Here is a 57,671-nt window from a genome sequence, read left to right as displayed (position 1 = left end):
CGCTTCCTATTGAACTTATTGAGTTAGCAAGGTGGATTAGCAACTACTACGTAACACCCATCGGAATGACGCTTGCGGCAATGCTCCCTGCGGCGGTAAAAAAACAAGCTGGGCAGCAGCGCGTCATGATGGTTGACCGAAACGAGTCTGTTGAGATTCCACAACGCCTGCCCAAGAAACAAGCCCATGTCATGACGACGCTGATGGACCTACCCGCTGAGCAGCGCCCGATTGAACTTCGCCAACTCAAGGTCTTATGTGAGCTCGGAACAACCGGTCCAATTAAACGACTTCTTGATCGCAGCCTGTTACAGGCCACCGAAAACACCAGGATCCAGGCAACATGGCAAAGATCAACACAAGTTGTTGCTGAAACACCCACACTCACAACACAACAGCAACAAGTGATCTCTGAAATCACACCGTCACTGTCAGCGGGATTCAGCGCTCACTTACTCCACGGAGTGACCGCCTCTGGCAAGACTGAGGTCTACATTCGTCTTATTGAAACCGTTCTTGCTCAGGGTCGTAGCGCCATCTTGCTCGTACCTGAAATTTCACTCACCCCACAAACAGCTGGCCGACTCATCAGCCGATTCCCACAGCAAGATGTCGCCATTTTGCACTCCCAACTCACCGCTGCACAACGCAATCAACAGTGGTCTCAGGTCGTCTCTGGCCAGGCTCGTATCGTCATCGGCGCCCGTTCAGCTGTCTTTGCACCAATGCCACCCGAGCACCTCGGGCTTATTATTGTCGACGAGGAACATGACGGTTCCTATAAGCAGGATCAGATGCCGCGCTACAACGGGCGTGATGTTGCCATTCGGCGCGCTCAACTTGCGGACTGTCCGGTTGTTTTAGGCAGTGCCACACCCTCGATGGAGAGCTGGCACAATGCTCAGCGAAAGACGTACCAATTACATTGCATGCCCAAGCGGGTGCCTGGGATGCAGCTGCCGCAAGTGCATATCGTTGATCTTGCCCAGAGTCCGAAATCTGCTGGAAGCGATGGCGGTGTCGCACCAAATCTCTTAAGTCCTCCTTTGGTGGCAGCTATTGAACGCACGCTCGCGGAAGGTGGACAGACACTACTGCTGCTGAACCGCCGTGGATATGCCAACTACATCATGTGTGCTGCACAACAATGTGATTGGGTGATGCAGTGCGATCACTGTGACGTAACCATGGTCTACCATCGCAATGTGCCAACTGCCAAAGCAGGATATGTGCGCTGCCACCATTGCCTAACCCAACAGCGCCTGCCCAAGGCCTGCCCACAATGTAGCCAACGAGTCGCCACACTGGGGCTCGGCACCCAACGCGTGGAAGAAGCATTAAGAAAACGCTTCCCAGAACTTGATAATGAAACCAGCATGGCTCGTGTTGATTCCGACACCATGGGACGCCCAGGCGCCATTGAGATGGTCTTAGACCGACTCGGCTCAGGCGAGCTCAGACTCTTACTGGGCACTCAGATGATCGCGAAGGGACTGGACTATCCCGGCGTAAGGCTTGTTGGCGTGATCAATGCAGATACCGCTCTGTCACTGCCTGACTTTCGCGCCTCTGAACGTACCTTCCAGCTTGTCAGCCAAGTCGTTGGAAGATGTGGCCGCTCAACCAAGGCCGACTCTGGACCGAGCCACCACATTGACATGTCGCAAGAGTCTGGCAAAAGCCCGGCTCCCACAGCCACAGCCATCGTCCAGACGTTTAATCCAACGGCCCCAGCAATTACACTGGCCGCACAACATAATTATGATCAATTTGCGGAGCTCGAACTCAGCGGCCGGCGTGAGGTTGGGCTCCCACCCATCACACGTATGGCTCGCATCGTCTGCCGCGATCGTGAACTGGCCCAAGCGACGATGGCGGCTTCCAATCTTGCCACGGCGTTGAGCAACTTATGTGATGGACATGTCCGCATTATGGGCCCCGCACCGGCCCCTATTGCCCGTATCTCCGGCTACTTCCGTGAACAAATCGAACTGATCGCCGACGACCCAGCCTCGCTTCAACAAGTACTTGCCAGAGCGCGAGGCCAAGGAATTTTGGCTGCAAACAGCCAGGTCGCGATCGATGTTGATCCGGTGGTGCTGCTGTAAGCAGTTGCAGGCAATAAAAACCCTCTAGAGCAATGCTGTGGCGATAATTGCCGAGTATCAAACAAACCTCAGAGGCTAAACCTTGTGACACTCATCTTGACGCACGAGTGGCTACAATGCGATCCTCATAAGTGGTACCGCAGCCCGAAGGTGTTGCCCTCTATTGATGAATTATCCAAAACGACCTTCGACAATACGAAGCAAATAAAAGACACCGTGGACCAGATCCCAGACACTCCGAACGAATCATCGACAGCAGCGCCACTTGATCGATCTATCAACGGATGGAACGCCGAGTACCTCGATGCGATGTACAACCGCTGGTCAATGGATCCTGCATCCGTCGAAACACCTTGGCAACGATTCTTTGAAGGCTTCGACCTCGGCACACGTGTCGCGGAAAATGAAACAAACGAAGATAACGCAAGCCTCTCGAACACAGAAGTCCTACCAACCAGCACCCCGTCTTCCTCAACCGAAGACCAAGCGGGGCAACATCTATGGGCCCAAAACCGTGTCTTCGGCTTGGTGCATCGCTACCGAACCTTGGGGCATCGCGCCGCTCAACTAGATCCACTGGGACGACGACCGCAAAACACGGAAGGACTTTCGCTTGAAAGCGTCGGCCTATCCGATGCAAACCTTGATGAGAAATTTGATTCGCAGGGCTTACCGCTGCCAGATCAAACGCCACTACGCGATATTGTTGATCTCTTATCACGCACCTACTGCGGCCACATCGGCACCGAGTACATGCACATTCAAGATATTCAGCAGCGACGCTGGGTGCAGGAGCACCTTGAGTCTATTGGTGGAAAGCCGATATTCCCCACGGAACAACGCATCCGAATGTTGCGAAACCTTAACAAAGCCACCAGCCTCGAAGCATTTTTACACACACGATACGTCGGCCAAAAGCGATTTGGACTCGAAGGGTGTGAGTCACTCATACCGATGCTCAACGAGATTGTTGAAACCGCCGCTGATGGTGGCGTTGAGGAGCTCTCATTGGGCATGGCCCATCGTGGCCGACTCAATGTGCTTGTTAACGTGCTTCATAAGACCTATGACGAGCTCTTTACTGAGTTCGAAGAGTCACTGCTTGAAGACTTCACAGAGGGCGGCGGCGACGTAAAATATCACCGTGGATATAGCGCGGACTTTGAAACAATTGGCGGCAAGCCTATTCACCTGACGCTCGCCTCTAACCCAAGCCACCTTGAGTATGGACACTCGGTTGTGCTTGGCCGCGCTCGTGCAAAACAACGACTCAGAAGTGATGAATCGCGTTCAAAGTGCGTCCCTCTTTTGATTCATGGAGATGCTTCATTCCCTGGCCAAGGGATTGTTGCAGAGATGCTCAACCTCTCACAACTCGATGGCTATACGGTTGGCGGCACGATCCACATCGTGGTCAATAACCAAATTGGCTTTACAACCAATCCACATGATGGTTTTAGTGGGCACTATTGCACTGATCTTGCAAAGACGATTGATGCGCCAATTTTTCATGTCAACGGCGATGATCCTGAGGCATGCTCGTTTGTTGCCTTGCTTGCTCTTGAGTACCGACAAACTTTCAATCGCGATGTCGTCATTGACTTATGGGGCTATCGCCGCCATGGACACAACGAGTCAGACGAACCAACATTCACCCAACCAGCGCTCTATACCGCAATCAATAATCAGCCAACGGTGCTCAAGCAATACGAACAATTTCTTCTTGAACAAGAAGTCATTTCCCAGCCTCAACTTGAAGCGATGGATCAAGAGATCCACAACGCACTGGACGCATCACAACAAGTCGTAAAGACCAAGCCTGTGCCATCCCCGGTCGAGGCTTTCCGAAATGTCTGGCGTGGGCTCAGTCAAGAGTACACAGAAGATGCTGTCAAAACAGCAGCGACCCTAGAAGAACTGAAGCTGGTCTCAAAAGCACTTTGCACTGTTCCTGAGGGGTTTACCCCACACCGAAAGCTCAAAAGACTACTGAGCTACCGCGGCCAGGCTGTTGCAGAAGATGAGCCCATTGACTGGGGGCTCGGCGAGATGTTGAGCTACGGCATCCTGCTCCTACATGGCCATGCGGTTCGGCTCACCGGCCAGGATTCCGAACGGGGCACCTTTAGTCATCGCCATGCGGTCATCTTCGATCAAGTGACAAACGAGCCATATATTCCGCTCAATCACATTGCTGATGATCAAGCAAAAGTGTGCTTATATAACAGCCCACTTTCAGAAGCTGCTTGTGTTGGCTTCGAATATGGCTATTCATTGGGCGACCCCCGCATGCTGGTGATCTGGGAAGCTCAGTTCGGCGACTTTGCGAATAGTGCCCAGGTACTACTCGATCAGTTCGTGGCATCTGCAGAGATTAAGTGGAAACGATCCTCAGGCTTAACGCTCTTCTTGCCACATGGATATGAGGGCATGGGGCCAGAGCACTCTTCAGCTCGTCTCGAACGCTACCTGACGCTTTGTGCGCATAACAACCAAGTCGTTTGTAATCCCACGACACCCGCACAAGTTTTTCATATGCTGCAAAGACAAATGGAGCGAGCGTTCCGCAAGCCGCTGGTGGTCATGACACCAAAGAGCTTGCTGCGTAATCCACAGGCAACCAGCCGTTATAGCGATCTCATTGAGGGCACTTTCAAACGTGTGATTGACTGCCCAATTGCGAAGAATCCTGAACGCATCAAACGCCTTCTATTCTGCACGGGCAAGGTGTACTACGACCTGGTCGACCAGATGACCAAGGCAGAGCCCAATGACATCGCCATCGTGCGGGTGGAGCAGCTCTATCCAATACATGACCCAGACTTTGAAGTGATTTTCAAAAAGTACAAGAATGCTGAAGAAATCATTTGGGTTCAAGAAGAACCAAGAAACATGGGTGCCTGGCAGTTCATTCAAGATATATTCCGACACCACTTCGGAGTCATGCTTGACTACATCGGCCGGGAAGCCAATGCCTCACCGGCTGCGGGATCAAACAAGATGCACATGGCTGGCCAGCAGCGCATTAAGAATGCGGCTGTAGGCATCCCCAAAAGCGACCAAAAAGCCAATGCAGGGCGATTTGGCGATGAAGATCCATATCACCTGATTATTGATACACGGCGTCAACAAGCGCCGAAATGCCAGGCGGTATCGGCAAGCTCAAAAGCCACTGGAACCACAAGTTCTAAGAAGAAGATGAAGAAAACCACCGGGTCGAGAAAGAAGACGACCCAATCCAGAAAGAAGACAGCTGGCCGCCGTGGCAAGTCCCGTTAGTCCTTTGTGAGATTAGTTACAATAACGCTCCCTAATAAGAAACCAAGTTCGTAATTCGGGTAACCACCTATGGCCAACAACATTGTCATTCCAAGTCTTGGTGAGTCAATTGTTGAAGTCACTGTCGGACGTTGGCTAAAGAGCAATGGTGACTTCGTACAACAAGATGAAATGCTTGTTGAAATTGAGTCAGATAAAGTAACACAAGAACTACCTGCGGCCAGTAGCGGGCAATTGTCCATCTCGGTGCCAGAGGGCACGGAGATGAAAGTCGGTGACACCATTGGCTCGATTGATTCCGCAGCCCAACCGACCGCCACGCCCCCAGTTGAAGAACTTCCGCCAACGGTAGCGCCAACTTCAGAGCCTGCAGCTGTTGTTGAGCAAGCAACCGCTGCTGTCCCGGCACCACCTGCTCAGCCAGCGGCAGCACCACCAGCTGCTCAGCCAGCGGAAGCGACCTTCGCTCGACGTACTGATCCTGTCCCCACGCCTTTGGCTCGAAAAGTTGCCGAAGCTTCCGGTGTATCACTCGCTGAAGTACATGGCACAGGCCCCTCGGGACGAATTACCAAGGCAGATGTGATGGCTGCAGAAACTCGACAGCCACCTGTGGTAGCAGCACCAGTCCAACCCGTGCCGCAACAAGCACCCGCTTCAGACGCCCCATTAGTGGCCAATGCCACGCGTGGCGCTCGACGGGAACGGATGAGCAAACTCCGTCAGCGCGTTGCTGAGCGCCTCGTGTCTGCCCAACAGACAACGGCCATGCTCACGACCTTCAATGAGATTGATATGAGCCAGGTGATGCGGCTTCGAAGTGAGCACAAAGACAGCTTCATAGAACGATATGGCGTCAAACTGGGGTTCATGTCATTCTTCTGCAAGGCCTGCGTCTCCGCACTTCAGGCTTATCCCCGGGTCAACGCATACATCGTTGGCCAGGAGATTGAATATCACGACTACGCTGACCTTTCTGTTGCAGTAGGCACTGACAAAGGACTTGTGGTCCCGATCATTCGTAATGCAGAGACCATGGATTTCGCAGAACTGGAAATGTCCATTGCAAACATGGCTGCTCGAGCTCGCGAAGGTAAGCTCACCGTTGAAGATATGACCGGTGGCACTTTCACCATTTCCAACGGTGGCGTCTACGGATCATTGATGTCAACACCGATACTCAATCCACCACAGTCAGGCATCCTTGGCTTACATAAAATTATGAAGCGGCCTGTAGAGGACACGACGGCTGATAGTGGTGTGGCACTCAAACCAATGATGTATGTGGCGCTGAGCTACGACCATCGCATGATCGATGGCGCTGAAGCCGTCGGCTTCCTGATCCATATCAAGAACTGCATTGAGAACCCAGAGCGCATGCTCCTTGGGCTCTGAAACAAAGCCACTCCTGAGACTATCCTGATTAGGGCAGAGATTGATAAAGACAGAATCTTGCGCCCTGCTCGTGCGTATCGCGCTATGAATGAACCAGCCCACAAACCCGTCTTACTCAATGAGACTCTTGAACTGCTCAACCCACAACCGGGCGAGATTGGTCTTGATTGCACCTTTGGTGAAGGCGGGCACAGCGCTGCCATTGCACAGAGGCTCAGAGGTCTAGAGTCTGGCCATCTTTTTGCCTTTGATCGTGATGGCACACGTCTCGACGCCACCATTGGCCGACTTCTCCAGCAGGGGCTACCGGTCACTGCCATCCATGAGAACTTTGCCGGTGCCTGCCGTGAAATCAAAGATCGAAATATCCGACTGGATCTGCTCCTGGCTGACCTTGGCACCAACTCTGTCCAGATCGATACTGCTGAGCGGGGCTTTAGTTTCTCCAAAGATGGCCCCCTGGATATGCGGTTTGACCCCTCCTCAGGCCCTACAGCGGCCGATCTCATTGCGACATTGCCCGAATCGGAGCTGACCAGCTTGATCCAGCAATATGGCCAAGAACCCCTTGCTGGGAAGATCGCTCGAAAACTTACACAGAATCGGGGCCAGAAGCCGATTCTCTCCACTGGTGCGCTTGCGCAACTGGTACGGGAAGTTTATGGGCGACGTGCAGCACAATCCCGGATCAACCCCGCCACAAGGACGTTCATGGCCTTCCGAATTGCTGTGAACGACGAACTGGCTGCTCTTCACGGTCTTATGGACGATATTGTCCAGGGGGCAGAGCAGACAAACCAAGGTGGCTGGCTGAATCCGGGCGCACGAATAGGCATGATTGCCTTTCACAGCCTTGAAGACCGCCCAGTCAAGCGCACCTTTAACGATCTGGTTCGCCGAAATCTGGCTGACCACGTCACGAAAGGGGTAATTCGTCCAGAAACGGATGAACAACAAGAGAATCCACGATCACGCTCTGCGAAATTACGCGTCATTCGCCTTCGCAAATAAAGCCTGATCGTGAGGAACTCAACGGAGGTTGTCAACGGACTGACTCCTCCAACTCAAGATGCACCGCTTGTATTTTGAGATTGATCTGGCCTCTGGCTCTGGCGCTTCGGAGATGCGCACGGCCCAGTCAAGCAAGCAGGGACGCTGCGCATCATGACCCGGGAACATAAACTGGCTCTTGTCGTTGGATTTGGACTTATTCTTATTGTCGGAATCCTGATCTCAGACCACTTCTCAACAACTGCACGATTGGCCACCGCTGATCTCAGTACAACCACCGATGGTCTCTCTCAGAACAACCAGAGACAACGGACGCCCGACCTGATCGAGGTCTACCCTGCCGCAGTCAACCTCACACAAATAGAGGCAACCGCTCCTGCCCCAGTTGCATCAGCTTCGAACCCAACTGTGACCAGCACATCGGCAGTGAGATTGGCCTCAAATGTCACTGAGCCGACGAATCCACGCCAGCTTCGCACTCCGAATCTACAGCAATTAGCTCGAACAGCTTCCTCAACAAATGCAATAGCGACTTCGGCTGACTTTGATTTCTATCAGGTACAAAGTGGTGATTCACTCACAAGTATTTGTCGCGCTCACTATGGCGACACCAATATGGTCAAAACAGTGGCTCGCTACAACGGCCTGAGCAATGCCAATCAACTCCGCCTCAACCATCGACTTCGCCTTCCCAAGGCGTCAGTTGTTTTAGGTGAAACAGTGATAGTTGCAGCCACACAAAAACCACGTACACCAGTCTCTACGTCCAATGCAGGGCAAAAAAACGGGTATGCCACCTATAAAGTCGTACCTGGAGACACATTTTCAGAACTCACACAGAAGTTGATGGGCTCTGTCTCTCACATGGATGCCTTCCTAAAGATCAATCAGGCAACGATCTCTAATCCAGATCAACTCCGTGTCGGGATGGTATTGCGGTACCCCACTGCTCACTAGTTCGCCGTAAAGACTCGCTCGGGAGCGCCGGTTGTGTTTGCTAAACTACTGACCTTAATCATCATTGCAGGATTAACTGCCCTTGCATTGTTGCTCACACGGCAAGCGCAGATTGATACCGTCCATGACATCACACAGCTGCATCATCGCATTCAGCAGCAACGCCATGCAGCCTGGTCCCTTCGAAATGAAATCGCCAATGCCTGTCGACCGAGTGTCATTGAGAAACTCCGAGCACTGACACCAAATCAGTGGGTTGATTTGACAACCCCTCAAAGGTATTCAGACCAAGGTCAGCAAAATCTGGAACACCAGCTTCCTAAACCCCTGGCAATCCCAGAAGCACTATCGCTGAATGAAGAGTTGAGCCATGGTGGATGACGCCCTAAAGCGGTCCGCCGTTCGAACCAGTACCTTTTTTCGTTTGGCGCCACTGCTCTTAATTCTGGTGCTCGTCACTGTATTTGCTCGGGTTGTACAACTCAAAATTGCACCCAACGCCAAACTGGCATCAGTCGTTGGCTCACCAATGTCCTCCCGAACTGAGATGGCTCGTCGTGGTGATTTGATTGACCGCCATGGCCGAATCATCTCAACTTCCACGGTCGGCTACCGTCTGTTCATTGACCCTCAATTGCTTACTGATCCAAATACAATTGCCGTCGATCTCGGCCTGTTGCTTGAAATTGATCCCATTGGCATTGACCGCCGCATTCAACCGTCTCTACACAAACGCTATGTCGTCATCTCTCCTCTCTTAGATGACTGGCAAGTTGATGCCATCCGAGCCGAAAATATGCCCGGTGTTGGCTTAGAAATGAGACAGGTCCGCCAACAGCCCAACGGTCCACTTGGTGCCTCCTTAGTCGGATTAGTGGGAACCGAACACACTGGGCTCAGTGGCGCTGAATACAAATTTCAAAAGCAGCTTGCAGGCGCGAACGGCAAGCTTACATATCTACGTGATGCCAGACGTCGAGCCTTATGGATAGAACCCAATGGGTATAGCCCAAGCAGCGATGGCGAAGACATCCAGATCACTATTGATCTGGTCCTACAGCAGTTTGCCCAAAATAGACTCGAAGAGGAAGTACGTAATCGCGCTGCTGCTGGTGGCCGAATTGTTCTTGCTGACTGCACCACAGGAGATATTCTGGCCTCCTATGCCGTCCTAAACCCTCCCGAACATCGCAAAGACATCCAACGTGAAAAGGCCGTTCATCCAGCATTGATGCGCAACCGCTGCGTCACCGATCCCTATGAGCCTGGGTCGACTTTCAAACCATTTGTTTGGGCTACCGCCACATCACTTGGACGCGCCGATCCAAAGGAGATGCTCAAAACACCCACCAGTACTGGTTATCGAACAGACACTGGCCGACTTATTCGTGACGCACATTACTACGGTCCAGCAAACTGGACGAAGGTACTCATCAAGTCAATGAATAGCGGCATGGCAATTGTTGCTCAACGCATGACTTTTAAAGAAATGCAGGGAACAGTTGCACGATTTGGATTTGGACGCGTTACACGCTGTGGCTTCTCAGGCGAATCTGCTGGCCTGATCACCAAGCAGAAAAATTGGAATCAATACACGCAAGTATCTGTTGCAATGGGCCATGAAATTGCCGTCACGCCTGTGCAAATGGTGCGTGCCTTTATGGCTATTGCTCGTGACGGCACCATGCCTCAATTACGCTTGACGCCGTCAAAAGAAAGTGAAGCGGGAATGCTTGATCGTGCGATTCCGGCCTGGGCGGCATTGGAAACACGCCAAGTGCTCGAACGTGTCATGACCGAGGGCACTGGTCGCCGAGCAGTTTCAGAAAGCTATCGACTCTTCGGAAAGTCTGGCACCGCACAACTACCTAAACCAAAAGGTGGCGGCTACTTTGAAGATCGCTATGTATCTAGCTTCATTGCAGGCGCGCCCGCATCAAACCCACGGCTCGTTGCCATCTGTGTCATCGATGATCCACAGCGCAGTAAGGGATACTATGGCGGCACTGTCGCTGGACCGGTTGTCAGGGATGTGCTCGATCATGCACTGTCTTACTTGGGCGTCCTACCCGATCAGCCTCATGCAGCAGAACAAGATAAATCAAACGTGACTGCTCACGCAGTACGGGCGAGCTTGTCTAATCCGTAATAGCGAATTTTCTTATACAGCGTCGTACGATTGATCTGCAATTGATCTGCCGTCTGCTGTCGATTCCAGTCATTGGTTTCAAGCGCCTGCCGAATGATCTGACGCTCAGGTCCCTCTAAGGCGATGCGAAGTGGCTTCACCTCCTGATCAGCTGCTTGCTCACCCTCAAGACCCTGCGGTAGAACCATTGCAGAAAGCAAGCCGTTCTGCTCTTTGATTGCCGGGGGCAAACTACGGGCACTGATGCGCCGATCTTCACTTAACACGATGGCTCGCTCAACAATATTGGCAAGCTCTCGAACGTTGCCGGGATAATTATATTTAAGCAGGAGTTCCATTGCATCATCAGTAAACCCGAGCACCTGTCGCTTAAGCATCGTTGCCTTTTCTTGAACAAAGTGCTCGACTAATGGGACAACATCTGCCAAACGATCGCGAAGTGGCGGAAGCTCAACACTCACCACATTGATGCGGTAGTACAAATCTTGTCGAAACGTACCTTCTGCAACAAGTTGTTCGAGTGGCTGATTACTTGCCAAGACAATCCGAACATCAACAGAAACAGACTCACTGGTTCCGACGGGCTCAAACTGCCGTTCTTGCAAGACACGCAGAAGTTTGAGCTGCATGCCAGGTGAGGCCGAGTTGATTTCATCAAGAAAAATCGTACCGCCATCAGCGGCACAAAAACGCCCGACTTTATCTGCATGGGCGCCTGTAAAGGCACCTTTCACATGACCAAAGAGCTCAGATTCCAGGAGTGTCTCTGGAATTGACCCACAAGAAACCTCTACAAATGGCGCGTCCTTACGATCCGAATTCGTATGAATACATCGTGCTAAGAGTGACTTACCTGTGCCAGATTCACCCGTCATTAAAACGGTCGTCGGACTATCTGCGACGGCAACAATTGTGCTGTAGACATCCTGCATACGCGGATCGCCGCTGATCACTGAATCAAGACCAGAGGACCCACTACTGAGACCTGCTGTTCCTGAACGACTGTTCGATTGCACACACTGAAGTGCCTGGCGACGCAAGGCTCGCTCAATCGTGCACTCAAGGTTCCGCTTTTGAACTGGCTTGGTCAGATAGTCGATCGCCCCCGCGTGCATGATGGCAACAGCTTCTTCGATCGTTCCGAAGCTTGTAACAGCAACAACAACAACATCTGAGTGATCTTCAGCAATACGATGGATCAGCGCCTGACCAGAGAGTCCCGGCATAGCCAGATCTGTGATGACTACCTGAAATGGGCTTTTGGCTGTTGCAGCCTCATGTAATATGACGAGAGCAGCCTCACCTGAGGTTCGTGCCTCTACCTCATAGCCCAGATCGCGTACTTGTTGGGCCAAAGCCTCAACAACGACCACATCTTGATCAACAACAAGAATCCGTCCCATGATGTTCCCTTAAGCTGCCAGCTGCTGATTAGGCTGGCGCATCGGTATCTGCATATGAACGACAGAGCCACCATCTGCAGGAATGGGTATGACTTCGAAGACCCCACCGATTGCTCGCACTAACTCTGTTTGAGCTGAATGCCACTGAACGCCCCAGTTACTTCCCATTTCAGCACTTCGTGGCCCCGTATCAGCAACTAGAAACTCAACCATTCCCCGACCACAAAGAGCCTCAGCAAATGTAACACTTAATTCCACACGCCTGAGTTCAGTTGGCGCATGAGCCGTGAGCTCAACAGCTCGTCGAAGTGAAGGCCCAAGAAATTCCTTGATGGAATTGACCTCCATTGCGTAGGCACGATGATCTATCTGAATATCGAGTTGAATATCGAGTTGCTCGGCTGATTCCCGAAGACTGGATACGAGTTCATCGATCTCCTGCCGGGTGCCTCTATTCTCTGTCATGGCTGGCTCGGATTCAGCAGCATCATTCGATTCACTCAACGCACTACTGTAGGTCAGTGCAATACGCTCAATTGCCGCTTGGGCCGTCGCAAGATGACTGAGAACTGTGTCTCCAATGGCAACTGCCTCAATAGGCTCGTCACAATGACTATCAATCAGTTCATGAGCATCTGTAATCGCTGAGTGTGAAGACAAGAGTAAGTCCCAGACATGATCTGGTAACTCTTGCTTCTGACTCATTGGTTCGGACCTTTTCGGCCAGGTGCCTGAAGCACCCTCAAAAGGCATTGATTGAGTGTTGAAATCCATCGGACGTTGTTGTTGAGCATCATTTTTATTCATAGCACCCCCGGAATCGTCATGACCGAGGGGCCACTTAAGTGACAATGTGGCTTTGAGGCAACATTCTTCTCCAAGAGACGCTTTTATGCTGCATAAACGCCACAAGTGCCAAAAATCGCACTTCATACGCTCATTTTTTTTATGGGGGCAATTAGACCTGCTCAGCCGGTCCAAAAGATAAACCGGCCCTGCAACGTCGCTTCTCCTCCGTAGCGAGGTCGTCAGGGCCGATCTACTCAAAGCTACCTCGTACGAAGCCAGAGACAAGAAATATTAAGTAGCAATACGTTTTTTGGAGTCTTTCCTAATCATTAATCGCCTTTTTGACGGCCAAATGGACCCCGCTATGGAGCGGCTCGGGGCTAACTTCTGAATTCGACTGGCCTGCCAGTGAGCCCAGCTGCCTCGCGAATCATGGTCATCCCACAAAATCCCACCAGTGCAAAAATGCCCATACCCAGTGCCTCTGGAACCATCCCCAAGGCCAGAAGCCAAGCTGCTGCATAAAGACTTTGCCACATAGCTCCATAGCGTCGAAGCTTCTCTGCTCCAGCACGTGGACTGACTGATTTCAGTTTCCACTGCACAACGATCAGAAAACCGGCCACCGCTACAAGCGGGTATACAACAGCCCAAGGGCTAATACCAACAGGCCAGAGTGAGCCTTGACTCATGATCCCTGCCCCAATAATGACCACTGACCAGAAGATCCAGGCAATCAAAGTCATCACGATCGTCTGGGTTGTAATTCTCGGTCTCTTCTCTTCTAAGAGATGCACGGCCATCGAAATCGCCATGATATGTGTCATGATCAGCCAAAGAGGCAGCGTAAAGGAGAGTTCGTGGTTCGGAATGAGCATATGTACGACGTATAAAAGCCCAATCGTTGTAAAGCCCACTGCGGGTATAAATTTGCCCGCTGTGTTGTAGAACAGAAGGCCTGCAGCCATAAGCAGCGTCAATACAACAGCCCAGACACCAAGAATTGATGCACCAAGAAATGCCATCAGCAAGGCACCAATCGTGATCACCACTGCCTGCCCAATTCGAATTCGTCCCGCTGGAATCGGCCGATCGGGACTGAACGCTGAATCATGCTGAAGATCCAGAAGATCATTGAGCGCTGCCCCATGAGCGAAGAGGCCGAGTGCCAATACGGCACCCGCTAGAAGCGAAAGGCCAATTGGCAGATTGTGCACGTGAATGTGTGTATAACGAGGCTCAGCACGCGTGAGCAGAATAATGAACCAAATATCGCTGACTGCACCAAAAGCGATGGTCAGACGCGTCAACTGGATCGCTGTCAAAATGCGCATTAGGAAACGACTCATGGCTTATATCTTACGCTGGAGCGATACATCTTCGTTGGACTATAAATTCACCGCTCATATTGCCCCCACTGGGCACCCAAACTAGGATGCATCAGCAAAAATAGGCAGCCCCTCCAATGTACGATAAAGATCTTGCCACAATTGACGCCACTGGTACCCGCATTGAGCTTGCGGTAAGCAGCTATCACAGTGAGATCACAGATTCACTCTGTGCTGGCGCGGTGCGCTGCTTTATGGAGTCAGGTGGGGAAGGCACACAGGTCATACGCCACTTGGCACCGGGGGCCTGGGAACTGATTGGTCTGTGTGCTGCATTGGCAGATCCACAACGTCCCCATCGTCCAGACGCCATCGTAGCCATCGGTTGTATCATCACTGGCGAAACAACTCACGATCAGCATATTGCAAACGGTGTTGTACAAGGGCTCAGTAGCATCATGGTTAATACAGGCATACCCATCGCACTTGGTGTGTTAACCTGTCAGACCATCGAGCAAGCCCAAGAACGTTCAGGCGGTTCCGTAGGCAATAAAGGACATGATTCAATGGCCGCCGCAATCCAACTGGCTCAGTCGATTCGAGCTCTAAGAGAACCTGTCACTTGACCGACTCACCTCAAAACATGCGCCGTGCTGCTCTGCAGTGTTTGTATCAATTCGACTCTAGTACTGATATTGGAGACGAGGTCGTTCGTGAATCGCTTCGTGAATCGCCAGGATCTGAGGCTGATCATGATGAAGCCTTGCGACTCGCTCGGGAAGCATGGGCCATTCACACCCAGGCCGATGAAATGGCCACTGAGTTTGCAGAAGATTGGCCCACCAGAAGGCAACCTGTTGTTGATCGCTCTATTCTTCGCTTGGCGTATTGCGAAATGGCTCTTGGAAGAACACCGCCAAAAGTCGCCATTAATGAAGCTGTTGAACTAGCTAAGGAATTCAGCACAGAACATTCGCCAATGTTTATTAATGGCATCCTGGACAAGATGTACCGATTTCTACGTGAAAATGGTGGTCTGCAAGACAATCAAACTGAATTGCCTGAAACAGTGATACCGACAGAATAATACTCATGGGACTCTTCCGCGCAACACTCTCGGCAGTGACCGGCGCTCTCCGCAAGACGCAGGAGACGTTGACTTCACCGCTACGATCAATTCTCGCTGGCCGCACCCTTGATGATGCCCTGATTAACGAGATTGAAGTACTTCTTCTCAAGGCAGATGTTGGTGTCCAAATGACTCAGGTCATCATCACATCTCTCAGAGAAGATGTACGGCAAGGAAAGCTGAAACGTGGTGAAGATGTTTTCGAATTTCTTCGCACACTGCTCGCAGATCGCTGGCGTGAATCCGAGCACCAAATAGTAACCTCCGGAGATGGACCCACCGCCATTCTTGTCGCAGGCGTCAACGGTGTCGGTAAGACAACGAGTGTGGCTAAAATTGCTCACTCTCTTCGAGAAGATGGAAAGAGTGTGATGCTAGCGGCTGCCGATACTTTCCGAGCTGGAGCCATTGAACAGCTAGCGGTTTGGTCAGATCGTCTCGGGGTTGATCTGATCCGTGGTGAGCCAGGTAGTGATCCCGCGAGTGTTGCTTTTGACGCTGCAACAGCAGCGAAGGCACGCAATAGCGACGTACTCTTGATTGATACCGCTGGCAGGTTGCACAGCGAAGAGTCGCTCATGCGGCAATTAACCAAAATCCGTGATGTGGTTGCCAAACAGATTCCTGGTGCCCCCCATGAGGTCCTTTTGGTGCTTGACGCCACCCAGGGGCAAAACGCCCTTGTTCAAGCTCGGCACTTCCAGGAAGCCATCGATGTCAGTGGCTTATTTTTAAGCAAACTTGATGGCACGGCTCGTGGGGGCATTGTGCTGGCTGTTCAGGATGAATTAGGTATTCCCGTGAAGCTCATCGGCACTGGTGAGCGACCGGAGGACGTTGAGCCCTTTCATCCGAATGACTTTCTCGAGGCAATGTTCAATGAAGGAAGAGGTTAGCCCGAGCGTCTAGCCCCAGTGTCTCCAGAGGCGACTCCAGCCCTTCTTCGAAATGTACCACAGCTCGGCTACGAAAGAACAACACTTTCCGTCGTAGTGGTTATGATTGCCTTTGTGAGCTCACCCCACTCACTAACACTCGGGATTGACCATCCTTGGCGACGCGCCAGCAAGCTGGCATTGGTTCTATCGGCACTACTTCTATTGTTCACTGCCGGACGAATCAATGCACAAGATTCGGCCGCAGATGAATTACCCATTCCCCCACCGATTACCAAACCTATTGACATTGAAGTTGCACCCGCACCAAGCCCAGGGGACGACGCTGCCGCAACCGCCACGTCATTAGGTAGTGGCCAGCTCATTCAAAAGCCCTCTGGCGAAATTGAGATTTCTGGCGATCGACTGAGCGGCATCGTTTTACCGATCGAGCCAATCATTGAAGAAGCTTCATTCTCAGCTCTTCGGGTCTGGAACTGGACCGTCAATGAAACTCAAAGGCTCGTGCTCGATGGCAACGTCAAAATAAACATTGGCCAATATGCCTTTCAATCGAACCGAGCAGTTGTTTGGCTTAATCGCATGGATAGTGACAAGGGGCTGATAAGCCAGATTGCCATTTACTTCCCGCAAGTTGAAAATCGCACCTCAACAGCAGGCCTCGGTGTGGCGGGGAATCATGTGTTGGTTACGGCAAGTACAACCGGCAAAATACAGATTCATACGGCGCTCATGACACCCGGCAAACCAGACATGCCACAACTCTTAGAGATGGCCCATGAACGCATGGCCGAACATCTTTGGCAGGTCGTGTCTAAACCACAGCAACTAAGCCAAGTGCCTCAGGTCAAAAGGAAGTATAAAGCGCCCGAGTTCATACCCACTCCAGGCGGTTCGCCACCAAAGGCACCGAAGATCGAACCAAGCACCATGGAATCGCTGCCCAATCGAGGGAACTCAACGCCGTGGCTCCAGGCACCAAATGGAAGAATTCGATTTATAGCTGGTCGCGCCGAGTTTGAACCGGGCTCAGATCAGAACACGATTAGCATCATGGGCACGGTCATGATTGAGTATCACGCCGGCAGCACCAAAGACTTTGACAAATTCTCTACGCTCACACTCACGGCACAACGCGGTGTGGTTTTCCTGCAACCCGGATCAGTCAAGGACATCATGTCCGAAGAGATGTCGAATGAGGACATTCTTGGCATCTACCTTGAAGGCAATGTCGTCGCAGATGTTGATAATGGGGAATATGTCATTCGAGCTCCAAAAGTCTACTACGACTTTGAGAATGGCCAGGCAGTCATGCTCAATGCCGTTTTGCGCACATACAATCGCGATGGCCGTTTCCCGCTCTATGCACGTGCAGGCGAACTCCGACAAGCTGCTGATCAGCAATGGCATGCCCGCCAAGCCACGATTTCGACCAGTGAGTTTTTTACGCCTCACTTTGCCATTGGTTCTGAGCAGGTCAGGATTGATCGCGTGCCCTCAGCAGATGCAGCTGATGAAGAGCAGATCTTCTTTCATAGCCAGCACAATACTTTCCGTGCAGGTGGCGTCCCAGTTGGCTATTGGCCGGTCTTTCACGGGTCCCACCGTCGGTTCCCGCTCAAGAGTATTCGTGCCGGATATAACAAGTATAAGGGCGCCATCATTGGAACCCGTTGGGATTTCTGGTCGTTGATGGGTATGGATCCGCCCGAAGGCATCGATACAACCCTCAAACTTGATGCATATACGACGCGCGGTGTTGGTGGCGGAGTTGATGCCGGCTATTACTTTGGAGACACCTCCGGGGAACTGGATCTCTATCTTCAGTCTGACCAGGGCGAAGAACGAACCGCTGCCGGGCGAACCCTGGCGGTTGAAGAAAACCTGCGCGGCCTCGCTCTATGGAAAAACACTTCAATTCTTAGCGATTACTGGCTTGTACAAGCTCAATTTTCCTACATCAGTGATGAAACATACGTCTCATCTTGGCGTTCGGAAGACTATTACGATCGGCGCGAGTATGAGACTAGTTTCTATGCCAAATTCCAAGATCAAAACACTGCGTTTACGGCATTAGCAGACTATTCAATCAACAACTTCATTTCGAACGCATGGCTTCTCGCAAGCCGCCAATACCAAGTCGACAAGTTCCCGGAATTAACCTACCGCAGGTATGGGGACAATCTCTTTGATATCCTGACCTACTCAAGTGAGTATCGAGCCAGCCGTATGCGCATGGTCTTTCAACCAGGAACACCGGAAGAAGCCGGCGTCCGCAACAAAGGCTTTGTGGCTACCAAAAATGAGGACTTTTCTGACGAACTACGTAATCAGGGCCTCATCGAGAGCTGGGTCACACAGCTAAACACCCGACAAGAGTTATCAGCGCCACTCACACTTGGCTGGCTCAAAGCAACACCTTTTGTCTCTGTTGAAGCATCCTATTTCTTAGATGAGTACTCGACCAAGGCGGATGAAGAGCAGAATCTGCTGCTGTCGGGTTCAATCGGCGTACGACTCAATACCGAAATTCAGCGCGTTTACAACACTGTCAAAAACGAACTACTCGACCTCAACCGCATGCGCCACATCCTGGAGCCTTACCTGATGCTCTGGTATGCAAGCAATGATTTCAATGATGCTGAACGCCCTCAATACGATGCTTCCGTCGATCAAATCGCGGATGGTGCAGCGGCTCAAATCGGCATCCGAAATACATTTCAAACACAACGGGGTGGTCCCGGCCGCTGGCGTTCAGTCGATTTCCTCACGCTCGATACCTATGCCGTCGTGACCGGAGACGATCCCGATCAGCGGTATCCAACGCCGCAGTTTTTCTCATGGCGACCACAGTATTCATCACTTGGTGACCATCTCCGTGGAAAAGGTGTTTGGATGGTCACTGACACAATGTCTTTCTCTGGCGATGTCATTTGGGATTTGGACAACAATGAACTGGCCCGAACGTCGGTTGGGGTGTCCTTTGATCACTCTCCAAAGATGAGGACTTATGTGGAATACCGAATGACCTCGTTCAATGAATCTGAACTTTTAGATATCGGCTGGGAGTACGACCTCAGCAAGCGCTACAAAGTGAAGGTCTTTCCGCAATGGGATTTCCGCCGCAATGATCTTCGTCGGTTTAATATGCAGGTCACGCGCCGCTTCCCTGACTTCGAACTGGTGATTCGGATCGCATACGACCAGATCGATGGCGAAACGACCGCCTCAGCATCGCTCGATCTGGCTGATTTTTAGGCACAATAGACCTGTTTGTTCGCCGTTTCTAACGAAATGGCTTACCCATCCAAACGGTTACCCCACAACGGGGCTAGCGCTTGGCGCGTCTCTACATCAATGGCATCAGGCGATGTCCAGATCGCATTGGCCAGCGCTGAACCAGCCTGACTGGGCGTATCACGCAACACGGTGACATCACGCAGCGCCGCGCGAATTAATCTCAAACACGCATCAGACGCATGGGTGAGATGCGCCAACACCTCAGTCAGCACCGTCGCTGTATCTTGTCCAGGATCATGTTCGCGCCAGGCGTCGTAGTCAGTCGGCATACCAACCAAGGCATACGCCATTTCTGCCTCACGCACTAAGCGAGCTTCTGGCAAAGCCGTCATGCCAATGAGATCACCACCCCAGGAACGATGCATACGCGACTCTGCTCGCGTCGAAAAAGCAGGCCCTTCCATACACACGTAAGTGCCTTGAGGATGCAGCTTGAGATCGTCACAGCTTTCAGCTGCTTTCATCAGCCATTGCCGCATCACACCACAACAGGGATCAGCAAACTCGACATGAACCGCAGCCCCGTCAAAGAAGGTGCGCTGCTGATCACGGGCTGTGGTGCGATCAATCAACTGATCGCAAAGCACCAGATCGCGCGGCTTGATTGACTCTTGCAATGATCCAGTGGCGCCGCTGGCAAGCACGTGCGTGCAGCCCAGAAGCTTGAGGGCAAATATGTTTGCCCGGTATGGCACATGGGTCGGATTAAATTGATGCTGGGCACCGTGGCGCCGAAGGAGGGCCACCGGCGTTCCTTCAATAGAACCGAGTTGGATCGCGTCGCTTGGCAAACCAAAAGGTGTCTCAGGACGTTCAGTGCGACGTCCTTCGGCATCCAGCTGATTTGCAAGGGCATCGCCGACGCCAGTTCCGCCGACAATAGCAATCCTTAATTGTGAATCCATATCGCTCATTGTACTTCTCTTTGCATCCTCGCTTTTTTCTCGAATTCAAACAGTGTTACCAATTCCGATATTGCCAAAGACTCTGGACGTCTCGTCCAATCAAAATCAAGCGACGACACTTTCCAAGTAGGTTGAATAGCGCCCAACTGTTTACGCCGCTTGGTAAAGAGCTGGGTCACAAAGCGACCAAATCCATGCGCGTCTGAGATCAACGTCTGCGGCCGCCTCTGCAAGGAAACAAGTGCACTTTTAATCTTTGGCTCTGGCCAGAAGCTGCTGGCAGGAATCACCGCCAACCGCTTAATGTCAGCAAATGCCTGCAACATGACAGTGAGTGGCCCCCACTGTTTGGTCCCAGGGCTTGCTGTCATCCGTTGGGCCACCTCAAGCTGAACGGTCACAAAAATAGCTCGGCAATTCACACAGGTCTGAAGAAGCAAAACCATCAGTGGGCTCGCCACCTGGTATGGAAGATTGGCAACCGTCACAAAGGGCTGATCACCAAGGGCCGTTAAAAGCGCTGGCGCAAGTGAATCAGAACCTGCTAAACAGTCGCCTTCAACAATCGTTATCTCTTCTCCAAAGCGATCACGAATGAGCGCTGCAAGACCAGCATCGAGTTCACTGGCGACGACTCGAGCCCCAGCTGCGATTAATGCTTCGGTCAGCGTGCCTGTACCGGGGCCGACTTCCAACACAAGTTCACCAGGTTCCAGTGCTGCTGCAGACACCAGCTTGGCCACCTGATTCTTATCATGCATGAAATTCTGACCCAAGCGACGACGTGGCCGAAGGCCATGCTCAGCTAACAACTGGCGAATCTCAGTCAGTGTTTGCATGAGAACATCATGCCTTGCCTAGGTATTCCCCGGTTTCGGTATTGATCTTGACGACCTGACCAATCTCAATAAAGGGTGGCACGCGCACATTGGCACCGGTTTCGACCACGGCTGTTTTGAGTTGATTTGTGGCTGTAGCACCCTTTGGCTGTGGCGCCGTCTCGGTCACCGCTAATTCCACGACCAGTGGCATTTCAACACCCAACGGGCGTTCTTCGTGCATCATAATCTTGACCGTGATGTTCTCTTTGAGCCATTGGCTCTGATCAGAACCAAGCACATCACCATCTACTTCAAACTGTTCATAATTGTCATTGTCCATAAAGACAAAAGGGCCATTACCCTGACCACTACTGTCATAGAGATATTGCATTTCACGACGGTCAATATTGACGTCATCAAGCTTATCAGATGAATTGAGACGGTTTACCTTGATGGTACCTGTCTCCAAGTTTTTCATCTTCGCTTGTACATACGCTGGCCCCTTACCAGGCTTCACGTGATCGGTATCGAGCACGATGTTCAACTGACCATTAAAAATCAGGGCTTGCCCACGCCTGACGTCTGTAGCCTTTATTGGCATGACGATTCTCTCCAAAAACATTTTTGGTGAGAAGGCTCACCACTTTGTCGGAATTATCTCGCAGTTGCTTCGGCGCGAACTTCACGTAGCACCGTCACCTTAATCTCTCCGGGGAAAGTCATCTCTTCTTCAACACGCTTGGCAATCTTACTTGCAATATCAAATGCCAGTGCATCATCAGCTTTCTTTGCATCCACGATGACCCGCACTTCACGCCCTGCTTGAATAGCATGTGCTTCTGTCACGGTCTCATGTTCTCTCGCCAAAGATTCGAGTTGCTCAAGACGTTTGACATACATCTCCATCGATTCCCGCCTCGCTCCTGGACGTGCTCCAGAGATCGCATCAGCGGCCATGACAATCGGTGTATAGGGTGTGGTTGCGGGGATATCCCCATGGTGGCCGGCAACCGCATTAAGTACTGCTTCGGTCTTCTCGCCGTGGCGACGACAGAACTCAGCTCCAATGACAGGATGTGTTCCCTCCATCTCATGGTCCATCGCCTTACCGATGTCGTGAAGCAGCCCACAGCGGCGGCCGATGTCGCCATCAAGCCCCAATTGATCAGCAATGATCTGGCTCAGGAATGCAACTTCAATAGAGTGCCGAAGCACGTTCTGCCCATAACTTGTGCGAAAGTGCATTTTGCCCAGTGCTTCAACAATCTTGGGATGAAGACCTCGAATGCTCGTTTCCATCACTGCATCACTACCGTAGGTCTTAATGCGCTCTTGCATGTCGGCACGGACTGAGGCAACAACTTCTTCAATTCGAGAGGGATGCACTCGACCGTCTTCGACGAGCTTGGCTAACGCCTCGCCCGCAATCGCCCGACGCACGGGATCGAAACATGAAACTGAAATAACGCCGGGCGTATCATCAACCAAGATGTCCGCTCCAGTAGCACGTTCCAATGCTCGAATATTTCGCCCCTCACGGCCAATGACTCGGCCCTTGAGATCATCTGATGCAATCCGGACCGATCGAACTGTTGAATCAGCCACATGCTCTGCGGCATAACGCTGGATAGCCATCAAGGTGATCTCACGACTCTTGCCGCGCGCGTCTGTTTCTGCTTCATCTAAAATACGCTGCGATAGCTCGCGAGCATCATGCTCAGCATACTGTCGAACTTCTTCAAGCAGCTGCTCGCGAGCAGCCTCTTCCGTAAGCGATCCAACCTCTGCCAACCGAGCACGAATTTGATCTCGTTCTTTTTGAAGAGACACAATGGCCTCCTCATGTGCGGTTTCCTTACTCAACAGAGATTCATGCCGCTGATCAAGCTTATTCTCTTTTGACGACAGGCGATCCAGTTTTGAATCCAGTTTGTCTTGGCGGCTTGCCAGACGTTTTTCTGCTTTCTTGAAATCAGCTTTCGCTGCGGCCTGTTCTTTATCAAAGGTCTCTCGCTGTTGCCGCACAAAACGTTCCGCGTCCAACTCCGACTTGCCGCGAATACTTTCTGCCTCGCGCTCCGCAGTTTCTAATCGACGCTCCGCTTCCTTGCGGGCTCTGCTAATGGTGCCGCCTGTGAGCTGAGCGATAAGCAGCCAAGAAAAAATGGCGCCGCCTACAGCCGCAGCAATGATCCACAAGACCAGTCCAGTCCCCTCAACGCCCAATAATAGCACTGGCAACCCCAATCTAATCTGGGAAGAGACCGCTCAATCCATACCCAAGCGTGCCATCACGTCAAAAGAGCATGGCACTCATTACCGTAAGTCCGCTTATACGAATTGATCGAAATGACGACAGCTGAAATCGCCCCGTGTACATAAAGTTGCCTTCTTCACCCTACCGTGAACCAGCTGAGATGCCGTTTCTACCAATAGATGACGAAAAGCCTTCAATAGACGTTATGTGCTGATTCGGGGCTAAAACTCCGGAGTAGATACTAAAAAAAATAAAAACTACTGTCGCGAACTAATTCAATCTATTCGTGCTATCCGAATTACCCTCTCCAACAGTGATCAACACTGGAGGCAGCAATTGTAGATAGCCTCTAAACGAACGCACTGCGATCCTGGACCGAGCGGGCCGTGTGTAATGTCATCGACTGTGATCAGCACGCTGCTCATCAGCCAGTCGTCCTCGCCTCTCAGCGAGTATCTACTATTATCGACAGCATCTTGAACCCGTCAAGACTGGATCCCTGAGGCAGTGAGATCATTTTCCGTCAAGCTCGGCTCTAGCGTCCGATACACCCCCTGGCCTCCCAGGTCCAGAATGGGCTTTTGCAGCCTACAAACACCTTTTGCTCCCTAAGTTCTCCAATGCAGGAAGATTCGCCATGCCAGCCATACTCAACTGGGTCTTGCGACTGCTTCCAACCAACCCCATCTGCCTCCGTCTGATCCAAGGTGGTTCGAGGCGGGTGCGCCATCTCTATCTCCGCTCTGGATATCTGGCCATCATGATTGTGGTCATGCTCTTTGTCTTGCTCGGTGAGATCGGTGGCAGCTCTATGTCCATGCGCAGCTTTGCTGCTGGTGGCGCCCAGCTCTTTACCGTGGTCAGTTTGCTTCAGGTTGGATTGATCTGTTTGTTGACGCCAGTGTTCATGGCAGGTGCCATTGCTCAAGAAGCATCACCGCGAACCTGGGACATCCTGCTGACAACACCTTTGAACTCGATGCAGATTGTGCTTGGCAATCTCTTTGGACGATTGTTCTTTGTACTGGCCCTGCTCCTTGCCAGCCTCCCGCTCTTTGCTGTCACCCAATATTTTGGTGGTGTTCCTGGTAGCTCCATTTTCCAAAGTTACGCCATTGCTGCATGCAGCGCGCTGCTGGTGGCGGCTATTGCCGTCACACTATCGGTCACCCGTACGGCTGGAAAGCGCGCCGTGTTTCTTTTCTACTTTTGCGTCATCATTTACTTATTTCTGACCTATGCCGCTGACATACAGATCCGACAACCGGTTCGTGCCGGATCGATCACAGACCTTTCCACTGTACTCACCCCACTCAATCCGTTTTTAGCACTCGAAGTTCTACTCTATTCAAATTCTTATATTGCCCGTCCACCAACAGATTCAAGCTCTTGGATCTCAAACCTGTGGTTTTCCCATCCCATTGCAACATTCTGTTGGATTTGTTTGATCCTATCTGGGTTGATGGTTGCTTATTCAACACTGCGTGTTCGTATGATTGGAATGGCCACCGGCAGCCTTCCGTGGTGGCGTCGACTGGTTGGGCTCAGTGCTGTTGGCAGCTCAACGCGCGTCCCACGACCGGTTGGCCGTAATCCAATTTCATGGCGAGAATCGCATAATCGTGGTCGTAACCTGCCCTCCATTCTTGGTCGCTGGGGATTTGTCATTGTGGGTATTGCAATCCCATTTCTATTGACAGTTCTCATGGCAACAGACACCGTTGACCAAAAGGTGGCCAAGCAAGTGATCACGGTACTTGTTGCTGCTGAGGTCATCGTCATTACGCTGGTCGCCATCAATATGAGCGCCACAGCAGTGGCTCGTGAACGTGAAGATGGAACCCTTGATCTCATTCTGACGACGCCTATTCAACCGGGCCCCTATATCGCTGGCAAACTCCGAGGCATTGTTCAGTTTCTTGCGCCCATGATGGCTGTTCCAATCACCTCGATGCTCATTGTCGCCATCTTTGTCTTAAGTGATGGTTTTGGGCGCGGGGCCACCGCATCAATACCAAACCCATTTGGTGGTAGTGCACTGGTGCTGCCACTGGTACTCCCTGAAGTGGTCATCGCACTCATACTGGTACTGGTACCATTTACTGCCTTCTGCGTGATGGTTGGCCTGCAATGGTCAATCCGCAGCAAGAGCACCATTTCCTCCGTGGTCTTCTCGGTACTCACCGCTGGAAGTGTTTTGGGCCTCCTCAGTCTCTGTGGTATTCCCGCTGGGGCGAACTTCTCTTTCGCGGGCGCCTTCATCGAGAGCCTCAGCCCAATCAACGTGCTCTACACAAGTTCATATCCTGTCCAAATGATCCCCGATGCACTGAACGACAGCGTTTTCACAGCTCGCCTCACGCTCTTTATTGGTGCTGTTGTGGGCGCTCTGATTTACAGCCTCATTGTCTGGGCTATGTACGCCAATATGAAGCGAGGCTTCATGATGACTGTCCGTAGATTGGCTGGGACAGCATGATTCAATCGGCCAATGCAATGCAATAGCGATCTTCCTCGTTTTGGAATTGCCCTGGTATGATGAATACCGCGAGCAGAACAAAACCGTTGTTCTATGAGGAGATTCGCCATGACAAAAACAGCATCAGAAGAACATGTCCCCAAGCTTTATGATGGCGAGGGCGATGCCCTTATGCACGCCGATCGACGGGCTGATCGTGTGGTACTTTTACCGGCTGGCAATCCAAAGGACGCGAATCCGGATGGGCGATGTGTCCGTATTCAATGGGGCCAACATCTACTGAATGACATGCTCTCTCGCCGCTATCGCACTTTGATTTGTGGCGTGAATCCTGACGACAATGCCAATGGCATCATTGGTCATCTTGCAGATCTGCTACCAACCAGCCAATGGAATGCCGATTCTATCACGATGCATGCTCGTACCTTTGCGAGCTCAGCATCACCTGATGATGTACTGGTTCTTAAATACGACATGGACGCTGTTGAGGTACTGGCACTTTTACGCCACCCGGATCGGGACCACTTCACACTCAACGACATTGCTGGTGGCTTCCGGAAAATAGGCCGTATGCTTGAACATCGCTATGACCGACTGCCTTGCGCATCGATTAGCTTCTTAGGCGCTAAGTCAAACCGACTCGTTGATGCCTCAGGTAATGAACCGAGTTTCGAGACCGTGCTGCGAACGATGCATGAATCTGGCTACTGTGGCGACGTCTATCCATCACTCCGTATGTGGGAACTCGCACCAACAGGTGTCTTTGCATCGTATCCCTATTCTGAGTCAATCGAAAAAATGCGCGACGGCGGGTTCTAGTTCACCGTTCGAAACCGACTATTGGCACACTCCACAGCCTGCAATCACCGCGAGTTGATCCGTGACATTGACAAGACCATCGTTGTTTAGATCTACTTGACAGTCTGATGAGGGGGCAAGATCGAGTACTGCAGGCAGCAGTTCACATTGATCAAATGCTCAAAGTGGGTTTTACATGCGATTGATGACTGCTTGGCAACGCGGGTGACAGGGCTCGAACCTGTAACCTTCGGTTTCGTAGACCGATGCTCTATCCAATTGAGCTACACCCGCATCTTTGCAGTACCTGCATGCAGAGAGGCAGCGTACCAGAGGCCCCATAGCCCCTCAACAGCCGCAGCCCTGCCATTTTAAATCTATCTTTCCAATGAACATTGAATTTTAGGCAATGAACCATACTCAATGGACCAGGGAGGTGGGCATGGCCCCAAGGTTGCCCTGTGTATGCGTACGTATTAGGCAAAGATCGCTAAGCGTCTGAACCATCACCTTCTGCCTCTCCAACATCAACATTATCCCAGTCAATCTGGGCCCCTTCCGTGCCAACGTCGGCAATGATCGCTTTCGCTCGATCCACATCAGCTTCTGGGACCTGAACTGCGACACCCCCCGGGAAAGGCAGGGCTGTCCCCCCAGTAGCGGATGCAAAAGCAACCGCTTTGATGCCTGCATCATTAAGCGCATCGACCAAGACCTGGGCCTCTACCTCAGACTGCGGTGTCGCCACGGTCATCAAATCATTTGCATGGTTGCTCATAAAAACTCCACTTCATGTCATCGTTTTAACTGGAGACGCCTAATGGTTGAACGTCCTGTGGCGGAGATCCAGCAAACTCAATCGTACGTGTTGGGAATGCAAAGTCAGCGTCATGTTGCTTGACAATGCCACCAATCCTAAGAAGCACATCCGACCGTATATCTTCAAACTTGGCCCAGACGGTCGTTTTTGTGAATGTGTAAATCATGATATCAATCGATGAGTCACCATATGTTGTGAAGTTAACCAGCATCGTCTGCGCAGTATCAATCTCTGGATGCTCCATCAGCATTTTCTTAATGGCATCACTCACCGCCTGAACCTGACCCAAATCTTGATAACGCAAAGTCAAATTAAACTTAATCCGTCGATTGGTCATTCTTGATGGATTGACAGTAATAGCCTTGAGGAAAATAGAATTCGGCACATAGATTGGCCGCTTATCAAATGAACGAACGACCGTCGCATAAAGACCAATCCGCTCCACGGTGCCCTCAAGTTCTCGATCTGGTGACTGAATCCAATCGCCCACTTTAAATGGCGCATTGAAAAGCACCATCAAACCTCCAAAGAAATTCGAGATGCAATCCTGAGCCGCAAATCCGATTGCTGCCGCACCGACACCACCGATCGTCAGCAAGGCTGCCAGATTGAAACCGAGCGATTGAAAACCCACCAGTACCGCAACGATCCAAACCATGATCACACCAAAGCCCATAAGTGCTTGTAATGCAGTCAGGTCAAACTCAGCATTGGCGGCTTGGTGCCGGTTGACAACAACCACTTCGCTCCGCCGAAGGCACCGAGCAATGAACCATGCGAGTAACGCAATAATGACAAGAATACGAATGTCACCGACATATTCGTAAAACACGGGAATGACCCTGGTGTCTTCAGGAACATACAACTGTATTGAAGTTGTAATTGCCGTAATCCAGATCCCAAACCCCAAAGGACCCGTGATGGCAGCCGCAATAATAGACCGTACTTCGTGACCATTTCTCTCAGCACGTTTACGCAACCTACGAATCATAAATCTTTGGACGATGTCCGCAATCACAGCAGTCAAAAGAAAAACGACAGTGAGAATGAGATCAAGGGTGTGAAGTTCGAAAAATGACTCAACTATTTCGACATAGGTATCCCATTCGAACCAGTCGACCTGGCTATGCGCTTCACCTGTGCCTGGGCCAGCTTCGGCCCCATCTCCGGACGCCACAGCAGGATGATCCACCGGACTGGAGGTTGTTGAAGGATCTAAATGCATTAATAACATCCTCTAAAAGATCGAAAACGCAAACAGACCGGCAATGACTGCCAGCCCGATTACGATCACCCAGAAGATCCACCATAAGACGTTAACCGCCTCATTACGCTCAGTTGAATCGTCACTGGTCCAGGAGGACTCTGTGCGATGATGCTCAGGTCCATCAATAATTGGCGGCTCATTGTCCAGATTTGGTCGGGGTCCGTTGCTCATAGGGGCTCCATTTATGATTGAGGCCGAAACAGCGCGGACAGAATAGCAGAGGCACGAACATACTGTACCCAGGCAACCCATCCGCGTAGACACCGCCAGAGCCTCTGAGAGTCCCCGGGGGCGCCATAAATCATGCTATCCACTATCCTATTGGCTTGGCTGTACATATTTTGCCAGGGGATGCCCCTGGAAATCGCAGCGCCAGATACGAGTGCCAGATTGAGACTGCGCATGACCAAAGCAACAGCAACAAAGACCATTCAGGAAAAGGTGGCACCGCCAGTAAAGGACGAGGCCAAAGGCAAAGTGACTAAGAGTTCAAGTGTAAAAAAGCTCAAGCAGTGGCTACGGGAAATGCTCCTCATTCGAGAGTTTGAGGTACGCACGATGCAGGCGTATCAAAACCGCCTTATCGGAGGCTTCTGCCACATCTATAGCGGGCAAGAAGCAGTCGCCGTTGGCACCATTACGGCCCTCAATGACGATGATCCAGTCATTACTGCATACCGCTGCCATGGCCACGCCCTTGCACGTGGCATGGATCCATATCGATGTATGGCAGAGCTCTTCGGCAGATTTGATGGTTGTGCAAAAGGTAAGGGCGGGTCAATGCATATGTTTGACCGCGATAAACACCTTTATGGGGGGCATGCCATCGTTGGCGCCCAGACGCCGCTCGCAACAGGACTGGCCTTTGCGACAAAGTATGAGCAAGAGATTCTCAAGCAATCTGATCACGCCCGAGTCACTGTGTGCTATCTGGGAGATGGCGCCATCAATCAAGGCGCTTTCCATGAGGCTCTGAACCTCGCAGGCATACTCGATCTTCCAGTGATCTTTGTCATCGAAAACAATGGATATGCCATGGGGACTTCAGTCGCACGTGGTACCACATTGGCCGATGCGCTCTACCGCAAGGCTGAAGCTTATGGAATGAAGGGACATCTGATCGAGGAAGGGATGGACGTCGTTTCTGTTCATGACCAATTCAAAAAGATTGTTGACTTCTCAAGAAAGAACTCCAAGCCCGATCTGGTAGAAATTCGCACCTATCGCTACAAGGGTCACTCCATGTCTGATCCTCGCAAGTACCGGACTCCTGAAGAAGAAGAGCAATGGCACAAGCGAGATCCGATTGATCACCTTTCGCACGACCTCATCGAATCAGGCAATCTGACCGCTGACGAGTACAAAAAAATGACAACTGAGATTCGCGATGAGATTCGTGATGTTGTCCGGCGAGCCACTGATGCACCGCCACCACCACTGGATGAACTATATGTCGATGTTCACACCGGCACTTGGGGGCCATTCAAAGGCACGACACTTCCCACTATGTTGCGTAGCGAAGATGCAAACAAAAGTCAGGAGGACGCCTGACCATGGCCAGAGAAATTGAATTCCGTGATGCACTCCGTGAAGCGATGACAGAAGAAATGCATCGCGACGAACGTGTGTTTCTGATGGGTGAAGAAGTCGCTCAATACAATGGGGCTTACAAAGTCAGCCGAGGCATGCTCGAAGAGTTCGGCGCTGATCGTATTATTGACACACCCATTTCTGAAACAGGCTTCTCCGGCTTGGGAATTGGTGCCGCAATGATGGGCTTACGTCCCATCATTGAGTTCATGAGCTGGTCCTTTAGCTTGGTCAGCGCAGACCAGGTACTCAATAATGCACCTAAAATGTTGTATATGTCCGGCGGTCAGTTTGGCGTACCAATCGTCTTTCGAGGAAACGACGGCGCTGGTGGACAGCTTGGTTCAACGCACTCCTGGTGTGTCGAGTCAATGTTCGCAAATGTTCCCGGATTGAAGATGATTATTCCAGCGTTCCCCGATGACGCCAAAGGCCTACTTAAGAGCGCCATCCGGGATGATGATCCTGTCTTTTGCCTTGAGTCAGAGCGACTCCTCTCACTGAAAGGTGAAGTCCCAGAAGAAGAGTACCTCACACCAATTGGGGAAGCTCGGGTCCGAAGAACAGGCACTGACTGCACCATTGTGGCCTTTGGACGCCCTGTTCACTTTGCTCTAGAGGCCGCCGAAGAACTGGCGAAATCTGGAATTGAATGTGAAGTTGTTGATGGACGTTCAATACGCCCTCTCGATATGGAAACAATTTCCGCCTCTGTCAAAAAGACGAATGCATGCGTCGTTGTTGATCAGTCTTGGCCATTTGCTTCAATCGCATCGGAAATTTCTGCTCAAGTCCAGGAGTGGTGTTTCGATCATCTGGACAATCATGTACACCGCGTGAACAATGACGATGTCCCGGCACCCTACGCCACAAATCTTGAGCAAGCGATGCTTCCTCATGCCGGCAAGATCATTGAGGCCGTTCGTTCCGCTACCTACAACCTCTAGATCCGCCGAATCATAAACCGCTCGTGTTTCATCAATGCCCGGGAGCCTTAAACCATGACAATTCCGATTACAATGCCCCGCCTCTCAGACACCATGGAGCAAGGCACTGTCATCAAATGGCATGTTAAAAAGGGTGACGCCGTAAACAGCGGTGACACACTCGCAGATGTCGAGACCGACAAGGCGACCATGGAAATGCAGGCGTTTGATGATGGCACGGTGGCTGAGATCACTGCCCAAGAAGGCCAGACGGTCGAAGTCGGCCAAACGATTGCTGTTCTGGCTGAAGAGGGCGAAGACCCTGCTGCCAGCGCGAGTGATAACGACACAGCAGCAGCACCAGCAGCCGAGCCAGCACCAGCGGCCGAACTAGCACCAGCAGCAGCCGAGCCAGCACCAGCAGCCGAGCCCGCTGCAACGCCAACACCAGCGGCCGAACCAGCTGTATCGCCAGCACCGGCACCGGCTGCCGACAAGAGTGGGCATGAACATATGCGGGTGACACCAGTGGCTCGTCGTATTGCCGATGACAACAGCATCGATCTTTCAGCGATCCAAGGGTCAGGGCCACAGGGCCGCATTATTAAGCGGGATGTCCTTCAAGCCATTGACGCCTCCAAAGAAAACCAAGCAGCAATCCCCCCTACTGCCATGGTAACTTCAATGGCGACCCCCTCACAAGTGACCCATATTGTGACACCTGTCTCTTCGAGCGCCTTAGTCGCAGGCGATCACACCGCACCGCTCACACCAATGAGGCAAACAATTGCACGCCGACTTGTGGAATCAAAAACAACCATTCCACATTATCAAGTGACCATGAAATTCAACATGGACCCTCTTTTAGAGTTACGTAAATCACTGAATGAACAACTCGCAAGCCATGAAGTAAAACTATCTGTTAATGACTTTTTGGTCCGCGGCTGCGCTCTAGCGATGGCGGATCACCCAGATTTCAATGCTTCATTTGGTGGCGACCATATTCTCTACCACGGACAAGTCAACATTGGCGTAGCCATATCATTGCCCCCAGAAAAGGGTGGCGGTCTCGTGGTTGCAACCATCCGTGATGCGGATCTCAAAAGCCTTCGACTCATCTCTGCCGAAACCAAGGTGCTCGCTGAAAAAGCTCGCACGCGAGGACTCACCGTCGAAGAGATGAGCGATGCCACGTTTACACTCTCGAATCTGGGCATGTTTGGCGTGGAACACTTCACTGCCATCATCAACCCACCAAACAGCGCTATTCTCGCTGTGGGCGCATCCGTCGAGCTACCTGTGGTCCGAGATGGCCAGATTGTGGTCGGCCATGACATGCAAGGCACGCTGAGCCTCGATCATCGAGTGATTGATGGAGCAATGGCTGCCCAATATATGCAGGCCCTCAAGGAGCTCATTGAAACCCCCACAATGCTCCTCGTCTGAGCCTTGCGAGTGGCCCCAGGGGCCTCCAAAGCAAAAAGAGAGCCCTGTCGAATTGCATTTTGGACGATTTCTGACATACTCCCCGCTTCCACTTTCATTGGCCCCCATCTCAACAAAGGGGTTGTAGGAGACTGTCCGTGGCTCACTCACTGTCCGCCAAAAAGCGAATTCGTCAGAATGCGAAATGCAGAGCACGTAATTTGTGGCGGAAACGCCAGATCAAGCACCAGACCAAGGCCGTCCTGAAAGCCATTCAAGCACAGGATGTACCGACGGCAGAATCTGAATTCCGCAAAGCCTGCGGTTTGCTTGATCGTATTGCTACGACCAGCACCCTCCATCGAAATACTGCCGCACGCAGAAAGAGCCGGCTCTCACGTAGAATTCGTGATCTGAAACAGAAGGCTGCCAACAACTAAACCTGCTCCCATCAGGTATCTACCTGCAGGCCCTCTCTTGAAACAGCGACAAACCGCTTCTGAAGTACACGAGCCATCAGTGGCGCGGCGTCTGTCCTATTGGGCAATCAGCCGTCAGCCACTTCAGATTCTGGCGTTTCTGCTACCGCTGATCATCGCATATGAAATTGCGCTCGTGACGGTGCTCAATCGCAACGGCGTGCCGATCACCAATATTGCTCACCAACAACTCATTGAGATGCTGGAGGGCTTTGCGGTACCAGCTCGCGATGCGCTTTTCTTTGGCGGATTGATCATTGTTGTGGTCCTACTTTTCTGGCACTTGTTCACACGGGCTCCATGGCGCATCAGCGGATCATCTCTATTGGGCATGGTTTTGGAATCCATCCTACTCACAGCCCCTTTGATTATTCTCTGGCAACTGATTAGTCAGTTTGGACTCTCTGGTCCTTTGAATACCCCAAGTGACAGCGAGTTGCTTGCCACAGTTATTCAAAACGCAGACCAACTCCCCACACAAGCGTTTTCACAATTAACAAGGCTTCAGCAACTCACCATCGCGATTGGCGCCGGTCTCTACGAAGAACTCCTTTTCCGAATGGTTTTGATTGCTTTAGCCCATTATATTTTGGTGGATTTACTCAAGACGCCGCAGTCTCTTGCAATCATCATTGCAATTGCTCTTTCAGCCATCGCCTTTGCCTGGTATCACCCCACCCTCGGCATGTCCACTGATACCGAATCTCTCGTCATTACCTTCTATTTTCTGGCTGGAGTTTACTTTGCGGGCATTTATGTCATCCGTGGTTTTGGGATCGTAGTTGGGGTTCATGCGGCGTATGACTGCTTTGTGGCATTGACTGGCGGTTGAGACACCACAGGATGACTTGGCAGGCCTGCCACAAGACTGATACGATGACATGATGCGGGACAGTTTGAGCCCGTTGTTTCATGGAATACACCTCAAAATTACCTCTGGGAGGATCTCCAACGATGAATAAGGCACTCACGCTCGTAACACTGGCCGCGACATCACTCACTTTGATGGCTGGCTGTAATAACAACAAGAAGACTGAAACAATCTCTGCTGAAGGTGATTCAGTACCCGCAGCTAAGATCCAGCCGATGGCGAGTGACGAAGTAGCACCTGCCGAAAATGCGTCCATGCCCACGCTGGCCGTTGGTGACAAAGCGCCGGTACTTTCAATAGATCATGTGATCAAAGGCGAGGGTGTGACATCATTTGATGGCGACCGTGTCTACGTCGTTGAGTTCTGGGCAACATGGTGTGGCCCATGCCGATCAAGCATGCCCCACCTCAGTGAGCTTCAAGACCAATACAGTAGCGACGTGACCATTATTGGTGTCAGTGATGAAGAAGTCGGCAAGATTCAGAAGTTCCTGGACGATGACGCTTCAAATGGAAAGAAATGGGACGAGAACATTCGGTACGTACTCGCCACTGATCCTGATCGATCAATGCATGATGCTTATATGAAAGCAGCCCAACAGCGTGGTATCCCAACGGCTTTCGTCGTCGATCAAAACGACAATATCGCCTGGATCGGCCACCCAATGTCAATGGATGAAGTACTACCGCAAGTCATCGATGGATCATGGGATGCAGATAAAGCCCGACAGGAAGCAGAAGAAGAACAGAAAATGCAAGCAGCCATGGAAGCGAAGAATCGCCAACTCATGGAAGCTCGTCGTGCCAACGACTGGGATACGTATCTCACGGTGCTCACAGAAATGAGTGAGCAATACCCAGACAACATCGCCATCAAGAAGTCCATGTTTGAAACCATGATCATGCATACAGACAATAAAACGGCCGCTTATAAATTAGCGGACGAGATCTTGGGCACCGATCCAGAAAACAGTCAACTCTACAACTCGCTCGCCTGGGCAGTCGCTACTGAGTCAGACGAAAAGTGCCGTGATCTCGACTGGGCGCTTAAGACTTCTCTCAAAGGCAACGAATTAGACGGTGGCGCCAATGCAGCCGTCCTAGATACCGTTGCTCGAATCTACTATGAACAAGGCAATATGAAAGAAGCAATTGCTTGGCAGAAGAAAGCTGTAGAGCATGCCAGTGGTGAGGGTATGGGTGAAGAGATTCGTGCCATGCTGACCAAGTACGAAGAGGAAGCAAAAGACACCAAAGCCACTGCCAACGCTGAGTAATCAAAATGGACTGCTCATCATCGGACTCAAGCCGCTCAGCCAATGCTGAGCGGCTTTTTTAACGGCTGACGCTCGTTTGGAATAAACTGCACTTACATGAGTAAAACCACCGTCATCGTCGGTGCCGGCATTACAGGGCTCTCCTGCGCCCACTATCTCGTTGAACGCGGGCATGAAGTGATCGTCATCGATAAAGATCTTATCGACAATGGCGCTTCCACTGGCAACGCTGGCATTGTTGGCGTTGGTCATCCCCCACTACAACGCCCCGGCTTGACCCGGAAAACACTGGGCTTTCTTCTTGATCCAAAAGGCCCACTGTATATCAAGCCCAAACTTGACCCTGAACTTTGGCGATGGTTCTGGGGCTTCAGAAAAGCATGCACCAAGCGACAGTTTGAGCGTTCCATGAAGACGCTGATGCGCATGGCTGGTGAAATCACCAATAGTTTCGATGATCTCATCAAGGGCAATGATATTGACTGTGAGTACCGTGACAGCGGATGGCTCGAATTATATGGTACGGCCAAGGCTGGAAAACGTATCGAAGAAGAAGCCGAGATGCAGCGAGCTGCTGGTCTTAAGATAGACCTTCTTGATAAGCAACAGCTAAGCACATTTGAACCTGCCATTCACGATCGTGTTCAAGGTGCTGCGCACTTCAAAGAAAGTGCATTTCTAAGTCCTAGAAAGCTCATTCTGGGACTCGTGGACCATCTCCGAAAAAAAGGGGTCGTCATAAAAACCAATACGCGCTGTACTGCATTTGAAAACAACGGCAGTCGCTTCAAAGCTTTACGCACCCATACCGGAGAACGTATTGAAGCCGATCACATTGTGCTCGCCGCGGGTGTTTGGACAAGCCAATTGGTTCGCCACTTCAACACTTCCATTCCCATGCAAGCCGGAAAAGGTTACCACCTTAAGCTTGCCTCCCCACCATCTCCAGTCCCCCAACTTTCGATCGCTTGTGTCTGCGCCGAGACGTTTGTAGCGATCACTCCAATAGACAATGGAATTCAACTCGCTGGCACCATTGAGTTCAGTGGCATCAATCATCGCTTGCGTCAAAAGAGATTGAGAATGCTGCAGGTTGGTGCGCAACATTACATCAAGGGGCTCGGGCAATCAGCTCCACGTTCAAGTTGGTGCGGCCTAAGACCCTGCACCACTGATGGACTACCTGCAGTGGGCCGATTGCCAAATTGGGACAACGCATACACAACCACTGGCCATGCCATGATGGGCTTGGCATTGGGACCAATATCAGCCAGGCTGTTGGCTGAGACGATTGATGAGGGCAACCCTTCGATTGCACTTCCTGACCTTGATCCAGGTCGTTTTGGACGTCGATGACATCGCTAGTCGTGTATCTTTAGATACGCAGCGATTTCACTAGCGACCTTCGGCCCACGCAACATATTGACAACCGCCAATGCAAACTCAATGGTTGTACCAGGCGCCTGAGAAGTCACAATTCGATGCGGCTCATCAACACAGACACGTACAGCACCATCAAATTTTTCGCCCAGCATCGAGGTGAAGTGATCTGGTGCAAATGTTTCTGTTGGCGTTGAAATTTGCAGTGGATTACAAGTCGCTCGATCGCTCTTTGCTAACACCCCCGCCGGCTCAAGAACCAATGCCGGCGCCAAGCAAACCGCGGCAACAACCGCTCCGGCCCGATGATGGGCCACAAGCATCTTCCGCAACGTTTCAGATTGACCAAGATGAAATGAACCCGGAACGCCACCCGGAACAACAATCGCATCAAATGCCTCGTCAGCAACCGCCATGAGTTCACAGGATGCTTGTATTCGGATGCCTTTCATCAGCTGAACCAGAAGCGAGGGCTCTACCGTAGCCAGAACGACCTCGATATCACCGCGTGCTAAGACATCAGCAATCGCAACAACCTCAATATCTTCAGATCCATTTGCAATTGGAACCAGTGCCCTCATGCCATACCTCTCAGATTCGTACGTTCTAATCTCAACACACACTTACGCCTAAAGCATAATTTCTATAGACTCTTGTCATATGAGTCAACGCTCCAAAAAAAGAACCCAACTTGCAGCACTTCTTGTGGCCATTGGCCTTTTTTTGGCCGCCTTCGGCTTTGTAAGCCTCTTCATCACTGGCCCCTCGTCAGGAACGGGCGATGATGCTCGGACATGGCTCGATGTCATCCCCGGTGTTTTCCTGATTGTCGCGGGCCTCTACTGCGCCTTCTATGGCGGCCGTATGCTAAGCCGTTAGTTACAGTTGGTGATAATGCACACCGCGTGCCTCATGTTCAGCCAAGACAAATTCAACAAGGCCAGGTTCTGTCGCCAGTAGTTCGGGCGTGTGAACACCTGGCTTATTGAAGGCGCCCTTCTCAAGCATGCGTCCCAAGATAGTGCAGGGAAATGCTGTCGTACGCGACATACTTGTGGCCTTCATTTGGGTGCTATAGAAGTCGGTTAGATCCCATTGAATTCGTTTCGATTTTCCATTGAGGGTGCCATCTACGATGATGCGCATCACCGTTAAATCCTGCTCACCAGGCTCGTACGTCCAAAGTGGAAATAGCAAAGCAGAAGTCACCTCTCGTGGAATGACCGATTTCCCGTTCACTTCAATAGGATCTGTAGAAAACAAACCCGTCGCCCGAAAAATGCGCATCAGCTCATAGTGCCCTGGATATCGCAGCGTCTTTTCCTTCATATCTGGCACATCAAGCGTTTCCACCAATGATCGCAAACCATCTGTATTGACAGCTTCCAAAGAGCCCACGCCCTCAAAGTCGATCATTTCAGGCTCCGTGAGCGCTTCTCGAACAATGACTTTGCCACCCTCTATCAAACGCGTGGGTCGCGTGTACTCCTCAAGTACATCTGCTGGACTAAAGCCAGCCTTGTAAAAGAAAGGCCACACCGGTTCACGAGGCAATCCCCCAACGTAGATCTCTATTGATGCAGCTTCATCAAGCTGACTCACACCATAGGCAGCCATTAGGTGACTCATGCCCGGTGCCACACCAAAGTCAACCACAGCACAAACACCGGCTTGACGCGCCTTTTTATCAAGGTCCGCAGCACGTTCCGGCATAAATGAAATATCACAGTAAGGACGGCCAGATTCGATCACCGCCTCAAGAACTGTCAGTCCGACTTGACTCGAAAGTGCGCCAAGCACAAGATCATTTTCTTTGGCAAGCAGACGAACTGCATCTGTATCTTTACAATCGAGCTCAACAGTCGTTACGCGATCACCCAAACGAGCTGCAACTGAAGACAAGTTCTTTTGTGAACGATCGGCAATCGTGACCTGCCAATCCTTATCTTGACACATATCTTCAGCCATGACCCTTCCGACCATGCCTGCCCCAAGAACTACGACCCGTTTCATCTTTTATTTTCCTCAGTATGCATTGAATTAAAGAAGTGGTGCAAAAATTCGCACGATCCCTTCAAATGTCTCACGCCAATTACCAACAGGTTCGACGCCAATATCTGTTTGTTCCATCAACCTCGTCACCCACTGCGATGTGGCATCCACTTCTGGCCTCGAGTATTGAAGCATGGCAACTTCATAGTTAAGGAAGAGACTTCGCATATCCATATTTGCCGAGCCAACGATTGCCAGGTCATCATCGATAACAACCACCTTTGCATGCACCATACCTGCAGCAAAGAGGTGAATCCGGACTCCAGCATTCTGCATCTCTCTTAAGTAGGTTCCTCTTGCGATATCTGCCAATTTCTGATTCGAGACCTTTGGCAAAATAACACGCACATCAACCCCGCGATGCGCTGCCAGAATCAGTGAACGAACCAGTGGATCATCGGGAACAAAGTACGGTGTCACAACCCAAAGCCGGCGTTCTGCCTGAAAAAAAGCCGTCATGAGTGTTCCGTGTAAAACATCACGAAGCACATCAGGACCAGAGGGACAGATCTGCACCAAAGCACCGTCCTTCTTATGCGCTGTTGAAGTTGCCTTCAAATCTGGCATTGATAATTTTTCATTTGTCGCCGCATGCCAATCACCACAAAAAATTCTTGAGTACACCGCAACCGCTGGACCTTGAAGCGTAAATGCCAAATCGCGCCATCGCGACTCAAGTGGTGTCGGACCGATGTACTCTTCAGCCAAGTTTGTTCCACCCGCCCAAACATACTTTTCATCTACCACCGTTATTTTTCGGTGGTTTCTTAGGTTGGTACGGCGCAAAAAGGGAATATGCATCACAGGATTGAAGAAGGTGACTTTTCCACCCGCGGCTTCAAGCGACTTAAAGAAACGCCTATGAAGCCCCAATGAGCCAAAGGCATCAATCATGAGCCGAACCTTGACGCCCGCTTTGGCTCGCTCTGTGAGATGCTTCTCAAGAATTTGGCCAGTGTTGCCGGTACCAAATACAAAGGTCTGTATGTGAATCGACTCTTTGGCTTTATCAATGATTTCTAACAGAGCTTCGAAGGCCTCCACACCATCCTGGCACAACTTAATCTTATTGCCCCAAGTGGCAGGTGGAAGGTTATAACTTGTAAGCACGCGCTCCAGTGCCTGGGCCCGTGGATCCGTGGCTTGAGCACTTGGCTCAAAGTGAAAATCGGTTCGCTCAGCAAGTCGCTTTCGCGACTTGCGCCCACCGAAGCTGAGATACAAAGGAATACCGAGTGGCGGTAGCAACATGATGATTGCAATCCACGCGATCGTTGACTGTGAACTGCGATGCTGTCGCAGCACATGAATCGTCATCAGCGATCCCAGCAAGAAGCCTGCAACAACCACGCAGAGCAAGATAAGCCAGGTCCACATCCTCTTGAGTCCTCTAAAAGGGCAAGATCACAGATTTAGAATCGTTCAGCTCTGTCATCCAAGATCGTCCATTGGCGCTTCGCCACATGGACAATCGAGCAGATAAGCGATATCACGACAACCAGTACTGCATCTGCTAGAAGCCACCAATTATCCTCAAACAGCTCACCAATCAGAGCAACCATCAGTCCTATCGCACCGAAAATGAGCAGATAGAAGAACCAAAGTCGGAAGAAATGGCCAACCGAGAATTTATGACCAGCACCGCCATGTCCGCCAGCGCCTGCTGCCCGAAGCTTTTGCTTCCCTTTTTTCTCTCGGTTTCGATCCAGCTGCCGGTCATGGCGTTTGCGTTGCTGGTTTTGACCTCGCTGACTCATCGTACCGGCTCCTCATCAATCCTCACCTAGCGTATCCTCACGTGGATTCGTCTGGATACGCATCCTACACGATCCCGCATTCAAGGTCGCACTAGCCATCAATCATCCTTGGAGACGGGGCCTGGAAATGGCTGATATGGTGATCTCATAAAAATATAGGAGACGCTCATGTCGATTAAAGTGCCCTTTCTTGTGACTGTCTTTCTCATGGCCATTTCTGAGCTCACCTTGAGCCAAAATCTCCATGCGACTGAAACCGTGAAGATTCAAGGCATGGTTTTCAACGACCTCAATGGCAACCAGCAGAGGGATCCCGGCGAGCCGGGCCTACCTGGCGTTGGCGTCAGTGACGGGCAGAACATCCTGAAAACTGACAGTGCTGGAAAATATGAACTGACCTTAGACCAAAGTGGAATTGTCTTTGTGATTAAGCCACGCGACTGGATGACCCCCGTCAAGCCCAATGGCCTGCCTTTTTTCTATTACATACATAAGCCTGAGGGATCGCCAAAGCAACTTACTTACCCCGGTGTTGAACCGACTGGCGCGCCACCTGCGTCTCTTGATTTTCCGCTTACGAGGCACGTGGAAGCAGATCAATTCTCAATCATTGTCATGGGTGATCCCCAGCCTCGTAACGAAGCAGAAGTAAACTACCTGGCTCATGATGTCATCGCTGAGATCATTGGCACCAAGGCTGCATTTGGTACCTCACTTGGCGACATCGTCTTCGATAACTTAAATCTTTTACCGATGGTCAATCAGATCATGGGAACGATTGGCATACCTTGGTACAACGTACTGGGCAACCATGACATCAACTACGACGTTGATAGCGATGAATTATCTGATGAGACCTGGGAGCGAATCTATGGCCCAGCGACCTATAGCTTCAATTGGGGCCCTGTACATTTCATTGTGCTTGATGATGTCATGTACAACGGCAAGGATTCCAAACCAAATTACCACGGCGCATTTGGCCCAACCACACTCCAGTTTGTGAAGTCAGATCTACAGTATGTTCCGCATGAGACACTCGTCGTCGTGCTGATGCATATCCCTCTTTTTGATGTGCAAGACAAAGCTGATTTATTGAGTCTCTTGGCTGACTACCCACATACGCTAAGTCTCTCTGCACATCGCCATTGGCAAGATCACTTCACCCTAGACCCGACTGGTGTGCCGACGACCAACATTGGCCACCACCATCTTGTTCATGGCACTGCCAGTGGTTCTTGGTGGCGTGGACATAAAGATGAACATGGCATTCCACACGCGACTCAAGCTGATGGCAATCCGAATGGCTACTCTATTATTACTTTTGATCAAAATGCTTACAAAATGCGATTCAAGGCGGCGCGCAGGCCCGCAGGAATGCAATTACACGTCGCATTGCCCAGCGCCATCACACGCGAGGAAAGTTCTGAAACGATGGTGATCGCAAACGTATATGCCGGCGATGAAAACACAACGGTAACCATGCAGATTGGCAAAAGCGGCACACCTATTCAAATGAAACAAACAAGGCAAACTGATCCAACATTTGTTGCTTCACATGGGCGAGAACAAGACAACGAGCTGCCAGGAGGACGCCCGCTACCTAAGCCAGTACAAACAAATCATATCTGGGTGGCGCCACTTCCTGACAATCTAGCAACTGGTGCTCATGCGGTGATCGTGAAAGCAATTGATCGGTATGGACAAGAAGACCAAGTCTCACGCATCGTGCGAATTACTGATTGACCTCTGTACTGTCTGAATCTCGATCCTTATCCGACAGTTGTGATTCAGAACGAATCTCTTCGAGTGCTTCTGGATCACCTGCCATATATCGACGATACGCCTCAACATCAAGACCAAGCGCCTCAACAACGGTCTCTTGATAACGTCGTTGCATCGCCACGCCAGCAAGCAGTAGTAAAATTCCAACGACCAGAATAGGCAATCCGATATACCACGTTCGAACGATGCCACTACACAAGAGAATCACTCCAGCCAACGTCAATGCAAGACCAACCGCCCAGGTACTGGTGGCTCTGATTCGCTGTCGTTTCAGACGGGCGCGAGTTGGTTGGTCAAGATTCTTCATAAGATCATCGTCGGTCAATGTCTAGATGAACAACCAATGCTCACACAGAATTGAACTGGTACCACCACCCTACCACGTGCAGACAAAAAGTCTCAGAAGGCACCCCGATGGGCCACATCTCGTGGCCTGGTCAACCCCCAACCAATCAACAGGATCAATATTCCTAGGCCCAGCCCAACAAGCATGGGCTGAGCGAGGCGGCTGCGAGCATCGCCTGGGCTGGCCATTTGAGTGGCCAGTAGGGTCGACTTCGGCGCATCATCCAAAGCCAGGCTGGCTGACTGAGACGGTCCCTCCCATTGGGCCAGCGTCGCCTCAAGCAACCCCTCTGAATTGGCCATGGCTCGACCTGGCATGCCAGTCCTTGCCAACCAGATCGCCTGTCCACCAATGCCAGTGATACCCTTCCAGCTCTCATCTTGCCGGAAGTCCATCAAACTGGTATCGCCGTACGTAGATCGTGACATGGCCACCATCACTGTGATGAGAACGGCAGCAAGACCAAGCACGCGCGCTCGAGAGAGCTTGTTTCTAGTCGCGCGCGGAGCGTGGCGTTTATATTGTTGGTGAAACTGCGCACTAATCACCGTGATGGCCCTCACTCGAGTTTCGGCTTAGCCCGGATTGTAGGCTTCTGCCCCATGGCCAAAATGCGGCGACTGCGAGCACGAGGCAAATCACCAAGACCACGAGCATTGCTATATCAAGCCCGACGAGTAGCCCTGATGCAGGTTCTGTCTGGCCAGATACACCCCAGTTGCTCTGACTGACTGTCAGATCTGATGGCTGAATTTTGCCTGGTATGGAATCTGTTGCCTTCACTGCTCCTGATTCGCCAATGCGCCAGGCAAGCAAACCCACCAGCAAGATGATTGATGCCGCCCAAGCCATACGCACAAAAGAGCTGAAACGAGCCATATGCAATCGATGCCGAGTCACCTCTTGATGAACATTTTTGGGACGGAAGATCATGTCAGGCTCAAGCTCAAGGGCAGCGAGCTGACTGAGCAAATCAGCAAGATCGTGATCTTCCGAGACCGCCAAAAGAAGGCTCTCTCGCTGCGGCTGTGGAATTTCATCGACACGACCAGTCGCCAGCATCACGAGTTGCTCGTCGTCAATAGAAGCTCGCCCTGCAACAGAACCTGTAAGCGCCTGCTGCATCATTGCGATCATCTCACGACGGTTGGCTGGCAGTTCGTTGGGTGGCATATTTGTCATAAGGTCTATTCCTTCTTCTCTATGTCAGATGACATACCTGGTGAAGGAACTTGCACGTCAGCCCAAGATTCTGCCCAGCAACCAACCCAAGCTGCTTCAAGACTTGGTGTCCACTGATTCTCGTACACGGCGATGAGGCGTTCTCGCAAACGCTCCATTGCATCTTTAATGTGCCTTGATGTTTTGAATTCAGAGAAACCAAGCATCGCACCAGCTTCTTTTTGTTTCATACCATTGCGATAGACCATTGCGACGAGGAATCGCTGCTCTGTCGTTAACGATTCAATAGCAATTCTAATTTTATCTCGTAACCCTTGAGCAATTTCAGATGACGCGGCAAGATCACCTGGTGGAATTTCTTGAGACATAACTGGCATATCCACTGTGTTGTCATCCTGCATGCGCGTGAGTGATTGCTGGCGACGGCTCACCCTATTTCGATTGATGGCATGCCTTTTTGCAATCACAACAATATAGAACAGCAAACGAATACGGCCTCGGTAGCGAATGATTTTTGCAACCGACCGACCACTCGGCAAGAGTGCTCGCTGATCATCATTTGCCATAAGTTTGACCAGCGCTTCCGACCAAAGATCTTCCACTGTGCAATCTGCTATTGGTTGACTTGACAGAATGCGCCGTGCATCAGTACCCATTTCAGTTTCGATTGCTTCCCAAGCTTCTTCGACACGGAAACCGGCAGCACCCGCCAAATAAAGATCCACTGCAAATTTTGGTGGGCCATCTTCATGCTCTTGGATCAAATGCGATCGAAAATCGCCTTGATCCCAGCAGACTGCCGGCCAGCGGTCTCTGGCTTCTCTTAGGATCTGTTCAAAAGCGAAGCCTGTTGTCATGCAACCTCTATCTTTACCCAGCTGACTCATCCGCAGTACCAGGATCGCTGAGGGAGTTCGTTGAGAAGCAGAACGCTGCTTACCCACAAAACGCCCATTGGCCTCTGGAGCTGAGCCCGCTAAGGAGCAGTCATCATTGCCCAGATGAGCCATCGCCCTCAGCTGGTCTGAATGGCAGGCAGAGTGTATCAACCCTCCTGATCCTCGTTGGTTTCGCTGGCATCAAAAGAAGATCCCTCAAGCCAATCAGCAGCTGCATGAATGGCATCTCCAGGGCCACCATTGCCCTGTGCTACAACCATACGGGTCAACCAGCCTGAGCCATGATCAATCCAGCGGATGGCAGGATTTGCACTTTCCAAGCGAAGGACACCCAGAGAATATAGTGCGACCGCTGCAACAAGAAGAAGTGTCATCAAGCTCCGTCTAATGAAACGAAAAATCATAGCTCATCCCTCCACGAACTCAACCATATCTGGGGCAACAGTTGAGGCGTTCGGTGCATCAGCTTCAGCCTGATCTTTATTGTCTTTCGCTGCCATCGCTGCCAAACGTAAATTCAATCGCTCGAGTGCATCAGCCACTTGAATTAAGCGTTGATTGAGACGGCCATAATCAACGGGGCGTTTTTTGTCTACTGACGCTGTTGCATTCGTTACCAAGTCCTCTTGAATCTCTGTTGCGGCGACATTTTCTTCCTCGGAAGGGCTCGTATACACAGTCGCAGAGTTTGACTCATTTTCATTGATCTCATCAAGTCCTAAATCAACTTCGGTGTGCTGTAAGGTAACTTCGGCGGCAGGTAACACAACTTCGACGGGTACATCGATAGAAGAATCTGTAGACAAACTACTTGGTGGTTCAGGCGCACGTGTGCTATTGGCCGTCGCATGAGAATGGCTTAACGGCACAGCCGCATACATTGCGGGAAGACTCAGCGATTTATTTTTTTTGACATTTGAAGCGACGGCAGGTTTGAGTCCTGCAACAGTTTGTTCAATGCCATTGGCAACAATCTCGCCATCAGTTGGCGCCGCATGACTAACAGTCCATGCCCAACTACCGCCAATAACGCCGGCAGTGAGGCCTCCCACGACAATGAGCGATCTAACTGAGTTCATTCGACTATCTCCGTTGTAAATGAGTGATGATGAAAGAGACACCATTTGAGGATTGACTTGCACCTACGTTGGAAGAAATCATGAACTTCCCCGCAAAACCGCGAATTTGCTCCATATCAGCACCCTCATCGAAAGCCGCCCGCCGCTCAGCCATATCAACGAGCTGATCCACACGCATAGGAAAGAGCACTGCCAGGTGCTTTCCAGGGCCCAGTGATATTGATTTCACAATGCTCGAAAAGGCCTGGACATGATCCACAATTCGAAGACGCGTCGAGAATGTTGATTGCCGCCCAGGCCGCCATGCGGTCAGTGCTGGCCCCCGTGCAGTCAGATTGACGGCCTGCCGAATAGATTCATCTGATTCCAAAACAACCAGTTGCATACCACCAGCCGACAACACATTGATCGCTTCCTGCTGTGAGCCCCAGTCAATCCACAAGGCGGGTACCAGTGGCACATCGGTATGGCCTGCAAAGTCTCCAGGCCCATCAAATGCCGCGCGCAGTCCCTCAGCAACAGGCTCTAATGGAGCAGGCATTGGTGAGGGTGGCGCCGACACGATGGGCTCAAGTGGTTGAGGTGCCGGCCGTGGCAACTCAACAGGAGGTTCTTGGACCGGATTGACCGCCAGCTTTGATGTTTGCTCAATGACTTTATTGGTAGGCTCATTTGCCAGCTGAGGCTCGGGTTCAATTTCTGGCTCGGGTTCAATTTCTGGCTCGGGTTGCTCCTGAGGCAATACTTCTGATTGCTCAGGCACCGCAGCTACCACCGGTAGCTCAACAACACGCACTGATCGAGCCAAGGGCTCTTCTGTCTTATTCGGAGACTGCCTCGCCAAAGGCCAGATCAGAACAAAATGAACCGCCACAGAGATTATGAGACCAATCACGAGTGCGCTTTTTGACATCATTGATCTCCCGTTCTTGCTTGCGGACTCACGACTGGCTCAACACCAAATCGAACATCCACGCCTTCCTGTGTCAGAATGTCATAGACGCGCATCATGCGGTGATGAGAAACATCACTATGCCGGGGTACAATTAAGGCCCCTGGCATTTCACGTTGGGCTTCTAAGTACGCTGAAACATCGGCAAAGGCCTGATCGTCTACAACAAGTTGCTTATCATCAACAACCAGTAAGTTGACCTCGTCTGCCGTGAGCCGATCAATACCGCCGCCGCCAATTTCTGCAGGATCAACCTCGAGTGATCCAATACGAATTGACTCAGAAAGCAAGACAATCATTCCACACAAGAGAATAAAAAGTACATCAACAAAACTTCGTGAGAGGATCATGCTTCATGCCTCCACAACAGCAACCGGTGCATCTGCTTGGACGACCCAGTCAACGAAATAACCAACCATTGATGCCGTAATAGCAATTCCAATACCAAACACAGTGGTCAAACAGGCAACGCCCAAGCCCTCACCTACAGCTTCAGCACTAATGCGCCCATTGAGTAGTTGAAAGCTCTGAACCACCCCAACGACTGTCCCCAGCAACCCAAGGCTAGGTGGAATATCTCGAAAGAAAGGCATCACTCGGCGATGCGCCAATAAGTCAGCCTGCGGAACTTTTTGTTGCAGGAGAAACCATCGCACACCGAGTGTCCAGCCTCGCTCGACGATCACACCGCCAAGCAGCACTGAGCAAGCAAGCAAGGGCCACATGAGCGGTCCACCAAGTTCGATAAAACGAATCAACATGCCAGCAAGTCCCTTCCTTCTAGCGCTATTAGTTGCGCAGGAATGCTCCAAAGTCCATTGATCCCAACATCACCATGCACTGTGAAGTGAGTTCGGTTTTTGTACGCGAGGCACCCCGACCAAATGCTTGGCTAACGGCGTGAGCTGTTTTTTGATCCGGATTGCTTGATGCTGACGGCACGGGACGAAGAACCATGTCATACCGAACAGCCATGGTTTCTAAACGAAGTTGAACCAGATCCAACTCATCCTGGAGTGCCACTTGCTGAGCATGGACCTCAACCGGCTCTTTGCCTTGCTTCATAAGGTCAGCTGCTTTTCGATCCAGAACATGTAGCTTTCGGTAGATTCCATCACGCTGACTGGTCAGTTGATGAAACTGGGCTTTTATTGAGGGCGTTGCTTCTTGAGCCTGGGCAGTACCGGCGATGCCGATACTCAAAAGACTCGCTAACGCAACTGCGATGATTGTTAGATTTTTACGTTTCATTTCAATCTCCAATGCGCAAAGTAGCGCAGCTTTAGTTACTTCCTTCAATGCGAGACAGGCGATCTGCCAATTCTGCATCTAGTTGTGTTGGTGCGATTCCAGTCATCTCAGCATCCAGCGAGCTATAAATTGGCAGGGAATCAACCTTCGCCTCGAGCTCAAACATGCTGGTTTGTAATGCCTCTTGGACAGCGCCGTTGAATGTTGAAAGACGAGCCTGCAGTTCTTGCATGCTGGTAGCAAAGCTGGTCATTCCCTGGCCAGCACCTTCAATACCATTGATCACACCAAGTAATTCTGTAGCGCCATCAACGGTATCAAGCAATACCAGGTACTCCTGCAAATGGCCGGCCGTCGATTCAAACTGCGTATAGAGTATTTCTGAACCCATCAAGACCTGCTGATGTGCCAGGGCTGCCTCTTCAAGCACGCGCAACACACCAACCCAAAGCTTGCGTTGATCAGGACTCATTCGCTGGGCAGTGCGTTTTATCTGCGCCAGATCACGTACAGTGCGATAGTGGGCCACGAGGCGTTTGCGACGCAGTGCATCTTGTTCCTGTGAAATTCTCTTGGCAATTCCATCAAGTACTGCTTCAGTGGCCGGATCATGCGCCGATGACTCATCACCAACAGGATTCGTTCCAGCTGAAACGGCGCTGGCGAGTCGGCTGCGCACCTTTGAAATCTGTTCAGTCAGATAGATCTGACCATCCCACATCGGCTCAAGCACCGTATCTCGAACTTGCAAAACACCTTCGATCGCAACGGTGCTCATGGCAACCGCTTCTCTGGTCTGTCCAGCATCAAGCAGTGTGACGGCTTGATCGACTCGATCGATGAACACCATAAAACTCGCATCCAGTTCACGTTGTAGTGGATCCACTGAGCTTTGAAGTGTTTCAACAACATGACCGAAGTCATAGCCATTAAGTTCTGACTGATCAGCGTCTTGCGGTTTGGCCAGGCTGCTGCTTGAAGTGATTGCCGGCACGATGCGATTTTCTCCAGGTTCCGGAGCTCTCTGCCCATAGGCCATTGAAGTCAAAAGAAGCGCGGCACCACTGAGTACAATTGCTTTTCTCGCTTGCGACTTGTTATCTTTTTTTCGCTCAGATCTTTTCATTGGATACCTCCTTGACTTCCAGATACAGGTATCAGTGGCACATCAATGCCGACTTCACGGGCCTGGCTACGAATTTCTTGTCGCAAGAGTGGGTCAGAGGCCTGAGACCACTCACTTCTGGCTTGAGGGCCGTTGCCATCCATAAATGCTTCGGCACCAGCGATCAGCTGATGAAGGCTTTGCACCTTCTGCTTTTCTTTCGTACCACGGGCCGTCTCTTTGGCTTCTTCTAAATGACCTTTCGCTTGCGCTAAGTCGCCATCAGAAATTTCGCTACATACGCTGGTCAACTGCGCCTGAAATGCCGCTTTACGCATTTTTTCTTGGCTACAACCCGTTGCCAATGCCATGACGGCGAGGGCGGCGACGAGCAGACATGGGCTTTTCATATTCCATCCCTTTCAGAGTGATTCTCAAACGTCCACACAACAACTCCTCCTGTGGGGGGTACCGTGATAGGTACCAAAAACCCAACAGAAGGTCTTCTGCTCTGTCAGACCAGATCACCAAGGGAACTTGCAGAGGAACATCAACAATTTTGTATTACGCGTCGGTTTTCCAGTGACGCACCGCTTTTGGTGCAAGAAGTAGCAATATCACGGCCACCACGACGCCGACAACGAGCGATATCAGCAACATTCGCGAAAGATCAGGCCAAGCTAATTGAGCCTCTGTGTCTTGAGCAACGGTCACCCATGAGAGTCCAAAGAGCGTAAGGGAAAACCCCAAACGACCAGTAAGGCTCTGCAGCGACAGGTAGGTTGCTCGATTCTTTTGTGCCAGACGAGGCGTAATAACGGCATTCACTGGTGGCGTCAGCATGGCTCTTGGACAACTTCGCAAAAGCAACGCGACCGCCACAATAATGCCTAGCCAGAAGCTCATCAGCGCAATCAACACCAAAACAAGGATGGCAGCTGCAACTAGTAAACCAAAGAATCCAATTCGATCACGAAGCCAGATACTCCTTGCAGCAAACCATGCCGCAATAAACATCGTCAGGCAAGTATGCACACCAGTCACCAAAGGCGTCAGCTCAACACCACCAGACCCTGGGTCATCTCCTTGCACCAACAGCTTCAAATAGGGCTGATAAAATTCGTAAGGGATATGAAAGAGAACAACCATCATGATCATGAATAGAAAGAGCCAACGCAAAAGTGGGTCTTTCCAATAGCGCACGCACGCTGAGAGCTGTTTCAAAAAGCCACCGGCACTGAGCCTTTGGGTATCACGACCAGGTGGCTCAACAAAAAACAATGCAAGCAATAAGACCGCCACGCCGGATAAGAATGACAAAACGTATGCCAAGCGTATTTCGATCATCGCAATAGCCCCACCCGCCAGAGCTGCCACGGCACTCCCTATAAAGAGATTGCGCGTCACTGCAGCCTCACGATCTGCGTACTCATCAGCGCGGCCAACGCTGTCCAGCGACTCATAGAGAAGTGCCGTTTCTGTACCTGAATTAAACGCGATGCCACCAGCTAAGAGCACCTGAGCAATCGCAAAAACTCCAAAACTACCGCCAAAGAAAAAAAGGACATAGGCAGCGATTAAGCAACTACACGCCAAGAGCATTGTTCGCCGACGGCCTAATGCATCGGAAAAATATCCCGAAGGAACTTCAAAGATCACCACTGCCAAAAAGTAAATCGACTCCAGGCGAAGTGCATCGGTAAGCGAGAGCACTGAGGTAAAGTAAAGAAAGAAGATGGGCAGCCAAAAGAGCGCATGAAAAAGTAACGCGTACCAGAGGTACAGTCGCACATTGCGATTCATTGATCTTTTAATAGATGCTGTAACCATAACAGTGCCCTCAGCAAGCGAATGCACGAACACAGCCAAGAAACAAGGCGCGTGTACACCCTGAGCCACAATGCGCAGGGAGCGACAAAGACCGCTCTATTATGACATGGTCAAGCGATTCAGGTGCGATGATCTACGGTGCGTCTGGCCCTGGAGCAGGCGTTTTGGCAACCGGCTGTCGTTCCAAACCGCGACCATGCCAACAGGACGCTGCGACGCCCCGACCGAATGCTTGCCACCGAATGAGATGTGCAGTCGGTTTTTCTTTATTTCACACGACGGAGTAGCGAACAGAGTGCGTTCTCGATGCCTTCGTGCTCGAACTTGAACCCTTCCGCCAGCAGTCGTTTCGGCACGCAGTAACGACCATATAAGGCGAGTTCCGGATCAGTACGCATGAACAGCGGCGCACCAATTCGAACCATCCACGCCATCGCGGGCAAGCCAATGGGCATGCCGACCGCCTTGCGCAGGGCTCGCATAAACACCTCGTTGGAGACGGGGTTCGGTCCGGTCGCAATGTAGACACCTTCCATCGACGAATCCAAGATCGCACGCTCAAATATCCGATTCATATCGTCTTGGTGCAACCAACTCATGCCCTGGCGACCGTGGCCAACACGTCCACCAAGACCCAGCCGCGCAATCAAGGACAAGCGTGGTAGCGCCCCACCACTCCGTCCCAGTACAAAGCTCGTCCTGAGTATCACGCGACGCACCGTTTCCGGGCATCCTTCGTCGAAGGCATGCTCCCAGGCCATTCCAACCTCCGGCGCGAGGCCCGTGCCGAACGAGGATGACTCATCGCACCAAACAGAGGGCGGATCGCCGTAGATGTGTGCGGTCGACATCTGGACCCAGGTGGAGGGCTTTCGCTCAAGGCGTTGTATCACCTGACCAAGTACACGCGTGGAATCGACCCGCGAGCGCAGTATCTCGTCCTGGTGATCTGGTGTCTTGATACAGTCAACAGTACGACCGACGAGGTTGACTAGCACATCGGCGCCATCAAGAACGTCCGACCATGGTCCCGGTGTACGAGCATCCCAAGGCTCAAATCGCCACGGACCTTTTTCATTGGGCTTAGTCCGTGAAAGCAGCACGACATCGAAACCACCTCGCTGGCCGAGGTGCCGCGCCAGAGCACGTCCAAGGAAGCCACTCCCACCAGCGATGACTACCCGAAAAAGTTTGGCACACATGCTCAGTTCCTTCCCATGAGAACATTGCTTGAAAAGAAATCAATCGTTTGTACACCAAACGCATGACTCGACGAATCACTTGCCGCCAAGGATGGATACATCAGAGATAAAGCGATGATGCACCTGGTTTGGATCAAGTGAGCGATGATCTACGGTGCGTCTGGCCCTGGAGCAGGCGTTTTGGCAACCGGCTGTCGTTCCAAACCAGGTGGTGGAATTGGCTTTGGGTAGCCGCCGATCTGGCGGTGAATAAAGTCCGGTGCGTTGACGATCATTCGTCCCTTAAACCGGTGAACCGTCACCCATACGTCCTCGTGGGAGGGCCCGAAGATCTCTGAGGGTAGATCCGTTTCACCATTTTGACCTGCACGGGCGTCATGATGCGATCCAGGATGAATAAAGCCCTTGTCAAATTCCCTCCAGTCGCTTCGTTGCGCCTGGCCACTACTGCTTCCTTCTCTTTGGGGCACGATATACCAGTGGCCAGGCTCGATCATGCTGCTCATCGCATCATAGAGTTCCTTGGTGACGTCATATTGATCGGACACATCTTTTCGTGATGACACCTTGTTGAATACACCAAACGACGGGGGTTGCTTGAGCAGTTGCGACACGTCATAAAGGCGCCGTTCCATCGCCGCCTTCCTCGCCAGCCGCTTCTTAGTTCCCACCTCAACAAAACCCTTGCGAATCTGCCATGTCACTGGCTGAACATCTGATGCCTGTTGCACGACGACCTCTATGAGATCAAGTACCGGCGTGTCCATAACGTTGGCATAGATCTTGAAGTCTGGATTCAGACCCGAATCATCTTCGTCTTTGTTATACCGAGGAATCACCGGCACACCAATGGAATTGCGAAGCTGTGCAAGTGCTTCGCCAATGGGTACACCATCCCAACGGACGGTCACTCGGGTGTACATGAGGCGCCCCAACATGCGTTGAAGTTCGTCATATTCAGACTTGATCTCAACTGGGCCAGCACCCTTCACCCAATGTTCGGCGCTGGTGTCCATCACTTGGGCTTCGCCGCCACCACCCTGCGTGACGGTCATCGCTGGTGTGGCCGAATCCGTCTCATCGGCTTGGCCAAAAACCAATGAAGGCACCACAACCGAACAGGCAAGAGAAATGAACAGGACGTGCATATTCATTGTTCGCTCCTTGCTCGACAGATGAGGCGAGCCTTTTAATGATCCGAAGGCTGGCTCGGAACAAGCGTCCACCGCTGACGAACTGGCTTATCTTGACCATTCATACGAACCGTTCGCTCAACGGCAAGCATTTGCCCGTCTACTCTTGTATACGCCATTTCTATGACCGTTGCTGCTCCCGATCCTTCAAAAGCCACTCGTTTTGATTCAATACTGGTTTCTTTGAGGGTTTCTACGGGCACCTTGTCACCCATGATGGTCAAAGTCAGCTTCCTACCCGACTGCCGGATCACTAAAACCGACTCACTCTGGAGCTCGCCACTATCAAGTGAAAAGTAACGAATCGCACCAGCCATATGGTTGCCGGTGGGCGCATCCCAAGTCACTCGAATTATCTGATCGCTGATCGTTGTTGACCAAGTACCCGCCAACCAACTTGTTGGAAATGTTTGTTGCGCCTTAGTTAGCTTTGGTGGCCCAGGTGCACATGCAGAAATCACCATAAGCAAGACCAGAGTTATTGAGGTATGCCAACAGTTCATCATGCATCCTCTGCTATGGCCACGCCATCATCAACTTCGGATTCATCAATCTTTCTGGGATGGCGCTGTGACTGGATATGAAATTTATCTGGCGTATCAGTATGCAAGATAATGTGCATTGAGTCATTTGTCTTGGCCACGATTTCTGCATCCATGCCTTGAATACCAGCCATACCACAATTTTTTATAAGCACGCCAACAGGATCAGTGAGAAACTCAAGACGAAAGTCTTCATCCTTCCAGCATTCATCTAAAACTTGAATGAGTGTTTTTGTGCCGCTTGTCATCGTGGTATCCCCTATTACAACTGGCTAGACGTCTGACTTTCGCGATAACATAAATGGTATGATATCGACTAAAGAAGGCTCCTGTAATGAAGACTGCCGAGGCATCCCGTCGACACTTTATCCTAGCTGCGGCAAGCTGCGCTGCGACAAGTGCGATGTTCTCCTGTGCAGCACAACGGGCTCAAGATAACGATCCTATCGTCAGTCCATCACCACCATTACCCGGTGGTGACCAGGCCGATATCGCCACAAAAATCACACCTCAGACGATCGCCGAAGCAGAGAAGCTGGCGGGCATCAAATTGACTGCCCGCGAACGAGACATGGTGGCCAAGCATATTGGCGAGCAGATTGCCATGTTGGACACACGTGTTGCAAGACTCCAATTACCTAATGATCTAGCGCCGGCAACTGTCTTCCATGCTCAACTACCCGACAAACACTTGCGTCAGGCAACGACCCACGGTGATCCAAAACGAATACCCCCACCTGCGCGACCATGTCCGACCAATGATGTGGACATCGCTTTCGCATCAATCACGGACCAAGCTGGTTGGCTTCGGACAGGTCAACTGACAAGCCAGCGCCTGACAAAACTCTATCTGAAGAGACTCAAGCAGTTTGGCCCGCAGCTCAAATGCACAATCACGCTCATGGAAAAACAGGCCCTTGAAATGGCCTTGGTTGCGGATCAGGAACTGAAGGCTGGCCGTGATCGTGGACCACTACATGGGATCCCCTGGGGAGCGAAAGATCTGCTGGACACCGCTGGTGTTAACACCACTTGGGGGGCCGCTCCCTACCGTGATCGAATTCCCAACCAAAACGCAAAAACGGTTGAAATGCTCAGCGATGCTGGCGCCGTACTCATTGCAAAACTCTCCTTGGGCGCTCTTGCCTACGGAGACATCTGGTTTGGTGGCACGACTAAAAACCCTTGGAATTTGGAACAAGGCTCAAGCGGATCGAGTGCCGGCCCTGCCGCCGCGACTGCTGCAGGCCTGGTTGGATTTTCGATTGGTAGTGAAACATGTGGGTCTATCGTTTCGCCCTGCATGCGTTGTGGTGTAACCGGTTTGCGGCCGACCTTCGGACGTGTACCGCGTACTGGAGCCATGTCTCTATGTTGGTCTATGGATAAGCTCGGACCAATCTGCCGTTACGCTCAGGACACTGCTCCAGTGCTTGATGCAATCAATGGCTACGATCCCCATGATCCTTCATCCGTTGATGAACCATTCACATTTGATGTCATGCAGTCTGCTGACAATCTGAGACTTGGCTATGACCCACGCTGGTTTGATGGCCCGCAAGCCAGTGATGAAGACCGCCAGGCACTTGCGGTTGCAAAGAAAGCTGGATGCAAGCTGATTGAACTCGATTGGCCCGACCGACCATGGGATACACTTTTCCTGATATTGATCGCAGAAGCGGCCGCTGCCTTTGAACAAATCACACGCCAAGACCTTGACGATGAGCTTCAGTGGCAGGCACCCGAAGCATGGCCCAATACCTTCCGCACCGCATGGTTTATACCAGCAGTGGAACTCATCCAGGTATCACGCTTTCGCCGAGAGGCAATGCAGATCTACTACGATCAATTGATGAATGTTGATGCATTGATTGCACCTAGCTTTGCTGGGTCGCTGCTCATTTCAACCAATTGCACTGGCCATCCATCAATCACGCTTCCAACAACTTTGACCGCTGCTGGAACGCCCACCGGTATCACCCTTATTGGCCGACTATTCGATGAAGGCACGATTCTGAGAATCGCGATGGCCATGGAAAAACGATTCCCAGCAGCCGTTCAGAGACCCCCACTTTTTAGCTAAAAATGGGGTTCTGAAAGATATTTCACATTGAAATGCTCAAAACGGTGTCCATGCCGTATTTCCTGTCGTATCTCCAGGAACGACTTTCACAAGGTAGAGATGCTATGAATTCAATTGCTCTAAACAACAACCTACGCCGCAGCCCATCCAGTGTTTTTGCACAATCTGGTTTCAGGGCAGTGGCTCGGCGCTTGGCGATCACCTTGGGTGGCGGTGGGCTGATCCTCATCGGGCTCGCTCTATTGGTGCTACCCGGACCAGGCACCGTCTTCATCGCCGGAGGCCTCACCCTGCTGGCAACCGAGTACGCCTTTGCTGCTCGTATCCGAGATGCTGGTATTTGTTTGCTAAAGAGGGCCTGGACACGAACCATACGCAGGTTTCAACGTAGTAATGACAGGTCGGTACAAGCCAACGCTGGCTCCTGATCAAGACAGACACTCCCTCGTGTTCACGTCCGCCGAAGCTAAAGCTTCGGCGGATGTGTTTTTGAATATAAAAAAAGAGCCTCAGGTTATGCCTGAGGCTCTTTGGGAAATCAAATTGCTTCGCTCAAATAAGCGTTCTTATGCGTCGTCTCGACGGCGGCGGGTGAATGCCAATCCACCGATTCCGGCCAGACCCATGAAACCTGCTGCTGGAAGAGGGATCAGGGTAGCAACTGAGAACGTCAGATCGTATTGCGACTGGGTCTGGTCCGATTCACCGAAACTGAGTTGCTGATAAAACGAATAGCTGTCCATATAGAGCACGTAGTCGCCTGCGACCAGGGTGCCCATCTCGCTGAAAGTACCACCATCATCCTGGTAGGACCATTCCGATACATAGCCTGTGGCCATATTTTCGATGTAGCCGAAAGTCTCTCCAGGCCCTTGCTGATTCATCGTTGTTTGAATTGAGTAAGCAGCATCTTGGGAAAGAGTGAACTTCACAACTGTATCTGTGTTCGATGAGAGCTGAATATCATTTTCTTGGCCCGCGGTGTAGATGTTGTTTGTTGACCCTGAGGCACTGTAGAGCAGCGAGGCTGAAGTAAGTGTCCAGGAATGGTCGGCATCTGCCTGCCCTGTAGCACTACCATAAACATCGTTATTAAAGGCCACGCTTGCCGCACCGCTCCACGGGTTATCGCCGCCCGAAGCAAAGTCTTCAACAGGCGTGCTATTTGGAAGCGCATAGGCGGACTGAGCATTGGAGCCGAGCGCGTTCACAGTGACGAGGTCCGCTGACGCAATGCTAGACAGCGCTAAAACGCCAGCTGCACCAATAGTGGTAACGATAGTCTTATTCATTTCTTGATTTCCCCTAGAAATTCTCTTCAAAGTTCCCCCCAGGCTATTCCAACCTTCTAGTTGGCCCCAGGCACAGCCACCAAGG

General features: G+C 51.4%; 55 protein-coding genes and 1 tRNA gene (1 of these 56 running past the window's edge). 23 read left to right on the top strand and 33 right to left on the bottom strand.

Annotation, left to right across the window (positions count from 1 at the left end):
* The 7 genes from priA to P8J86_11940 form a co-directional block, all read left to right on the top strand.
* On the top strand, window positions 1-2,108 hold the 3' portion of the coding sequence (gene priA / locus P8J86_11970) for a primosomal protein N' (GenBank protein ID MDG2055411.1). The gene continues 277 nt to the left of window position 1, outside the view; only the last 2,108 of its 2,385 coding nucleotides appear in the window; its start codon lies off the left edge, out of view; it ends in the stop codon at window positions 2,106-2,108.
* A gap of 84 nt (window positions 2,109-2,192) precedes the next feature.
* Window positions 2,193-5,387, top strand: coding sequence for a 2-oxoglutarate dehydrogenase E1 component (locus tag P8J86_11965; protein MDG2055410.1), 3,195 nt, complete (start codon window positions 2,193-2,195; stop codon window positions 5,385-5,387).
* 69 nt (window positions 5,388-5,456) lie between these two features.
* Window positions 5,457-6,782: a 2-oxoglutarate dehydrogenase complex dihydrolipoyllysine-residue succinyltransferase gene (gene odhB, locus P8J86_11960; protein ID MDG2055409.1), complete on the top strand. Its 1,326-nt coding sequence runs from the start codon at window positions 5,457-5,459 to the stop codon at window positions 6,780-6,782.
* An 84-nt stretch (window positions 6,783-6,866) separates the two neighbouring features.
* Complete coding sequence (gene rsmH, locus P8J86_11955; GenBank protein ID MDG2055408.1) at window positions 6,867-7,793, top strand: 16S rRNA (cytosine(1402)-N(4))-methyltransferase RsmH; 927 nt, start codon at window positions 6,867-6,869, stop codon at window positions 7,791-7,793.
* Window positions 7,794-7,946: 153 nt separating this feature from the next.
* Window positions 7,947-8,750 carry a LysM peptidoglycan-binding domain-containing protein gene (locus tag P8J86_11950; protein ID MDG2055407.1) on the top strand — a complete coding sequence of 268 codons (804 nt, stop codon included), beginning with the start codon at window positions 7,947-7,949 and terminating at the stop codon, window positions 8,748-8,750.
* 33 nt (window positions 8,751-8,783) lie between these two features.
* Complete coding sequence (locus tag P8J86_11945) at window positions 8,784-9,131, top strand: hypothetical protein (GenBank protein ID MDG2055406.1); 348 nt, start codon at window positions 8,784-8,786, stop codon at window positions 9,129-9,131.
* Window positions 9,121-10,899, top strand: a complete 1,779-nt coding sequence (locus P8J86_11940; GenBank protein MDG2055405.1) for a penicillin-binding protein 2 — start codon at window positions 9,121-9,123, stop codon at window positions 10,897-10,899. The genes P8J86_11945 and P8J86_11940 overlap by 11 nt, the downstream gene beginning before the upstream one ends.
* Here P8J86_11940 and P8J86_11935 read toward each other — a convergent pair.
* From P8J86_11935 to P8J86_11925, 3 genes are all read right to left on the bottom strand, one after another.
* A complete protein-coding gene (locus P8J86_11935) occupies window positions 10,866-12,302 on the bottom strand; it encodes a sigma-54 dependent transcriptional regulator (protein ID MDG2055404.1) in 1,437 nt (478 codons plus the stop codon). The genes P8J86_11940 and P8J86_11935 overlap by 34 nt on opposite strands.
* A gap of 9 nt (window positions 12,303-12,311) precedes the next feature.
* The gene (locus P8J86_11930) at window positions 12,312-13,007 is read right to left on the bottom strand and encodes a hypothetical protein (GenBank protein MDG2055403.1); all 696 of its coding nucleotides are present in this window, start codon (window positions 13,005-13,007) and stop codon (window positions 12,312-12,314) included.
* A 464-nt stretch (window positions 13,008-13,471) separates the two neighbouring features.
* Window positions 13,472-14,440, bottom strand: a complete 969-nt coding sequence (locus tag P8J86_11925; protein MDG2055402.1) for a UbiA family prenyltransferase — start codon at window positions 14,438-14,440, stop codon at window positions 13,472-13,474.
* Between the two features lie 116 nt (window positions 14,441-14,556).
* Between P8J86_11925 and ribH the strand changes: the two genes are divergently transcribed.
* The 4 genes from ribH to lptD all read left to right on the top strand — a co-directional run bounded on the left by ribH (window position 14,557) and on the right by lptD (window position 19,702).
* A complete protein-coding gene (gene ribH / locus P8J86_11920) occupies window positions 14,557-15,045 on the top strand; it encodes a 6,7-dimethyl-8-ribityllumazine synthase (GenBank protein MDG2055401.1) in 489 nt (162 codons plus the stop codon).
* On the top strand, window positions 15,042-15,506 hold the full coding sequence (gene nusB / locus P8J86_11915) for a transcription antitermination factor NusB (protein ID MDG2055400.1): 465 nt from the start codon (window positions 15,042-15,044) through the stop codon (window positions 15,504-15,506). Before ribH ends, nusB begins: the two co-directional genes overlap by 4 nt.
* A gap of 5 nt (window positions 15,507-15,511) precedes the next feature.
* Window positions 15,512-16,444, top strand: a complete 933-nt coding sequence (gene ftsY / locus P8J86_11910) for a signal recognition particle-docking protein FtsY (GenBank protein ID MDG2055399.1) — start codon at window positions 15,512-15,514, stop codon at window positions 16,442-16,444.
* 114 nt (window positions 16,445-16,558) lie between these two features.
* Window positions 16,559-19,702, top strand: coding sequence for an LPS assembly protein LptD (lptD, locus tag P8J86_11905; GenBank protein ID MDG2055398.1), 3,144 nt, complete (start codon window positions 16,559-16,561; stop codon window positions 19,700-19,702).
* A gap of 41 nt (window positions 19,703-19,743) precedes the next feature.
* On the opposite strand, the gene P8J86_11900 is transcribed toward lptD, so the two are convergent.
* The 4 genes from P8J86_11900 to rny are packed head-to-tail and all read right to left on the bottom strand — an operon-like array spanning window position 19,744 to window position 23,705.
* Window positions 19,744-20,658 (bottom strand): MTAP family purine nucleoside phosphorylase, encoded by a 915-nt coding sequence (locus P8J86_11900; protein MDG2055397.1) that lies wholly within the window; start codon window positions 20,656-20,658, stop codon window positions 19,744-19,746.
* On the bottom strand, window positions 20,655-21,488 hold the full coding sequence (rsmA, locus tag P8J86_11895) for a 16S rRNA (adenine(1518)-N(6)/adenine(1519)-N(6))-dimethyltransferase RsmA (protein MDG2055396.1): 834 nt from the start codon (window positions 21,486-21,488) through the stop codon (window positions 20,655-20,657). Before rsmA ends, P8J86_11900 begins: the two co-directional genes overlap by 4 nt.
* A gap of 7 nt (window positions 21,489-21,495) precedes the next feature.
* Window positions 21,496-22,071, bottom strand: coding sequence for an elongation factor P (gene efp / locus P8J86_11890; GenBank protein MDG2055395.1), 576 nt, complete (start codon window positions 22,069-22,071; stop codon window positions 21,496-21,498).
* A gap of 53 nt (window positions 22,072-22,124) precedes the next feature.
* Window positions 22,125-23,705 carry a ribonuclease Y gene (gene rny, locus P8J86_11885; GenBank protein MDG2055394.1) on the bottom strand — a complete coding sequence of 527 codons (1,581 nt, stop codon included), beginning with the start codon at window positions 23,703-23,705 and terminating at the stop codon, window positions 22,125-22,127.
* 659 nt (window positions 23,706-24,364) lie between these two features.
* On the opposite strand from rny, the gene P8J86_11880 reads away from it, so the two are divergent.
* Window positions 24,365-26,206 (top strand): ABC transporter permease subunit, encoded by a 1,842-nt coding sequence (locus tag P8J86_11880; GenBank protein MDG2055393.1) that lies wholly within the window; start codon window positions 24,365-24,367, stop codon window positions 26,204-26,206.
* A gap of 108 nt (window positions 26,207-26,314) precedes the next feature.
* Window positions 26,315-27,025: a hypothetical protein gene (locus P8J86_11875; protein MDG2055392.1), complete on the top strand. Its 711-nt coding sequence runs from the start codon at window positions 26,315-26,317 to the stop codon at window positions 27,023-27,025.
* 199 nt (window positions 27,026-27,224) lie between these two features.
* Here the strand turns inward: P8J86_11875 and P8J86_11870 are convergent.
* From P8J86_11870 to P8J86_11855, 4 genes are all read right to left on the bottom strand, one after another.
* Window positions 27,225-27,298: transfer RNA gene (locus P8J86_11870), tRNA-Arg, on the bottom strand.
* A 196-nt stretch (window positions 27,299-27,494) separates the two neighbouring features.
* Complete coding sequence (locus P8J86_11865; protein ID MDG2055391.1) at window positions 27,495-27,782, bottom strand: DUF2007 domain-containing protein; 288 nt, start codon at window positions 27,780-27,782, stop codon at window positions 27,495-27,497.
* Window positions 27,783-27,807: 25 nt separating this feature from the next.
* Window positions 27,808-29,049, bottom strand: coding sequence for a mechanosensitive ion channel family protein (locus P8J86_11860; protein MDG2055390.1), 1,242 nt, complete (start codon window positions 29,047-29,049; stop codon window positions 27,808-27,810).
* A gap of 12 nt (window positions 29,050-29,061) precedes the next feature.
* Window positions 29,062-29,262, bottom strand: a complete 201-nt coding sequence (locus P8J86_11855) for a hypothetical protein (protein MDG2055389.1) — start codon at window positions 29,260-29,262, stop codon at window positions 29,062-29,064.
* A gap of 231 nt (window positions 29,263-29,493) precedes the next feature.
* Here P8J86_11855 and pdhA point away from each other — a divergent pair, with 231 nt between their 5' ends.
* The 6 genes from pdhA (at window position 29,494) to P8J86_11825 (ending at window position 37,015) form a co-directional block, all read left to right on the top strand.
* Window positions 29,494-30,642 carry a pyruvate dehydrogenase (acetyl-transferring) E1 component subunit alpha gene (gene pdhA / locus P8J86_11850; protein ID MDG2055388.1) on the top strand — a complete coding sequence of 383 codons (1,149 nt, stop codon included), beginning with the start codon at window positions 29,494-29,496 and terminating at the stop codon, window positions 30,640-30,642.
* A 2-nt stretch (window positions 30,643-30,644) separates the two neighbouring features.
* Entirely contained in the window at window positions 30,645-31,628 is a 984-nt protein-coding gene (locus tag P8J86_11845) for a pyruvate dehydrogenase complex E1 component subunit beta (protein MDG2055387.1), read from the top strand.
* A 54-nt stretch (window positions 31,629-31,682) separates the two neighbouring features.
* Entirely contained in the window at window positions 31,683-33,053 is a 1,371-nt protein-coding gene (locus P8J86_11840; protein MDG2055386.1) for a dihydrolipoamide acetyltransferase family protein, read from the top strand.
* Between the two features lie 456 nt (window positions 33,054-33,509).
* Window positions 33,510-34,343: a CPBP family glutamic-type intramembrane protease gene (locus P8J86_11835; GenBank protein MDG2055385.1), complete on the top strand. Its 834-nt coding sequence runs from the start codon at window positions 33,510-33,512 to the stop codon at window positions 34,341-34,343.
* 122 nt (window positions 34,344-34,465) lie between these two features.
* Window positions 34,466-35,659, top strand: coding sequence for a redoxin domain-containing protein (locus tag P8J86_11830; protein MDG2055384.1), 1,194 nt, complete (start codon window positions 34,466-34,468; stop codon window positions 35,657-35,659).
* 96 nt (window positions 35,660-35,755) lie between these two features.
* Window positions 35,756-37,015, top strand: a complete 1,260-nt coding sequence (locus tag P8J86_11825; protein ID MDG2055383.1) for an FAD-dependent oxidoreductase — start codon at window positions 35,756-35,758, stop codon at window positions 37,013-37,015.
* Window positions 37,016-37,020: 5 nt separating this feature from the next.
* On the opposite strand, the gene P8J86_11820 is transcribed toward P8J86_11825, so the two are convergent.
* Window positions 37,021-37,620, bottom strand: coding sequence for a DJ-1/PfpI family protein (locus P8J86_11820; GenBank protein ID MDG2055382.1), 600 nt, complete (start codon window positions 37,618-37,620; stop codon window positions 37,021-37,023).
* A gap of 79 nt (window positions 37,621-37,699) precedes the next feature.
* Between P8J86_11820 and P8J86_11815 the strand changes: the two genes are divergently transcribed.
* Window positions 37,700-37,918: a phage holin family protein gene (locus P8J86_11815; protein MDG2055381.1), complete on the top strand. Its 219-nt coding sequence runs from the start codon at window positions 37,700-37,702 to the stop codon at window positions 37,916-37,918.
* Here P8J86_11815 and P8J86_11810 read toward each other — a convergent pair whose 3' ends face one another.
* Genes P8J86_11810 through P8J86_11800 form a run of 3 tightly spaced genes read right to left on the bottom strand, consistent with a single transcriptional unit; the run spans window position 37,919 to window position 40,848 of the window.
* Window positions 37,919-39,052 (bottom strand): saccharopine dehydrogenase family protein, encoded by a 1,134-nt coding sequence (locus tag P8J86_11810; protein ID MDG2055380.1) that lies wholly within the window; start codon window positions 39,050-39,052, stop codon window positions 37,919-37,921.
* Window positions 39,053-39,079: 27 nt separating this feature from the next.
* Window positions 39,080-40,468 carry a cardiolipin synthase gene (gene cls, locus P8J86_11805; GenBank protein MDG2055379.1) on the bottom strand — a complete coding sequence of 463 codons (1,389 nt, stop codon included), beginning with the start codon at window positions 40,466-40,468 and terminating at the stop codon, window positions 39,080-39,082.
* 35 nt (window positions 40,469-40,503) lie between these two features.
* Window positions 40,504-40,848 (bottom strand): hypothetical protein, encoded by a 345-nt coding sequence (locus P8J86_11800; GenBank protein MDG2055378.1) that lies wholly within the window; start codon window positions 40,846-40,848, stop codon window positions 40,504-40,506.
* A 168-nt stretch (window positions 40,849-41,016) separates the two neighbouring features.
* Here P8J86_11800 and P8J86_11795 point away from each other — a divergent pair, with 168 nt between their 5' ends.
* Window positions 41,017-42,591, top strand: coding sequence for a calcineurin-like phosphoesterase family protein (locus P8J86_11795; GenBank protein ID MDG2055377.1), 1,575 nt, complete (start codon window positions 41,017-41,019; stop codon window positions 42,589-42,591).
* Here P8J86_11795 and P8J86_11790 read toward each other — a convergent pair.
* The 17 genes from P8J86_11790 to P8J86_11710 all read right to left on the bottom strand — a co-directional run bounded on the left by P8J86_11790 (window position 42,581) and on the right by P8J86_11710 (window position 54,459).
* Window positions 42,581-42,937 carry a hypothetical protein gene (locus P8J86_11790; GenBank protein MDG2055376.1) on the bottom strand — a complete coding sequence of 119 codons (357 nt, stop codon included), beginning with the start codon at window positions 42,935-42,937 and terminating at the stop codon, window positions 42,581-42,583. The two genes, P8J86_11795 and P8J86_11790, sit on opposite strands and share 11 nt — an antisense overlap.
* A 92-nt stretch (window positions 42,938-43,029) precedes the next feature.
* The gene (locus P8J86_11785) at window positions 43,030-43,404 is read right to left on the bottom strand and encodes a hypothetical protein (protein ID MDG2055375.1); all 375 of its coding nucleotides are present in this window, start codon (window positions 43,402-43,404) and stop codon (window positions 43,030-43,032) included.
* Window positions 43,405-43,516: 112 nt separating this feature from the next.
* A complete protein-coding gene (locus P8J86_11780; protein ID MDG2055374.1) occupies window positions 43,517-44,158 on the bottom strand; it encodes a hypothetical protein in 642 nt (213 codons plus the stop codon).
* Between the two features lie 5 nt (window positions 44,159-44,163).
* Window positions 44,164-45,015 (bottom strand): sigma-70 family RNA polymerase sigma factor, encoded by an 852-nt coding sequence (locus tag P8J86_11775; protein ID MDG2055373.1) that lies wholly within the window; start codon window positions 45,013-45,015, stop codon window positions 44,164-44,166.
* A 188-nt stretch (window positions 45,016-45,203) separates the two neighbouring features.
* Window positions 45,204-45,431 carry a hypothetical protein gene (locus tag P8J86_11770; protein MDG2055372.1) on the bottom strand — a complete coding sequence of 76 codons (228 nt, stop codon included), beginning with the start codon at window positions 45,429-45,431 and terminating at the stop codon, window positions 45,204-45,206.
* Window positions 45,432-45,464: 33 nt separating this feature from the next.
* The gene (locus P8J86_11765) at window positions 45,465-46,136 is read right to left on the bottom strand and encodes a hypothetical protein (protein MDG2055371.1); all 672 of its coding nucleotides are present in this window, start codon (window positions 46,134-46,136) and stop codon (window positions 45,465-45,467) included.
* Window positions 46,137-46,140: 4 nt separating this feature from the next.
* Window positions 46,141-47,052 (bottom strand): hypothetical protein, encoded by a 912-nt coding sequence (locus tag P8J86_11760; protein MDG2055370.1) that lies wholly within the window; start codon window positions 47,050-47,052, stop codon window positions 46,141-46,143.
* A complete protein-coding gene (locus P8J86_11755) occupies window positions 47,049-47,438 on the bottom strand; it encodes a hypothetical protein (protein MDG2055369.1) in 390 nt (129 codons plus the stop codon). The genes P8J86_11760 and P8J86_11755 overlap by 4 nt, the downstream gene beginning before the upstream one ends.
* 3 nt (window positions 47,439-47,441) lie before the next feature.
* Complete coding sequence (locus P8J86_11750; GenBank protein ID MDG2055368.1) at window positions 47,442-47,849, bottom strand: MotA/TolQ/ExbB proton channel family protein; 408 nt, start codon at window positions 47,847-47,849, stop codon at window positions 47,442-47,444.
* 28 nt (window positions 47,850-47,877) lie between these two features.
* Window positions 47,878-48,339, bottom strand: coding sequence for a hypothetical protein (locus tag P8J86_11745; GenBank protein ID MDG2055367.1), 462 nt, complete (start codon window positions 48,337-48,339; stop codon window positions 47,878-47,880).
* Between the two features lie 31 nt (window positions 48,340-48,370).
* Window positions 48,371-49,465: a hypothetical protein gene (locus P8J86_11740; protein MDG2055366.1), complete on the bottom strand. Its 1,095-nt coding sequence runs from the start codon at window positions 49,463-49,465 to the stop codon at window positions 48,371-48,373.
* On the bottom strand, window positions 49,462-49,854 hold the full coding sequence (locus P8J86_11735; protein ID MDG2055365.1) for a hypothetical protein: 393 nt from the start codon (window positions 49,852-49,854) through the stop codon (window positions 49,462-49,464). Before P8J86_11735 ends, P8J86_11740 begins: the two co-directional genes overlap by 4 nt.
* 154 nt (window positions 49,855-50,008) lie before the next feature.
* A complete protein-coding gene (locus P8J86_11730) occupies window positions 50,009-51,307 on the bottom strand; it encodes an MFS transporter (protein ID MDG2055364.1) in 1,299 nt (432 codons plus the stop codon).
* A 233-nt stretch (window positions 51,308-51,540) separates the two neighbouring features.
* A complete protein-coding gene (locus P8J86_11725; GenBank protein ID MDG2055363.1) occupies window positions 51,541-52,476 on the bottom strand; it encodes a TIGR01777 family oxidoreductase in 936 nt (311 codons plus the stop codon).
* Window positions 52,477-52,625: 149 nt separating this feature from the next.
* On the bottom strand, window positions 52,626-53,630 hold the full coding sequence (locus P8J86_11720) for a hypothetical protein (GenBank protein MDG2055362.1): 1,005 nt from the start codon (window positions 53,628-53,630) through the stop codon (window positions 52,626-52,628).
* A 35-nt stretch (window positions 53,631-53,665) separates the two neighbouring features.
* On the bottom strand, window positions 53,666-54,175 hold the full coding sequence (locus P8J86_11715; protein ID MDG2055361.1) for a DUF6265 family protein: 510 nt from the start codon (window positions 54,173-54,175) through the stop codon (window positions 53,666-53,668).
* On the bottom strand, window positions 54,172-54,459 hold the full coding sequence (locus P8J86_11710; GenBank protein ID MDG2055360.1) for a hypothetical protein: 288 nt from the start codon (window positions 54,457-54,459) through the stop codon (window positions 54,172-54,174). The genes P8J86_11715 and P8J86_11710 overlap by 4 nt, the downstream gene beginning before the upstream one ends.
* A gap of 86 nt (window positions 54,460-54,545) precedes the next feature.
* On the opposite strand from P8J86_11710, the gene P8J86_11705 reads away from it, so the two are divergent.
* Window positions 54,546-56,294, top strand: coding sequence for an amidase (locus P8J86_11705; GenBank protein ID MDG2055359.1), 1,749 nt, complete (start codon window positions 54,546-54,548; stop codon window positions 56,292-56,294).
* Window positions 56,295-56,398: 104 nt separating this feature from the next.
* The gene (locus P8J86_11700) at window positions 56,399-56,722 is read left to right on the top strand and encodes a PGPGW domain-containing protein (protein MDG2055358.1); all 324 of its coding nucleotides are present in this window, start codon (window positions 56,399-56,401) and stop codon (window positions 56,720-56,722) included.
* A gap of 138 nt (window positions 56,723-56,860) precedes the next feature.
* On the opposite strand, the gene P8J86_11695 is transcribed toward P8J86_11700, so the two are convergent.
* Window positions 56,861-57,586, bottom strand: coding sequence for a VPLPA-CTERM sorting domain-containing protein (locus P8J86_11695; GenBank protein MDG2055357.1), 726 nt, complete (start codon window positions 57,584-57,586; stop codon window positions 56,861-56,863).
* Between the last annotated feature and the right edge of the window lie 85 nt (window positions 57,587-57,671).

The organism is Phycisphaerales bacterium, assembly GCA_029268515.1.
GTDB lineage: Bacteria > Planctomycetota > Phycisphaerae > Phycisphaerales > SM1A02 > JAQWNP01.
Note: the sequence above shows the minus strand (reverse complement) of the source record. Positions and strands in the feature narration are given on the sequence as shown.

Excerpts from the sequence above, each read along its gene's own strand:
- odhB (MDG2055409.1), top strand. The coding sequence starts at position 5,457 with ATGGCCAACAACATTGTCATTCCAAGTCTTGGTGAGTCAATTGTTGAA.
- rsmH (MDG2055408.1), top strand. The coding sequence starts at position 6,867 with ATGAATGAACCAGCCCACAAACCCGTCTTACTCAATGAGACTCTTGAA.
- P8J86_11950 (MDG2055407.1), top strand. The coding sequence starts at position 7,947 with ATGACCCGGGAACATAAACTGGCTCTTGTCGTTGGATTTGGACTTATT.
- P8J86_11940 (MDG2055405.1), top strand. The coding sequence starts at position 9,121 with ATGGTGGATGACGCCCTAAAGCGGTCCGCCGTTCGAACCAGTACCTTT.
- P8J86_11935 (MDG2055404.1), bottom strand. The coding sequence starts at position 12,302 with ATGGGACGGATTCTTGTTGTTGATCAAGATGTGGTCGTTGTTGAGGCT.
- P8J86_11930 (MDG2055403.1), bottom strand. The coding sequence starts at position 13,007 with ATGAGTCAGAAGCAAGAGTTACCAGATCATGTCTGGGACTTACTCTTG.
- P8J86_11925 (MDG2055402.1), bottom strand. The coding sequence starts at position 14,440 with ATGAGTCGTTTCCTAATGCGCATTTTGACAGCGATCCAGTTGACGCGT.
- ribH (MDG2055401.1), top strand. The coding sequence starts at position 14,557 with ATGTACGATAAAGATCTTGCCACAATTGACGCCACTGGTACCCGCATT.
- ftsY (MDG2055399.1), top strand. The coding sequence starts at position 15,512 with ATGGGACTCTTCCGCGCAACACTCTCGGCAGTGACCGGCGCTCTCCGC.
- P8J86_11900 (MDG2055397.1), bottom strand. The coding sequence starts at position 20,658 with ATGAGCGATATGGATTCACAATTAAGGATTGCTATTGTCGGCGGAACT.
- rsmA (MDG2055396.1), bottom strand. The coding sequence starts at position 21,488 with ATGCAAACACTGACTGAGATTCGCCAGTTGTTAGCTGAGCATGGCCTT.
- efp (MDG2055395.1), bottom strand. The coding sequence starts at position 22,071 with ATGCCAATAAAGGCTACAGACGTCAGGCGTGGGCAAGCCCTGATTTTT.
- P8J86_11880 (MDG2055393.1), top strand. The coding sequence starts at position 24,365 with ATGCCAGCCATACTCAACTGGGTCTTGCGACTGCTTCCAACCAACCCC.
- P8J86_11875 (MDG2055392.1), top strand. The coding sequence starts at position 26,315 with ATGACAAAAACAGCATCAGAAGAACATGTCCCCAAGCTTTATGATGGC.
- P8J86_11865 (MDG2055391.1), bottom strand. The coding sequence starts at position 27,782 with ATGAGCAACCATGCAAATGATTTGATGACCGTGGCGACACCGCAGTCT.
- P8J86_11860 (MDG2055390.1), bottom strand. The coding sequence starts at position 29,049 with ATGCATTTAGATCCTTCAACAACCTCCAGTCCGGTGGATCATCCTGCT.
- P8J86_11855 (MDG2055389.1), bottom strand. The coding sequence starts at position 29,262 with ATGAGCAACGGACCCCGACCAAATCTGGACAATGAGCCGCCAATTATT.
- pdhA (MDG2055388.1), top strand. The coding sequence starts at position 29,494 with ATGACCAAAGCAACAGCAACAAAGACCATTCAGGAAAAGGTGGCACCG.
- P8J86_11845 (MDG2055387.1), top strand. The coding sequence starts at position 30,645 with ATGGCCAGAGAAATTGAATTCCGTGATGCACTCCGTGAAGCGATGACA.
- P8J86_11840 (MDG2055386.1), top strand. The coding sequence starts at position 31,683 with ATGACAATTCCGATTACAATGCCCCGCCTCTCAGACACCATGGAGCAA.
- P8J86_11830 (MDG2055384.1), top strand. The coding sequence starts at position 34,466 with ATGAATAAGGCACTCACGCTCGTAACACTGGCCGCGACATCACTCACT.
- P8J86_11825 (MDG2055383.1), top strand. The coding sequence starts at position 35,756 with ATGAGTAAAACCACCGTCATCGTCGGTGCCGGCATTACAGGGCTCTCC.
- P8J86_11820 (MDG2055382.1), bottom strand. The coding sequence starts at position 37,620 with ATGAGGGCACTGGTTCCAATTGCAAATGGATCTGAAGATATTGAGGTT.
- P8J86_11815 (MDG2055381.1), top strand. The coding sequence starts at position 37,700 with ATGAGTCAACGCTCCAAAAAAAGAACCCAACTTGCAGCACTTCTTGTG.
- P8J86_11810 (MDG2055380.1), bottom strand. The coding sequence starts at position 39,052 with ATGAAACGGGTCGTAGTTCTTGGGGCAGGCATGGTCGGAAGGGTCATG.
- cls (MDG2055379.1), bottom strand. The coding sequence starts at position 40,468 with ATGTGGACCTGGCTTATCTTGCTCTGCGTGGTTGTTGCAGGCTTCTTG.
- P8J86_11800 (MDG2055378.1), bottom strand. The coding sequence starts at position 40,848 with ATGAGTCAGCGAGGTCAAAACCAGCAACGCAAACGCCATGACCGGCAG.
- P8J86_11795 (MDG2055377.1), top strand. The coding sequence starts at position 41,017 with ATGTCGATTAAAGTGCCCTTTCTTGTGACTGTCTTTCTCATGGCCATT.
- P8J86_11790 (MDG2055376.1), bottom strand. The coding sequence starts at position 42,937 with ATGAAGAATCTTGACCAACCAACTCGCGCCCGTCTGAAACGACAGCGA.
- P8J86_11785 (MDG2055375.1), bottom strand. The coding sequence starts at position 43,404 with ATGTCACGATCTACGTACGGCGATACCAGTTTGATGGACTTCCGGCAA.
- P8J86_11780 (MDG2055374.1), bottom strand. The coding sequence starts at position 44,158 with ATGACAAATATGCCACCCAACGAACTGCCAGCCAACCGTCGTGAGATG.
- P8J86_11775 (MDG2055373.1), bottom strand. The coding sequence starts at position 45,015 with ATGACAACAGGCTTCGCTTTTGAACAGATCCTAAGAGAAGCCAGAGAC.
- P8J86_11770 (MDG2055372.1), bottom strand. The coding sequence starts at position 45,431 with ATGACACTTCTTCTTGTTGCAGCGGTCGCACTATATTCTCTGGGTGTC.
- P8J86_11765 (MDG2055371.1), bottom strand. The coding sequence starts at position 46,136 with ATGAACTCAGTTAGATCGCTCATTGTCGTGGGAGGCCTCACTGCCGGC.
- P8J86_11760 (MDG2055370.1), bottom strand. The coding sequence starts at position 47,052 with ATGATGTCAAAAAGCGCACTCGTGATTGGTCTCATAATCTCTGTGGCG.
- P8J86_11755 (MDG2055369.1), bottom strand. The coding sequence starts at position 47,438 with ATGATCCTCTCACGAAGTTTTGTTGATGTACTTTTTATTCTCTTGTGT.
- P8J86_11750 (MDG2055368.1), bottom strand. The coding sequence starts at position 47,849 with ATGTTGATTCGTTTTATCGAACTTGGTGGACCGCTCATGTGGCCCTTG.
- P8J86_11745 (MDG2055367.1), bottom strand. The coding sequence starts at position 48,339 with ATGAAACGTAAAAATCTAACAATCATCGCAGTTGCGTTAGCGAGTCTT.
- P8J86_11740 (MDG2055366.1), bottom strand. The coding sequence starts at position 49,465 with ATGAAAAGATCTGAGCGAAAAAAAGATAACAAGTCGCAAGCGAGAAAA.
- P8J86_11735 (MDG2055365.1), bottom strand. The coding sequence starts at position 49,854 with ATGAAAAGCCCATGTCTGCTCGTCGCCGCCCTCGCCGTCATGGCATTG.
- P8J86_11725 (MDG2055363.1), bottom strand. The coding sequence starts at position 52,476 with ATGTGTGCCAAACTTTTTCGGGTAGTCATCGCTGGTGGGAGTGGCTTC.
- P8J86_11720 (MDG2055362.1), bottom strand. The coding sequence starts at position 53,630 with ATGAATATGCACGTCCTGTTCATTTCTCTTGCCTGTTCGGTTGTGGTG.
- P8J86_11715 (MDG2055361.1), bottom strand. The coding sequence starts at position 54,175 with ATGATGAACTGTTGGCATACCTCAATAACTCTGGTCTTGCTTATGGTG.
- P8J86_11710 (MDG2055360.1), bottom strand. The coding sequence starts at position 54,459 with ATGACAAGCGGCACAAAAACACTCATTCAAGTTTTAGATGAATGCTGG.
- P8J86_11705 (MDG2055359.1), top strand. The coding sequence starts at position 54,546 with ATGAAGACTGCCGAGGCATCCCGTCGACACTTTATCCTAGCTGCGGCA.
- P8J86_11700 (MDG2055358.1), top strand. The coding sequence starts at position 56,399 with ATGAATTCAATTGCTCTAAACAACAACCTACGCCGCAGCCCATCCAGT.
- P8J86_11695 (MDG2055357.1), bottom strand. The coding sequence starts at position 57,586 with ATGAATAAGACTATCGTTACCACTATTGGTGCAGCTGGCGTTTTAGCG.